Annotated in this window: 61 protein-coding genes (1 of these 61 only partly in view); 16 read left to right on the forward strand and 45 right to left on the reverse strand. The window is 63.4% G+C overall.

The window, feature by feature from the left end; genetic code table 11:
• Positions 1-165: 165 nt before the first annotated feature.
• The 4 genes from GWG65_RS35105 to GWG65_RS35120 all read right to left on the reverse strand — a co-directional run bounded on the left by GWG65_RS35105 (position 166) and on the right by GWG65_RS35120 (position 5,982).
• Positions 166-789, reverse strand: a complete 624-nt coding sequence (locus tag GWG65_RS35105) for a flavin reductase family protein (RefSeq protein WP_275199997.1) — start codon at positions 787-789, stop codon at positions 166-168.
• A 137-nt stretch (positions 790-926) separates the two neighbouring features.
• A complete protein-coding gene (locus tag GWG65_RS35110) occupies positions 927-1,526 on the reverse strand; it encodes a TetR family transcriptional regulator (protein ID WP_275199998.1) in 600 nt (199 codons plus the stop codon).
• Between the two features lie 31 nt (positions 1,527-1,557).
• Positions 1,558-4,695: an efflux RND transporter permease subunit gene (locus tag GWG65_RS35115; RefSeq protein ID WP_275199999.1), complete on the reverse strand. Its 3,138-nt coding sequence runs from the start codon at positions 4,693-4,695 to the stop codon at positions 1,558-1,560.
• A gap of 180 nt (positions 4,696-4,875) precedes the next feature.
• A complete protein-coding gene (locus GWG65_RS35120; RefSeq protein WP_275200000.1) occupies positions 4,876-5,982 on the reverse strand; it encodes an efflux RND transporter periplasmic adaptor subunit in 1,107 nt (368 codons plus the stop codon).
• Between the two features lie 170 nt (positions 5,983-6,152).
• On the opposite strand from GWG65_RS35120, the gene GWG65_RS35125 reads away from it, so the two are divergent.
• A complete protein-coding gene (locus GWG65_RS35125) occupies positions 6,153-6,383 on the forward strand; it encodes an antitoxin MazE family protein (protein ID WP_275200001.1) in 231 nt (76 codons plus the stop codon).
• A 154-nt stretch (positions 6,384-6,537) separates the two neighbouring features.
• A complete protein-coding gene (locus GWG65_RS35130; RefSeq protein ID WP_275200074.1) occupies positions 6,538-6,888 on the forward strand; it encodes a type II toxin-antitoxin system PemK/MazF family toxin in 351 nt (116 codons plus the stop codon).
• 73 nt (positions 6,889-6,961) lie between these two features.
• Here the strand turns inward: GWG65_RS35130 and GWG65_RS35135 are convergent, their stop codons facing one another.
• Positions 6,962-8,293 carry an MFS transporter gene (locus GWG65_RS35135; protein WP_275200002.1) on the reverse strand — a complete coding sequence of 444 codons (1,332 nt, stop codon included), beginning with the start codon at positions 8,291-8,293 and terminating at the stop codon, positions 6,962-6,964.
• Between the two features lie 82 nt (positions 8,294-8,375).
• On the opposite strand from GWG65_RS35135, the gene GWG65_RS35140 reads away from it, so the two are divergent.
• The 4 genes from GWG65_RS35140 (at position 8,376) to GWG65_RS35155 (ending at position 10,850) form a co-directional block, all read left to right on the forward strand.
• Positions 8,376-8,804 (forward strand): DUF2809 domain-containing protein, encoded by a 429-nt coding sequence (locus GWG65_RS35140; RefSeq protein ID WP_275200075.1) that lies wholly within the window; start codon positions 8,376-8,378, stop codon positions 8,802-8,804.
• Between the two features lie 178 nt (positions 8,805-8,982).
• Positions 8,983-10,212 carry an integrase family protein gene (locus GWG65_RS35145; protein ID WP_275200003.1) on the forward strand — a complete coding sequence of 410 codons (1,230 nt, stop codon included), beginning with the start codon at positions 8,983-8,985 and terminating at the stop codon, positions 10,210-10,212.
• 81 nt (positions 10,213-10,293) lie between these two features.
• Complete coding sequence (locus GWG65_RS35150; protein WP_275200004.1) at positions 10,294-10,617, forward strand: hypothetical protein; 324 nt, start codon at positions 10,294-10,296, stop codon at positions 10,615-10,617.
• Positions 10,614-10,850: a hypothetical protein gene (locus GWG65_RS35155; protein WP_275200005.1), complete on the forward strand. Its 237-nt coding sequence runs from the start codon at positions 10,614-10,616 to the stop codon at positions 10,848-10,850. Before GWG65_RS35150 ends, GWG65_RS35155 begins: the two co-directional genes overlap by 4 nt.
• A gap of 57 nt (positions 10,851-10,907) precedes the next feature.
• Here the strand turns inward: GWG65_RS35155 and GWG65_RS35160 are convergent, their stop codons facing one another.
• From GWG65_RS35160 to GWG65_RS35270, 23 genes are all read right to left on the reverse strand, one after another.
• Complete coding sequence (locus tag GWG65_RS35160) at positions 10,908-11,555, reverse strand: hypothetical protein (RefSeq protein ID WP_275200006.1); 648 nt, start codon at positions 11,553-11,555, stop codon at positions 10,908-10,910.
• A 66-nt stretch (positions 11,556-11,621) separates the two neighbouring features.
• On the reverse strand, positions 11,622-12,017 hold the full coding sequence (locus GWG65_RS35165; RefSeq protein ID WP_275200007.1) for a hypothetical protein: 396 nt from the start codon (positions 12,015-12,017) through the stop codon (positions 11,622-11,624).
• Between the two features lie 81 nt (positions 12,018-12,098).
• Positions 12,099-12,656, reverse strand: coding sequence for a hypothetical protein (locus GWG65_RS35170; protein ID WP_275200008.1), 558 nt, complete (start codon positions 12,654-12,656; stop codon positions 12,099-12,101).
• 4 nt (positions 12,657-12,660) lie between these two features.
• A complete protein-coding gene (locus GWG65_RS35175; protein WP_275200009.1) occupies positions 12,661-12,987 on the reverse strand; it encodes a hypothetical protein in 327 nt (108 codons plus the stop codon).
• A 33-nt stretch (positions 12,988-13,020) separates the two neighbouring features.
• A complete protein-coding gene (locus GWG65_RS35180; RefSeq protein WP_275200010.1) occupies positions 13,021-13,983 on the reverse strand; it encodes a hypothetical protein in 963 nt (320 codons plus the stop codon).
• Between the two features lie 2 nt (positions 13,984-13,985).
• Complete coding sequence (locus GWG65_RS35185; RefSeq protein ID WP_275200011.1) at positions 13,986-14,165, reverse strand: hypothetical protein; 180 nt, start codon at positions 14,163-14,165, stop codon at positions 13,986-13,988.
• Positions 14,166-14,174: 9 nt separating this feature from the next.
• Positions 14,175-14,330 (reverse strand): hypothetical protein, encoded by a 156-nt coding sequence (locus GWG65_RS35190; protein WP_275200012.1) that lies wholly within the window; start codon positions 14,328-14,330, stop codon positions 14,175-14,177.
• Positions 14,331-14,337: 7 nt separating this feature from the next.
• Positions 14,338-14,835 (reverse strand): hypothetical protein, encoded by a 498-nt coding sequence (locus tag GWG65_RS35195; RefSeq protein ID WP_275200013.1) that lies wholly within the window; start codon positions 14,833-14,835, stop codon positions 14,338-14,340.
• Positions 14,836-14,875: 40 nt separating this feature from the next.
• Positions 14,876-15,046: a hypothetical protein gene (locus tag GWG65_RS35200; protein WP_275200014.1), complete on the reverse strand. Its 171-nt coding sequence runs from the start codon at positions 15,044-15,046 to the stop codon at positions 14,876-14,878.
• A gap of 627 nt (positions 15,047-15,673) precedes the next feature.
• A complete protein-coding gene (locus GWG65_RS35205; protein ID WP_275200015.1) occupies positions 15,674-15,841 on the reverse strand; it encodes a hypothetical protein in 168 nt (55 codons plus the stop codon).
• Positions 15,834-16,376, reverse strand: coding sequence for a hypothetical protein (locus GWG65_RS35210; RefSeq protein WP_275200016.1), 543 nt, complete (start codon positions 16,374-16,376; stop codon positions 15,834-15,836). The genes GWG65_RS35205 and GWG65_RS35210 overlap by 8 nt, the downstream gene beginning before the upstream one ends.
• A gap of 4 nt (positions 16,377-16,380) precedes the next feature.
• On the reverse strand, positions 16,381-17,430 hold the full coding sequence (locus tag GWG65_RS35215) for a hypothetical protein (RefSeq protein ID WP_275200017.1): 1,050 nt from the start codon (positions 17,428-17,430) through the stop codon (positions 16,381-16,383).
• 146 nt (positions 17,431-17,576) lie between these two features.
• Entirely contained in the window at positions 17,577-18,908 is a 1,332-nt protein-coding gene (locus GWG65_RS35220) for a DNA sulfur modification protein DndB (RefSeq protein ID WP_275200018.1), read from the reverse strand.
• A gap of 228 nt (positions 18,909-19,136) precedes the next feature.
• Positions 19,137-19,271 carry a hypothetical protein gene (locus GWG65_RS35225; protein ID WP_275200019.1) on the reverse strand — a complete coding sequence of 45 codons (135 nt, stop codon included), beginning with the start codon at positions 19,269-19,271 and terminating at the stop codon, positions 19,137-19,139.
• A 125-nt stretch (positions 19,272-19,396) separates the two neighbouring features.
• The gene (locus GWG65_RS35230; protein ID WP_275200020.1) at positions 19,397-20,170 is read right to left on the reverse strand and encodes a DUF6011 domain-containing protein; all 774 of its coding nucleotides are present in this window, start codon (positions 20,168-20,170) and stop codon (positions 19,397-19,399) included.
• Complete coding sequence (locus GWG65_RS35235; RefSeq protein ID WP_275200025.1) at positions 20,167-20,487, reverse strand: hypothetical protein; 321 nt, start codon at positions 20,485-20,487, stop codon at positions 20,167-20,169. Before GWG65_RS35235 ends, GWG65_RS35230 begins: the two co-directional genes overlap by 4 nt.
• Before the next feature lie 180 nt (positions 20,488-20,667).
• Complete coding sequence (locus tag GWG65_RS35240) at positions 20,668-22,344, reverse strand: DUF3987 domain-containing protein (protein WP_275200029.1); 1,677 nt, start codon at positions 22,342-22,344, stop codon at positions 20,668-20,670.
• A 219-nt stretch (positions 22,345-22,563) separates the two neighbouring features.
• Positions 22,564-23,328 carry a hypothetical protein gene (locus GWG65_RS35245; RefSeq protein ID WP_275200030.1) on the reverse strand — a complete coding sequence of 255 codons (765 nt, stop codon included), beginning with the start codon at positions 23,326-23,328 and terminating at the stop codon, positions 22,564-22,566.
• A 112-nt stretch (positions 23,329-23,440) separates the two neighbouring features.
• Positions 23,441-23,668, reverse strand: coding sequence for a hypothetical protein (locus tag GWG65_RS35250; protein ID WP_275200031.1), 228 nt, complete (start codon positions 23,666-23,668; stop codon positions 23,441-23,443).
• Positions 23,669-23,777: 109 nt separating this feature from the next.
• The gene (locus tag GWG65_RS35255) at positions 23,778-24,299 is read right to left on the reverse strand and encodes a hypothetical protein (RefSeq protein WP_275200032.1); all 522 of its coding nucleotides are present in this window, start codon (positions 24,297-24,299) and stop codon (positions 23,778-23,780) included.
• A 186-nt stretch (positions 24,300-24,485) separates the two neighbouring features.
• Complete coding sequence (locus GWG65_RS35260) at positions 24,486-25,646, reverse strand: crosslink repair DNA glycosylase YcaQ family protein (RefSeq protein WP_275200033.1); 1,161 nt, start codon at positions 25,644-25,646, stop codon at positions 24,486-24,488.
• A gap of 107 nt (positions 25,647-25,753) precedes the next feature.
• Positions 25,754-26,002 carry a hypothetical protein gene (locus tag GWG65_RS35265; protein ID WP_275200034.1) on the reverse strand — a complete coding sequence of 83 codons (249 nt, stop codon included), beginning with the start codon at positions 26,000-26,002 and terminating at the stop codon, positions 25,754-25,756.
• A gap of 119 nt (positions 26,003-26,121) precedes the next feature.
• Positions 26,122-26,358 (reverse strand): hypothetical protein, encoded by a 237-nt coding sequence (locus tag GWG65_RS35270; RefSeq protein WP_275200035.1) that lies wholly within the window; start codon positions 26,356-26,358, stop codon positions 26,122-26,124.
• A gap of 358 nt (positions 26,359-26,716) precedes the next feature.
• Between GWG65_RS35270 and GWG65_RS35275 the strand changes: the two genes are divergently transcribed.
• A complete protein-coding gene (locus GWG65_RS35275; RefSeq protein ID WP_275200036.1) occupies positions 26,717-27,355 on the forward strand; it encodes an OmpA family protein in 639 nt (212 codons plus the stop codon).
• 58 nt (positions 27,356-27,413) lie between these two features.
• Here GWG65_RS35275 and GWG65_RS35280 read toward each other — a convergent pair whose 3' ends face one another.
• On the reverse strand, positions 27,414-28,676 hold the full coding sequence (locus tag GWG65_RS35280) for a phospholipid carrier-dependent glycosyltransferase (protein ID WP_275200037.1): 1,263 nt from the start codon (positions 28,674-28,676) through the stop codon (positions 27,414-27,416).
• A 148-nt stretch (positions 28,677-28,824) separates the two neighbouring features.
• Between GWG65_RS35280 and GWG65_RS35285 the strand changes: the two genes are divergently transcribed.
• Together GWG65_RS35285 and GWG65_RS35290 are read left to right on the forward strand one after the other, a co-directional pair.
• Positions 28,825-29,595, forward strand: a complete 771-nt coding sequence (locus GWG65_RS35285; protein ID WP_342760701.1) for a FecR family protein — start codon at positions 28,825-28,827, stop codon at positions 29,593-29,595.
• A gap of 2 nt (positions 29,596-29,597) precedes the next feature.
• The gene (locus GWG65_RS35290; RefSeq protein WP_275200039.1) at positions 29,598-30,722 is read left to right on the forward strand and encodes a hypothetical protein; all 1,125 of its coding nucleotides are present in this window, start codon (positions 29,598-29,600) and stop codon (positions 30,720-30,722) included.
• A gap of 147 nt (positions 30,723-30,869) precedes the next feature.
• Here the strand turns inward: GWG65_RS35290 and GWG65_RS35295 are convergent, their stop codons facing one another.
• From GWG65_RS35295 to ggt, 7 genes are all read right to left on the reverse strand, one after another.
• Complete coding sequence (locus GWG65_RS35295) at positions 30,870-31,358, reverse strand: VOC family protein (protein ID WP_275200040.1); 489 nt, start codon at positions 31,356-31,358, stop codon at positions 30,870-30,872.
• 78 nt (positions 31,359-31,436) lie between these two features.
• Positions 31,437-31,949 carry a cupin domain-containing protein gene (locus tag GWG65_RS35300; protein ID WP_275200041.1) on the reverse strand — a complete coding sequence of 171 codons (513 nt, stop codon included), beginning with the start codon at positions 31,947-31,949 and terminating at the stop codon, positions 31,437-31,439.
• 130 nt (positions 31,950-32,079) lie between these two features.
• Positions 32,080-32,544 carry an FKBP-type peptidyl-prolyl cis-trans isomerase gene (locus GWG65_RS35305; protein WP_148743807.1) on the reverse strand — a complete coding sequence of 155 codons (465 nt, stop codon included), beginning with the start codon at positions 32,542-32,544 and terminating at the stop codon, positions 32,080-32,082.
• Positions 32,545-32,604: 60 nt separating this feature from the next.
• Positions 32,605-34,896, reverse strand: a complete 2,292-nt coding sequence (locus GWG65_RS35310; protein ID WP_275200042.1) for a xanthine dehydrogenase family protein molybdopterin-binding subunit — start codon at positions 34,894-34,896, stop codon at positions 32,605-32,607.
• A gap of 2 nt (positions 34,897-34,898) precedes the next feature.
• Positions 34,899-35,915 carry a xanthine dehydrogenase family protein subunit M gene (locus GWG65_RS35315; RefSeq protein ID WP_275200043.1) on the reverse strand — a complete coding sequence of 339 codons (1,017 nt, stop codon included), beginning with the start codon at positions 35,913-35,915 and terminating at the stop codon, positions 34,899-34,901.
• 3 nt (positions 35,916-35,918) lie between these two features.
• Positions 35,919-36,530 (reverse strand): (2Fe-2S)-binding protein, encoded by a 612-nt coding sequence (locus GWG65_RS35320; RefSeq protein WP_275200044.1) that lies wholly within the window; start codon positions 36,528-36,530, stop codon positions 35,919-35,921.
• 173 nt (positions 36,531-36,703) lie between these two features.
• On the reverse strand, positions 36,704-38,290 hold the full coding sequence (gene ggt / locus GWG65_RS35325; protein WP_275200046.1) for a gamma-glutamyltransferase: 1,587 nt from the start codon (positions 38,288-38,290) through the stop codon (positions 36,704-36,706).
• 202 nt (positions 38,291-38,492) lie between these two features.
• Here ggt and GWG65_RS35330 point away from each other — a divergent pair, with 202 nt between their 5' ends.
• Both GWG65_RS35330 and GWG65_RS35335 read left to right on the forward strand, forming a co-directional pair.
• Positions 38,493-39,290, forward strand: coding sequence for a rhodanese-related sulfurtransferase (locus GWG65_RS35330; RefSeq protein WP_275200047.1), 798 nt, complete (start codon positions 38,493-38,495; stop codon positions 39,288-39,290).
• Complete coding sequence (locus tag GWG65_RS35335) at positions 39,280-39,498, forward strand: SlyX family protein (protein WP_247985396.1); 219 nt, start codon at positions 39,280-39,282, stop codon at positions 39,496-39,498. The genes GWG65_RS35330 and GWG65_RS35335 overlap by 11 nt, the downstream gene beginning before the upstream one ends.
• 8 nt (positions 39,499-39,506) lie before the next feature.
• On the opposite strand, the gene GWG65_RS35340 is transcribed toward GWG65_RS35335, so the two are convergent.
• The gene (locus GWG65_RS35340) at positions 39,507-41,411 is read right to left on the reverse strand and encodes a diguanylate cyclase (protein ID WP_275200048.1); all 1,905 of its coding nucleotides are present in this window, start codon (positions 41,409-41,411) and stop codon (positions 39,507-39,509) included.
• Between the two features lie 172 nt (positions 41,412-41,583).
• Positions 41,584-41,802 (reverse strand): hypothetical protein, encoded by a 219-nt coding sequence (locus GWG65_RS35345; RefSeq protein ID WP_275200051.1) that lies wholly within the window; start codon positions 41,800-41,802, stop codon positions 41,584-41,586.
• 108 nt (positions 41,803-41,910) lie between these two features.
• On the opposite strand from GWG65_RS35345, the gene hemE reads away from it, so the two are divergent.
• Positions 41,911-42,945 (forward strand): uroporphyrinogen decarboxylase, encoded by a 1,035-nt coding sequence (gene hemE / locus GWG65_RS35350; RefSeq protein ID WP_275200053.1) that lies wholly within the window; start codon positions 41,911-41,913, stop codon positions 42,943-42,945.
• 310 nt (positions 42,946-43,255) lie between these two features.
• Here hemE and hemC read toward each other — a convergent pair whose 3' ends face one another.
• From hemC to GWG65_RS35365, 3 genes are all read right to left on the reverse strand, one after another.
• Positions 43,256-44,236 (reverse strand): hydroxymethylbilane synthase, encoded by a 981-nt coding sequence (gene hemC, locus GWG65_RS35355; RefSeq protein WP_275200055.1) that lies wholly within the window; start codon positions 44,234-44,236, stop codon positions 43,256-43,258.
• 25 nt (positions 44,237-44,261) lie between these two features.
• Positions 44,262-45,887 (reverse strand): choline dehydrogenase, encoded by a 1,626-nt coding sequence (locus tag GWG65_RS35360; RefSeq protein ID WP_275200056.1) that lies wholly within the window; start codon positions 45,885-45,887, stop codon positions 44,262-44,264.
• A gap of 292 nt (positions 45,888-46,179) precedes the next feature.
• The gene (locus GWG65_RS35365) at positions 46,180-46,770 is read right to left on the reverse strand and encodes a TetR/AcrR family transcriptional regulator (RefSeq protein ID WP_275200057.1); all 591 of its coding nucleotides are present in this window, start codon (positions 46,768-46,770) and stop codon (positions 46,180-46,182) included.
• 97 nt (positions 46,771-46,867) lie between these two features.
• Here GWG65_RS35365 and GWG65_RS35370 point away from each other — a divergent pair, with 97 nt between their 5' ends.
• The 3 genes from GWG65_RS35370 to GWG65_RS35380 all read left to right on the forward strand — a co-directional run bounded on the left by GWG65_RS35370 (position 46,868) and on the right by GWG65_RS35380 (position 50,075).
• Complete coding sequence (locus GWG65_RS35370) at positions 46,868-47,233, forward strand: nuclear transport factor 2 family protein (protein ID WP_275200059.1); 366 nt, start codon at positions 46,868-46,870, stop codon at positions 47,231-47,233.
• A gap of 268 nt (positions 47,234-47,501) precedes the next feature.
• Positions 47,502-47,873, forward strand: a complete 372-nt coding sequence (locus GWG65_RS35375; RefSeq protein ID WP_275200060.1) for a hypothetical protein — start codon at positions 47,502-47,504, stop codon at positions 47,871-47,873.
• Between the two features lie 240 nt (positions 47,874-48,113).
• Positions 48,114-50,075: an EAL domain-containing protein gene (locus GWG65_RS35380; protein ID WP_275200061.1), complete on the forward strand. Its 1,962-nt coding sequence runs from the start codon at positions 48,114-48,116 to the stop codon at positions 50,073-50,075.
• 144 nt (positions 50,076-50,219) lie between these two features.
• Here the strand turns inward: GWG65_RS35380 and GWG65_RS35385 are convergent, their stop codons facing one another.
• From GWG65_RS35385 to pgm, 4 genes are all read right to left on the reverse strand, one after another.
• Entirely contained in the window at positions 50,220-51,200 is a 981-nt protein-coding gene (locus GWG65_RS35385; RefSeq protein ID WP_275200062.1) for a PDR/VanB family oxidoreductase, read from the reverse strand.
• Positions 51,201-51,209: 9 nt separating this feature from the next.
• Complete coding sequence (locus tag GWG65_RS35390; protein ID WP_275200063.1) at positions 51,210-51,962, reverse strand: GntR family transcriptional regulator; 753 nt, start codon at positions 51,960-51,962, stop codon at positions 51,210-51,212.
• A gap of 5 nt (positions 51,963-51,967) precedes the next feature.
• Entirely contained in the window at positions 51,968-53,017 is a 1,050-nt protein-coding gene (locus GWG65_RS35395; RefSeq protein WP_275200064.1) for an aromatic ring-hydroxylating dioxygenase subunit alpha, read from the reverse strand.
• Positions 53,018-53,315: 298 nt separating this feature from the next.
• On the reverse strand, positions 53,316-54,962 hold the full coding sequence (gene pgm / locus GWG65_RS35400) for a phosphoglucomutase (alpha-D-glucose-1,6-bisphosphate-dependent) (protein ID WP_275200065.1): 1,647 nt from the start codon (positions 54,960-54,962) through the stop codon (positions 53,316-53,318).
• Positions 54,963-55,287: 325 nt separating this feature from the next.
• On the opposite strand from pgm, the gene GWG65_RS35405 reads away from it, so the two are divergent.
• A protein-coding gene (locus tag GWG65_RS35405; RefSeq protein WP_275200067.1) for an alpha/beta hydrolase crosses the window boundary here: on the forward strand, positions 55,288-55,470 show its beginning. Its footprint extends 987 nt past the window's final position; only the first 183 of its 1,170 coding nucleotides appear in the window; the start codon lies at positions 55,288-55,290; the stop codon falls past the right edge of the window.

The raw sequence follows: 55,470 nt of genomic DNA on the forward strand, positions 1-55,470 counted from the left end.
TAATCGTCCACACGTGGCGGAAGGAAGCTTGGCTGATCCCGGCTGATGCCGGTCTTGAAAGTGCGATTCGCCATGCCGAATCGTACCCTCGTTTGCTCAAATGAAGATGAAATTCTTGCCCAGTCTCTACGCTCCATCCGGGCTATGGGCTACACCTCGCCCGGCCTAGTCCGGCCGCACCATCTCGAACAAGTTTTCCGGCTTGATCTCAAAGTAGTCGCCGCGGCGCCCTGCACGGACGATGGGGCGGGCGGCGGCGGTCTGGTAGACGCCGTCCTTGATCATGGCCTTGTCGATATGGACGGCGACGACCTCGCCGAGCGTCAGCCAGGCGTCGGCTTCCTTGCCGTCGGCGCCCTTGAGGCGGACGATGTCGGAGACCTTGCACTCGAACGCGACCGGGCTCTCGCCGACGCGTGGCACGTTGACGAGCCTGCCGGGTACGGCGGTCAGCCCCGCGACCTCGAACTCGTCGACCTCAGGGGCGACATGCGCCGCGGTTGCGTTCATGTGCTTGGCCAAATCCATGGTGGCGAGATTCCAGACGAACTCCCCGGTCTGCTGGATGTTCGCGACCGTGTCCTTCCAGTTGGTGGAGGAGAAGCCGATGATCGGCGGCACGTAGCAGAATGCGTTGAAGAAGCTGTAGGGTGCGAGGTTGACGTGGCCCTTGGTGTCGCGCGACGAAATCCACCCGATCGGCCGCGGCGCGATGATGGCGTTGAAGGGATCGTGCTTGAGGCCGTGGCCCTTGGCGGGCTCGTAGAAGTGCAGGTCTTTGTCGGTCACGCCATTTTTCCTGGTCCTGGTAGCCCGGATGAAGCGAAGCGCAATCCGGGGCCGCAGCACAACGCTGAACCGACCCGGATTGCGCTTCGCTCCATCCGGGCTACGTCGGCCTGCTTATAGGAAAATTCCGCCGCCCGTCAGCGACGCGGCGACAAACCCGCAATGACGAAATCGATCATCTGGTCGATGGTCGGGCCCGGCTTGGTGGCGCACTGGGCGATCATCTGGGGGTGGAAGAAGCGCATCATGGCGGTGCAGGCGCACATCGAGGCAAGCTGCAGATCCGGCGCCTCGAACTCGCCGGAGGCGGCGCCTTGGGCGATCATCTGGCCGATCGCCGTGGTGATGAGCTCCATGTGGGCGACGCAGACGTCCCAGTCCTCCTGCATCGCGATCTCGACCATCTCATGCAGCTTGTTGTCGCCGACATAGCGCTCGGTGTTCATGCGATGGATGGTGGTCAGCAGCTCGCGGAAGCGCTCCAGCACCGGACCGGGCCTGGCCACGATCCGCTGCGCTTCCAGCTCGACCTCGCCCATCAGCGACCGGGCCACGGCCTGATGGATCGCCTTCTTCGATTCGAAGAAGCGATAGACATTGGCGGGGCTCATCTTGAGCTCCTTTGCAATGTCCCCGACCGTCGTCTTCTGGTAGCCGATCTGGCGGAACAGCCGCTCAGCCACCTCGAGAATGCGATCCCGGGTGTCGCCTTCGATATGCTCCGCAATCAGTGTCATTTGTCAGGACTCGTCAGTCAGCAGTGTTCATTTATTCAGCAGCTTCAGCAAGCGGAATTGCCGAATGGTCGTCACTCCCATGCTGCGGCGCGGGAGGCTGCGCCGCAGTACCGGCCTCATCGAGGCTCTTGCGGAACCACAGGGCATAGAGACCCGGCAGGTACAGCAGCGTGAGGAAGGTCGCAACGAACAAGCCGCCCATGATGGTGATCGCCATCGGGCCCCAGAACGCCGAGCGCGACAGCGGGATCATGGCGAGGATGGCGGCGAGCGCCGTCAGCACCACCGGACGGGCTCGGCGGACGGTTGCCTCCACGATCGCCTCGCGCCGTGTCAGGCCGTGGGAAACGTCGGTCTCGATCTGGTCGACCAGAATGACCGCGTTGCGCATGATCATGCCGGCGAGCGCGATCAGGCCGAGCAGCGCCACGAAGCCGAACGGGGCGTTGGCGACGTTAAGCCCCAAAGAGGCGCCGACGATGCCGAGCGGCGCGGTCAGGAACACCAGGATCAGGCGGGAGAAGCTCTGAAGCTGGAACATCAGAAGCGTCAGCATCACCATGACCATCAGCGGGAAGAGGATGAAGATCGAAGCATTGCCCTTGGCCGATTCCTCGAACGCACCGCCCGGCTCGATCCGGTAGGCCGGCTCGAGATAGTCCTTGATCGCCTGGAGCTTCGGCGTGATCTGGTTGGTGACGTCGGGCGCCTGCACGCCGTCGACGACGTCGGAGCGCACGGTGATCGCCATGTCGCGGTTGCGCCGCCACATGATCGGCTCCTCGTGGGAATATTCGATCTTGGCGATCTGCTGCAGCGGCACCGCGACGCCATTACGCGAAGTAATGGTGAGATCGCCGACGCCGCCGAGGTCGAGGCGTTCGGACGAGACTGCGCGGGCAACCACGCCGACCTTCTCGATGCCGTCCCGCACGGTCGTGACTTGTGCGCCCGAGATCAGCATCGCTAGCGCCTGCGAAACCTCCTGCGGGGTCAGGCCCATGGCGCGGGCCCGGTCCTGATCGACGACAAGCTTGAGGTAGGGCGACTGTTCGTTCCAGTCGAGCTGAACGTCCTTGACGCTCTTGTTCTGCCGCATGACGTCACGCACCTGGTAGGCGATCTCGCGCACCTTGTTGGCGTCGGGACCGATCACGCGGAACTGCACGGGGAAGCCGACCGGCGGACCGAAATTGAAGCGGTCGACGCGCACCCGCGCCTCCGTCAGCATGCCCTCGGCGACCGCGTTCTCGATCTTGGCCTTGACGCGCTCGCGCGCCTCGACGCCCTTGGCGACAATGACGATCTCGGCGAAGGCCTCATTCGGAAGCTGCGGGTTGAGGCCGAGCCAGAAGCGCGGCGAGCCCTGGCCGACGTAGGCGGTATAGGTGTCGATATCCTTGTCGTCCTTCAAAAGCGTCTCGGCCTTCTTCACCGCGTTTTCGGTGACGTTGAAGGCGGTGCCCTCGGGCAGACGGAGCTGGAGGAACAGCTCGGGCCGCTCCGACAGCGGGAAGAACTGCTGCTGGACGTGGCCGAAGCCGACGATCGAGGCGACGAAGACGCCGACGGTCGCGGCCACCACGGTGATGCGGTGGTTGACGCACCACTGCACGATGGCGCGCAGGCCGCGGTACATGCGGGTCTCGTAGACCGCGTGCGGATCGTGATTCTGGTGCACCTTGATATTGGGCAACAGCATGACGCCGATATAGGGCGTGAAGATCACCGCCACGAACCAGGAGGCGACCAGCGCGATCGCCACGATCCAGAAGATGCTGCCGGCATATTCGCCGACCGCGGAATTGGCAAAGCCGATGGGGAGGAAGCCAGCGGCCGTGACCAGCGTTCCCGTGAGCATCGGAAACGCAGTTGATTCCCAAGCAAACGAAGCCGCGCGAAAACGGTCCCAGCCCTGCTCCATCTTCACCACCATCATCTCAACGGCGATGATGGCGTCGTCGACGAGCAGGCCGAGCGCGATGATCAGCGCGCCCAGCGTAATGCGGTGCAGGTCGAGCGACATCGTGTTCATGACGATGAAGACGATGCCGAGCACCAGCGGCACCGACAGCGCGACCACGATGCCGGTGCGCCAGCCGAGCGCCAGGAACGACACGAACAACACGATAACCAGCGCTTCCATGAAGGAATGCACGAACTCGCCGACGGCGTGCTCGACCACCTTGGGCTGGTCGGCGATGAGCCGGACGTCGACGCCCTGCGGCACCGCCTTCATGAATTCAGCGGTCGCCTTCTCGACCTCCTTGCCGAGATCGAGAATGTTGGCGCCCTTGGCAGTGACGACGCCGATGCCGATCGCGGCCTTGCCTTCCTGGCGCACGACGAAGCTCGGCGGATCGACATAGCCGTGGGTGACGGTGGCGATATCGCCCAAGCGGAACACGCGGCCGTTACTCTCGACCGGGGTCTCGGCAACCGCCTTGGCGCCGTCGAGCGCACCGGTGACGCGCAGTGGCACGCGCTGCGACGAGGTCTCGACCGTGCCGGCCGGTGTCACGTTGTTCTGCTTAGCGAGCGAATCGAACAGGGCCTGCGGCGTGATGCCGAGGGTGGCGAGCTTGGCGTGCGAGAATTCAACGAAGATGCGCTCGTCCTGATTGCCATAGACGTCGACCTTGGTCACGCCCGGCACCTTCAGGAGGCGCTGACGGAATCCCTCCGACACTTTCTTGAGCTGCGCGTAATCGGCGCCGTCCCCGGTCATCATGTACAGGATGGAATCAACGTCGGAGAACTCGTCGTTGACGACGGGCCCCAGAATGCCAGCGGGCAGCTGGCCCTGCACGTCGACGAGCTTCTTGCGCAGCAGATAGAAGAGATACGGCACGTCCTTCGGCGGCGTGGAATCGCGGAAGGTGACCTGGAGCGCGGCAAAGGCGGGCTTGGAATAGGTCTGCACCTTCTCGAAGTAAGGCAGCTCCTGGAGCTTCTTCTCGATAGGATCGGCGACCTGGGTCTGCATCTCCTGCGCGGTCGCACCCGGCCAGATCACGGAGACGTTGACCACCTTCACCGTGAAGAACGGATCCTCGGCGCGGCCGAGCTTCTGATAGGAGAAGAAGCCGGCGGCACCGAGCACGATCATCAGAAACAGGACCAGCGTCGGATGGCTGACGGCCCAGGCCGAAAGATTAAAGCGCTTCATCGCACTCTCCGTAAGACGATCCAATCGCCAAAAAACCACAGCCACTCCGTTCAAACCCGTCATCGCGAGGCAGCGAAGCAATCCAGGGGGCTGGGCAGATTCTGGATCGCTTCGCCGCTTCAGCCTTCGCATTTGCGCGAGGGCCGAAACTCAGCTCGCAACGATGGAACTCTCAAAAACTTAGAAAGACAGTGACGACACGATCCGCACCTTCTGGCTCGGATCGAGCTTCTGCACGCCGAGGGCAACGATCTTGGAGCCCTCTTCCACGCCGCTGGTGATGACGACGTCGTTGCTCTCGTAGGACTTCACCACGACCGGCTTCAGCGTGACCGCGCCGTTGTCGTCGACGACGTAGAACGAGGGCTTGCCGCCTTCGTTGAACAGTGCCGACAGCGGCAGCCGCGCGACGCGCTCGGTTGCGGCGTCCGACAGCGTCAGGGTCGCGGTCATGCCGAGCGAAACCTTGTCGTCGGCCTCCGGAAGCGAGAATTTCGCGAGATAAGTGCGCGTGGCGGGATCCGCGGTGGGCGCGATCTCGCGCAGCTTGGCCGTATATTTCTTGCCCGGCTCCGACCAAAGAGTGACGCTGGCGGCGCCCGACTTGGCACGTCCGACCAGTGTCTCAGGAATCGCGACGACCGCTTCCTTCTCGGCAAAGCGGGCGACGCGGATCGAAGCCTGGCCCGCGGCGACCACCTGGCCGGGCTCGATCAGCGTTGCGGTGACGACGCCACGGGCGTCGGCGTTGAGCGTCGCGTAGGAAAGGGAATTCTTGGTCAGCTCGACCGCGCGCTCGGCCCGGTTCAGGCGCGCGCGGGCCTCGTCGGCGGCGGCGCGGCTCGAATCCATCTGGGCATCCGTGGTCCAGCCCTTGGCCTTCAGATCCTTGGCGCGCTGCTCGGCGGCGGCGGCTTGCGCCAGCACACCGGTCGCAGCCGTCAGCTCGGCCACGGACTGCTCGGCCTGGAGCTTGAGGTCGACCTCATCCAGGGTCGCGAGCGGCTGGCCGATCTCGACGGTCTGGCCGACTTCGACGAGGCGCCTGGCGACCTTGCCGGCGACGCGGAAACCGAGATCGCTCTCGATCCGGGGACGGACGGTGCCGACAAAGCTGCGCTCCGGTGTTTCGGCATCATAATGGGCGGTTGCGACCAGAACCGGCCGCGGCGGCTCGGCCTTTTGGGCCACGGTGTCATTGCACCCGGCCAGTGCAGCGGCCATCAATGCCAGCGATACACCTGCCAAGAGCTTGGAATAGCTCGATAAAACTGACCGAACGAACATCGGAGGACACTCCCGCACCTGCGTTGTGAAGAATGTCGACTAATCGCTGATGAAAGTCAATAATCGTCAGTCATCAGAAATCTGTGATCGCTAAGGGGTGGTGGCAGTTACGTTCGAGTGGCCAGACCCCTCTAATCGTGGTAGGTTACATGTAACTTATGGAGAGATTGATGTCCTCCCCTTCCAGACCAAAGTCGTCGCGGGTGAAGGTACGTGAGCATCGAGCGCGGCTCCGCGCACAAGGACTTCGGCCGATCCAGATATGGGTCCCCGATACCCGCTCGGCATTATTCAAGTTAGAAGCGCATCGGCAATCGCTCGCCGTCGCGACCAGCCCACATGCGTCCGAAGAACAGGCCTTCGTCGATGCCATCTCGGATTGGCCTAACGAGACAGAATAACCTGTGAATGGACCGCCGCGCAGCCGGCCTAGTCTACGGGCCCAGAACACTTTCTCACCCAGCTTCATCGTACGGTCGCGCCCATTGAAACCTGTCCGAACGCGGACGGATGCAAAAACACTGGAGCACTCGTAGGATGGCCATTCGTCAACGAATGGAGCGTGGCGAAATCTGGACTGTGGCTGCCAGGGACTACGCCGGAAAGCCACGTCCTGCAGTTATCGTGCAAGACGACGATTTCGACGCCACGGACTCGATCACAGTTTGCCCGTTAACCACTAACGAAACGGAAGCACCTCTGTTTCGATTGCAGATCAATCCGAACGAAAGCAACGGTCTTCGAGCCCCATCCCAGCTAATGGTCGACAAGATTACCACGGTGCCAAAAGCCAAGGTGGGAGCGCTGGTAGGGCGACTTGCCGACGAAGACCTCTTGCGCCTCAACCGCGCCATGCTGGTGTTTCTCGGATTGGCGAGTACACAAAGAACCGCTGCTAACAGCTAGATTGCCGCCATAGAATCTCGAGATTTCGGGGGACGCTTCGCGCGCCCCCCCGAATGATGGGCCGAACGCCTCGTCACCGCCGCTGCCCGGCGAACTCGTGCTTGCTCTCGTGGCCGCCGGCGAACACCATGATGCCGGCGATCAGCGGCAGCACCGCGAGCACCAACAGGCCGGTCGAGGTCTGGCCGGTGGCTTCCTTGACCCAGCCGATCAGGTATGGCCCGCCAAAGCCCGCGAGGTTGCCGATCGAGTTGATCAGCGCGATGGCGCCGGCTGCCGCCGTGCCAGAGAGCCAGGCGGTCGGCAGGGTCCAGAACACGCCGAAGCAGCAGAACACGCCGATCGCGGCGACCGTCAGCACCATCATCGTCATGGTGGGATCGGTGAGGTAGCTGGAGACGCCGAGCGCCACGGCGGTGAGCAGCAGCGGCGCGCCGACATGCATCACGCGCTCGCGCGTGGCATCGGAATGCCGCGCCCACAGGATCATGGCAATGGTGCCGAACAGATAGGGGATCGCGGTGACGAAGCCGGTCTGGGCGTTGCTGAGGCCGAACGCCTTGACGATCTGCGGCAGCCAGAACTGCATGCCATAGAGCGCACCGACGAAGCCGAAATAGACCAGGCTCAGCATGATCACCTTCGGCGACGACAGCGCCTCGCCGAGCGACAAGTGCTTCACCGCCTGCTTGGCGGCAATCTCGGAATCGAGCTTCGTCTTGAGCCAGGCTTTCTGCTCGGCCGAGAGCCAGTCCGCCTTCTCCGGCCTGTCGGTGAGATAGAACCAGGTGACGATGCCGAGCAGCACCGACGGGACGCCCTCGATGATGAACAGCCACTGCCAGCCCTTCAGGCCCATCGCGCCGTCCAGTCCAAGCAACAGGCCCGAGACCGGCGCGCCAATCACCGTCGAGACCGGGACGGCGACCGCGAAGGCGGCGAGGAAGCGGGCCCGATATTCAGCCGGGTACCAATAAGTGAGATAAAGGATGATGCCGGGGAAGAAGCCGGCTTCGGCGATGCCGAGCAGGAAGCGCAGGATGTAGAAGCTCCACTCGCCCGAGACCGTCGCCATCAGCGCCGAGATGATGCCCCAGGTCACCATGATGCGCGCGATCCAGCGACTGGCACCGAACTTCTCCAGGGCCAGATTGCTCGGTACCTCGAAGATGAAATAACCGATGAAGAAGATGCCGGCGCCCCAGGAGAAGATCAGCGGCGTGAATTTCAGCTCCGCATTCATGGTCAGCGCGGCGAAGCCGAGATTGACGCGGTCGAGATAGGAGAAGAAGTAGGCCAGCACCAGGAACGGAATCAGGCGCAAGGAAATGGCGCGGATGGTCGAGGTTTCGATTGCGCTTTTTGCGACGCCGGCAGAACCGGCAAAGGTCGTGGTCTGGCTCATGGCTTCTCCCCCCTGGGTTGTTGCTTTTATGGGCTGAGAGGCGGTTTTGAGCATCGCGAACAAAGAGTCAATGGAGCGAGCAATGCGCGGGGCGCAACCGAATAAACCTGTTGCGCCGTTGCAAACATCCCTGATCCGCGCCGGGCTCGCCCTCGCGGTGATCGCCTGCGGGCTGGGCTTGCGCTGGTACGGCTTTCAGCTCGGCTTTCCAGCCTTCGTCGTGAAGTACGGCGGCTCGCTGTTGTGGGCGACCATGGTGTTCCTGCTGGTCGGCGCTTTGCTGCCACGGCTGACGCGAAACCAACTCACTGCTATCGCTGTGGCGATCGCGATCGTCGTCGAGTTCTCTCGCCTGGTGCATGCGCCCTGGCTCGACGCGTTTCGGCTGACGACGGCCGGCGCGCTGCTCATGGGGCGCATCTTCTCGCTGTGGAATTTGGTGGCGTATGCGATCGGGATTGTGTTTGGCGTCTGGATCGATCGACTCGGCGCGCTGCGTAGGGTGGGTTAGCGAAGCAAAATAATTTTCAGATACGCGGTGTGACGGCCTGATACGGTGTGGGACTAGGAAACCCTGTAGTTATAGGCTTTTCGGCGTATCTCGCCCCTATCTTGCCGTCTCTCAGCGTACCGTAGTGTATCGCCATTTTTGTTAGCGCACGCTAACAGCAGCCCTGAGAGACGTCATCATGAAAGCGAAGCTAACCGACACCGGCATCCGGTCCTACCAGCCGCGCGCCGCCCAGTACTCCATCGGAGACGCCGCCTGTCCCGGCCTGTGCATCCGGATCACACCCGGAGGCGTCAAGACGTTCGCCTTCGCCTACCGCAACAAGGGTACGGGCAAGGTCACTTGGCTCACGCTCGGCCGCTACCCGGACGTGCCGCTGTCCAGAGCGCGCGAAATCGCGAACGACGCCCGCAAGACCGTCGCGGGTGGCGGCACACCGCTGACGCCCAAGATCGAGCGCGCCGAGGCGGAAAAAAAAACTAAGACCTATGCCGACGTCGTCGTGCTCTACCACGACGCCAAGCTCGTCGCGCTCCGCTCCGGGAAGAAGACCCGCCAGACGCTGGAGCGCGTCGGCCGCGTCTACGGCTGGGACGACCGGCCGCTGTCGTCGATAACCGACGACGACGCCGCCAAAATGTTGCACCACATCGCCGTCAAGCGGGGCAAGAAGGCAGCGGCGAACCAAACCAAGCACATCCTCCACACGATGTTCAAATGGGCGAAGCAGCCCGGCCAAAAGTTCGTGACGGTCAATCCGTTCGCCGATCTTGCCGCGCCCGGCGGTGCCAAGGTCGCCCGAAGGCGCTTCCTGAGCGCCGCCGAGATCCGGCAGCTCTGGAACGCGCTCGACGAGCCGGAACGGTTCAAGGTGTCACCGGACGCCGCGACCGCCCTGCGGCTGATTCTCGTCACGGCGGCCCGGCCCGGCATGGTGGCGGGCATGGTCGGTGGCGAGCTGCGCGACCTGACCGGGCCGAGCGAGCACGGTCCGCACTGGTCGCTGTCCGCAGAGCGCATGAAGGCCGGGAGCCCGTTCATCACGCCGCTCACCGGCTTGGCGCTCGAACTGCTGAGGCCGTACCTCCAGCGCGATCCGGAAGCGCGGCTGTTCAAGCTTGGCGGACGGCAGCAGTTGCACGAAGCGGCGAAGCGCATCGTCGAGGGGCTTAAGATGGAGCGATGGACGCCGCACGATTTGCGCAGAACCAGCGCGACGGTCTTGGACCGGGCGGGCTACTCGCTTGAAGAGATCGGCGCGCTGCTCGCGCACACCCGCAAGGGTGTGACGGCGGTCTACGCGCGGTGGGACAAGTTCGACCTTCGGCGCGAGATGGCGATGGTGATCGAGCGGTCATTGCGCGAGACGCTGACCGAAAGGCCGGAAGCCGCACAACTCGCCGCTTGATCCGGCGTCCATTTAAGCAGCCCGGTCAGCAGGAAGCTGGCCGGGCTTTTTCTTTTTTGATATTATTTTCTCATGAGCCCAATGACCAAGATCCTGCTCGCGCTGCTGACGCTCGCGCTGCTGACCGGCGCAGCCTCGGCGCAGTCGCGCACGCAAAATGAGGTAATCGGTACGTGTGGAGGTATTCTGCATCTGGATAAGTCAGGCCTATGGGTGGGTGACTCCAAAGCAGAAATAGCCGAAGATCTTCCTTGCTTCATCACACTATCGGAAGGGAAAAGGGTGCTGTCCGTATGCGCCATCGGGAGGTGGTGTGAAGTTGCCGGTGTGATTGATGGCAACTGCGAGCCCAGCAAGTGTGAGATAAGTAAGGTCACCTCCGTCAGCAGAAAGATAAAGCGATGAAGTCCCTCATGATCGCACTGGCCGCGCTCGCGATGCTGACCGGGGCAGCCTCGGCGCAGTCGAAGCGGTTCTACGATGCCTCCGGACGGAGCGTCGGCACTTCGTCGACCGACAGCGCCGGGACGGTCACGAACTACGACAGCCGTGGCCGGGTCATTAGTCGCGAGACCACCAGTGGCAGCTCGACGACGGTCTATGATGCACGCGGTCGCGTCATTGGCAGGCGACAATGACGACGTACCCGCGCAAAAAATCACTTTCGGCGAAATGCGCGAATCCGGCGTGCGAAGCTAGTGCCATAGCGAGCGTGCCCCACGCGCGGTGCTCAAAAAAGCAGAATGTGTGCATGCGCAGAGCAGCGTCAGATCGAGCCATCGTCCCCAACCGTGTCCGGCTTCTTGACCGGCGTCGGTTTGTTGCCGAACGGCTGCGGCGTTGGCGAACGGCTGCGGCGCGTCGGCAGCGATCTGGTCGATGGACGTGGCGCAGCGGCCGAACATGCTGGCAGCGGCGCGGCTGCCCTGCATGTTGACTTCGAACGGCAGTTGCGTGCCCTGATCGAAGCCAACCACCATCTTTCTGGCGGTCTTGGACAGGTCGATGAAGTCAGCCTCCGTTCCCGCCTTGATGGTGAATTCGACGTAACCGGTGCCGTCCTTGTGCATGCTGCCGAACCTGAGCGCCGGAAACCGCTGGCTGTTGTCGAACGTCAGATAGCCGGGGATCTCGGTGCCGTGCGGGATCGACCAGCCATCCTTGTAAATCTGGATGAAGATTTCACCGCCGCTGGAATACTTCACCATCAGCGACGAGCCGCGCCCGAGCACCAGCATGCCGCACATCGGTTTGCCGTCGCTGTTCTTGGTGATGTAGGTTTGCCACGCGCCGCTCTTCTGCAGGACGGTAGCGGCTTGTGCGGTGGTTGCCATCAGCAGCATGGCTGCGGCGGCGAGTAGAGATCGTTTCATTGGTCTGGTGTTGCTCCTGTTGTCAGTTCTGATCGCTCACTTGGCTGCAAGCGTGCCGTTCTTGCCGAACAGCGGCATGAAGCAGCCCATGTAGTCCTTGATTTCAAACTGCACGGTGACCGTCTGCCCCTTGTCGAACTGCATGAGATCAACGCTGGAATCCATCTCGACATCGAAGTCGCTGCCTATTGAGCGACTGCCCGGCGTCTGGAGCCAGAGCTTCCCGTTCTTGACGTCGTGAACCTTGCCGGTCCACGTCACGGTGCGCCCGCGATACTTGGTGTTGAAGATGAGATCCTTCTTGATGTCTGTGGCCGAGCCCTTGCAGCCGATCTCGCTGTCGATCTGCGCGTAGGTCGCCGATGATGTTTCGGCAAACGCTGGAGCCGCCAATGACACCAGAACGGCGGCGGTCGAAAGTAACGACTTCATTTTTCAGTTCTCTCTCTTGTTGTTTGTGAAGATCCGGGATGGCGCTTCGGGCTGCGCACCGCGATGCGCAGGGACGAAACGTCAGTTGTCTTCGCCTTCCTGAATGCCGCCGGGGTGGATGAGATATTCGAAGCGGCGGCTCACTTGTTCGTTCAGCTCGACAGCCTCCTGCGGCTCATCGCCATCGGGCACGTAGCCGACAGATGCGCGGAGTAGCCCACCGATCACGCGGCTCAGTTCGGCCTTGCTGATCTCGTCTTTCTCGATAGCTATCGAAGTGACGAACAAGATGTGTTCAAGGCAATGCATTGATGATGGTCCTTCGTTTGTGATCGCCGCAGCATTGATCCGGGGCTGCTGCAAACCCGGTCGTGAAAGTTGGCCTCGCAGGCGACCGCCGCCGCGCTGGCGGTTCCAGCCTATGAAGCGATTGGGCCGATAGTCACGCTCGATGAGCAGGCATTCCGCGCGGGTCTGCGCGGTGTGTAGGATTTCCAAGACGCAGTCATCCCGTAACAGCCGGGTGACGCGGCGGTGATCCCTCGTTCTTCGCGTGGCATCGTCGGTGACGCCGATGTAGCCGTGCAGAAATGGATCGATACAGCTCGCGTCCCTGATCCAGTAGACGTGGTGAGGCACTGGTTCAGCTCCGGTTGGATCTCTGATAGCTGGCCAGCTCGCGCTTGATGTCCTTGACGCGCTGCTCGATCTCCCACTCGTCGTTGGTCGGCGGCAACGGGGGCGGCGGCGGCAGGGGACCAGCGCCGAGCGCTGTCAGGATCTCGTCGTGCCGCTGCTTCTCCAGCGCCAGTTTTTTCAGGTTGGTCAGGCAGAGCACCAGTATGAGCCCGAGCAGCGGCGACAGCAGCAGGGCCGAGAGGAAGAACCAGCCCCAGCCGTTGCGTCCGCGCGAGTTGGCGACGACGCCGACGATGATGGCGAGCGTGAACCAGAAGATGAAAAGTAACATTCGGAAATTTGCTCCTGTTTGGGGGGGATTGGGTCAAGCGACCTTGCGCGCCAGCACTTCGGCTGACGAGGCCTCGATCATCTGGCGGTAGTAGTTGCGGCCCTCCGCGATGGGCATGAAGCGCCATTCCGGATTCGGCCGCCGCTCGCCGATCCGGCAGACCGCGAACGAGAGCTTCAGCGCCTTCGCGAACGAGGCGAACTTGTCGCCGGGATCTCGTGCCCGATCCTTCTCGATCCGGGCGTTGACGCGCTTGATGGCCTTCAGCATTCGCGCCAGCTTGCGCTCGTCGCTGGCGTAGACGTTGCGGAATTCGACATCGTGGGCGATGAACGCCGAGTCAGAGCTGTCGCTGACGAAGCCGTACATGCCGAGACCGTCCAGCGCGAGCCCGATGAGATGCTTGGGGCAGCCGTAGCCCAAGAAGGCCTCGCCATCTGACGGGCAGCCGAGCGGAGCTTCGCCGCCGGGCTCGCGGCGCACCACGCGCACCTCGACATAATCGGTGCCGTAGTTGTTCACGCACTCGATCAGCAGGCCGTAGTCGTCGTCGGGTTTGGGCATATCAAAGCCTTTCTGAGATGACGGTGAAACTGTCGCCTGAAACCCAGCGGCTCGCATAACCGTCGTTGACATCGACGTAGTAGTCGGGGTGCTTGACGCTCCAAGTGCCGGTCTCACGAAGGAGTTGGCGCCCACCGAGGTCGTGCAGAAGCGCTCGCGCAGCGCGAAGTACGTTTCGGCGCCTCCGCTGAAGGCGACTGCTTGGCTTTGCGTGCAGGCCTTGGTGTTCTTGTCGAAGTAGATCCTGTCACCGACTTTCGGCACGACCGGCGGCTCGGGAGGCTTTACATCGAACGTCAGCAAGATGACGCCTGCCAGCGCGACCATCGCGGCGCCGCCGAGCCAGCTCTTGAGTCCGCCGTTGCTCTTTGGTCCGGCTGCTACTGGTTTGCCTTCGCACCGTTGCAGGTACTGCTCCAATCGGTTGAACATGATCAGTCTCCTTTCGCCGCGCGCGGGATGCGCGCCTCGATCTCTTCGTCGGTCAGATCCTTCAGAAGCACGAGGCAGGTACCGTTGCGGTAGATCAAGGTTGACCGTTCACCCTTGAGGGTTCCCTTGTAGTCGCGGTGGGTGTGCCGCCAGACGAGCTTCAGTTTCTGTTCGCGGGTCATGTGGACTCCTCAGAACGGGATGTCGTCGTCGTCGGCCGAAGGTCGGAGCTTGATGGGCTGGAGGGGACCGATGAGATCGTCCTCCCGTTCATAGCTCTCCGGGTGCGGGACCGGCGGCCCGACGTAGTAGGGGTTGCGGACCCAGACGTCGAAGTCGTGCAGCACGTCACTCTTAGAACCGTGGCGAGGCGGGCACCCGCTGCGCCGGGCTGCACTCGCCCTTGCTGTCGCTCCAGACGAACCGGAGGGTGGCGAAGAATTGTTCGTCAGGCCGACCTATCAGCGGCAGGTTGTCCCGGCATTGACCGTTCTGGCACGCAACAGATGGCGCACCGAACATGGTGAACCCGAAGCGGTCCAGCCGGTACTCCTCCGAGATGCGGTTGAAATCGACGCGGGTGATGTTGCCGCGACCATCATCGATCTCATACACGCAAGGCGCATTGTCGGGGTCGGGCCGGGTGATCGTCGCGGTCGGTTCGCGACCAGACAGCGTGGCCTTGTTGGGTCCGTAGACGTACAACTCGCCATTCATAACCATCGCCGTCATCTTCATGATCAAGGTGGCATTCGCAATCGAGCGGTTCTGTGGGTACAGTTCGATGTCTGCCTTGGCAGTCGTCGTCGTCAGCAGCGCGAGCGCCGCAGAAGCGATCAGAAATGCTTTCATGGGTGTGTGTGTTCTCCTCTGCTGTTTCGGTTGTGTTGTGTCAGGCGACCCGCCGCTCCTTAGCGGCGGCGACAGCCTCCTCGATCATCTGACGGTAGCGGTTGCGACCCTCAGAAATGGACATCAACAGCCAGTCGGGATTCGGTTGGCGCTTGCCGATGCCCACCGCCGCAAACGCGAGCTCACAGGTGTATTGCTGCCGGTTGATCACGCTTCATTGCGCCGCTTGCCGGTGAAAAACTGTTCCGGAATGCACAGCAACCGCCGCGATAGTTATTTAGAGCGATCTTCAGGTTGAGGGGATTCCGGAAAACTACCGTTCGTAGCCCTATCCTAATCTCGGCGGAGTCCAACTTAGGACACAGCGCCGAAGCCCGACGAAGTCACCTAGGCCGCCAGAACCGGCGGGGCGTCGGCGCGCTCGGCCTAAGCGAACGAAATGATCGCACGACAGAATGGCCGCTGGGCCGACGCAGCCCCGACCTTGAAGCAGGCATTTGCTCGCTGGAGGAAATTGGTGCGGCTCGCAGTGCTGTGTCCAGAAGCCCCGGCCAAGCCTTAAGATGATTAGCAAAATATTAATCGGTGGACTCTTGACGGCCGCCGGGGTCGCCGTCGGGCCTTGCCGACGCTGGCGTAATAGGCCTCGCCTCTGGCATTTCCTTTTACGGATGCGCTCGGCGTAGAAGGATTTTCTGTCATCTCCGGAGCGCCGCCGCGCCGGAATTGGTGCCGCCCGATAAAATCGGACCGCCCCCCCGGCCCCCAAAAGGCTCCTGCAGGCCGCTGGCGGCCTCGTCCATGCGTCTGTATGGGCTTTCGGGCACCAACCCAGCGGTTAGACCTCGGGGCCGAACAGCAGAGCCCGCATTCGCTCGCGCTCGCGTTCGTTCAGCGCCGCGAACAGCTTAGCCAGCTCCTCGGCGTCGGCTTTCAGCTCAGCGACGACAGCGGCGCTCAGGATGCTCAGCGCCAGTGGTCCGGGCCTGTCGTCAGGCTCACGCACGACGTGGGCTCCTCAATGGCAGCGCTGGCAAGTCGATGATGCGCGCGGTTCGCATCTTCTTGGCCTTCTCGGCGAGCCACTTCGCCCGGTTGCGCGCCCGGATCGGTCCCATGATCTTCTCGTCAATCGGATAATCGACGGCGCGCAGGATCGGGTTATGCAAATCTGCGTCCTGCTTGGTGCCGTCGTCGTCGGTGTAGAAAAATTCCTCGGCCGGTCGAGCCACCTTCGCGATCTCGGCGCGCAGTTGCTTGCGCACTTCGGAGACCAGAGCGCCGAGAACATCACGCCAGTAGTCATCGCGGGCAGCGTTCGCACGCTCGATCCGGGAGTCTACAAATCGCGTCCAGTCCTGCGAACGCTGCATCTCGATCTCGGCAACGGTTGGCTGGTGCGGTTGCCGTAAAGGCGCGGGCGCTGGCTTCGGTTGCGACCAGCAGTCGGCGGACTGATCGCGGCGCTCGACCTTGATGTCGGCGAGGCGCTCCAGCGTCTCGCGTGCTTCGTCGAGGATTGCTCGGGCTCGATCATCCATCACTTCACCACGCTGCGTTTTCGATCCACGCCACCGCGCCCGGCGCGGCGGACCATGTCATCCGTGCGATGCAACGCAGGGCGAAGCTGTCGGTTTGAAATGTCGAGACGGTCGGCACCGCGACAACATTCGGCGAGCCTGCGGTTGAGATCATCTGGGCAGGATCGGCCATGTGCAGCACTGCCTGCTTGCTGGCATCGACGACCGGCGTGCCTTCGCCCGCGACCACGAATCCATCAGCAGCGATGGCGATGACCGTGCCGCTCGCGAGAGTTCGGGCCTCGATGATCTTGTGCTTGAAGTTCGGCCACGCCTGCATCTGCAGCGTCAGCGCCTGCTTCGGAGCGCAAATGAACGCGACGGATCTGGTATCGATCCCTGCGGATGAAATCGCCTCGATCAGCGCCGACAAGTCTTCGGAGATCGAACCGCCAGCGGCAAGCGGTGCGACGTTGTACAGCAGACCGGCGGGAGCGGCTGCGGTCGCGGGATTGGCAGAGAGCAGGACCTTAGTGCCACCATCACTCACCGAAACCCGCAGCAAGTGTGAGATTGTCACGCTGGCGACAGGTGCAGACAAGTTTTCGAGTTCGTTGGTCAATGGCGCAATCAGCGCCACTTTCTTGATCGGACCAATCGGTAATCCTTCGAAAGTGCCCATCGCGGCGGGAATTGGCATTCCCTCTTCGACGAAAACCGCTTCGGAAAAGTCGGTCGGAAGCGGAAAGCTGAACTGCGACACGCCGGTCAAATCCACCTTAACCGCGATAGCCATAATCTCGGACAGCGTACTATCCGATGCCAACAGCATGATTTTAGCGGCGGTGCCGCCGGGATAATCGCCGACCTTCAGCGGCTCGACCGCACTACGCAAAATCATTTCGGCGCGGCCATCGTCTGGCCAGCTTTCCAGCAAGATCGACTCGGCGCGGGCCCCCCGGAGGACGGACAATACGCGAGCTGTGCTGGCGCGATTGAAGGATCGAATCCACTCGCGCGCGGCTGCATCGCGGTCGGGTCGAAGTGGGATGCCCTGACGGGCTGGTGCGTTCATTGGCGGCCTCCATCGCGGCGATGATGGCACCGCGCGGACGCCGCCAGTGTCGTAGCCTTACAGATTATTGTTTTCAGTCAATTCGGGTAGCCGAACGATAAAGGGCACGGCGCAAGCCGTGCCCTTCGTTCCAGTTGAAGCCCGCTTCAGGCGGCGATGCCGTCTTCGCGACTTTTTACCAGCGCCGTGAGGCCGATCTTCTTTTCGACATGCTCTACCGTATCCTTGACGGCCTTGGCGCTGGTCGAGACCTTGCCGTCAGTCATCAGGTAAGGCTGCCAGAGTTCGCCGCCGTAGGACCAGTCGATGTTGCCGAGCTTCTTGGTCCACGCCTGTATATCGTCGCCGTGCTTGTGCACGGCGAGATAAATAGTGTGGGCGAGCGCACCCAGAATGTTCATGCCCGGCGCGGTCATCAAAATCTGACCACCACCAGAAGCACGGATTTTCGGCACCTGCGACATGTCGTCGGCAGCGAGCCGAGCCAGCTTGGCAAACAGCGGGATGTCCTGCGTGCAGGCGTCGACGAACTCGACGATATAGTCCTGAAAGCGTGCGAAGCGCGGGTCGCTGCGATCCGCCCCGTAGACCTTTTCGAACTTGTCGTTCCAAGTATCATCGGCCTCGCGGCTGTTGAGGCCAGCGTACTTCACCAACTGGCGCAGCACCGAGGTGTTCCAGACCTTCACCGATCCGGCACTAAGGCTCGATCCCTTGGCCGTCGCGTCAATCGTGTAACGGAACAGTTGGCACGACCGAGTCAGGTGGAGTGCGAGCGCGTTGACCGGCAGCCTGCCGTCGTAGACCGCGACCAACGAGTTCGGGATCGCCTTCGTGCGCGATGCATCGGCAAAATCCTGATGCACCTGATTGATGTCGTTCTCGAACGTCATCATTACCGCGATCCCATCGCGTAGCAGGCGATTACGGACAGCCGGATCGCGTAAAGCGCCGTCGATGCCCTCATGACGATGCTGCGCGTCCGTGATCTCAAGCCGTGCATGCTGCGCAAGGCAGAGGACCGCCGGCTTGATCGTGCTGTCGCCCTTCACCGTGAAGATTGTCGCGACGCCATCCTCACGCAGGTTCAACGTCGCAGGCGGCATGATGTATTTCTGGCCCAGCTTGGACGCATGGGTGAGGTACTTCGTGATGGTCTTGACGTGACCCTTGTCGATCGGGCGGTTGGTCGTGCTGGCGACGTCTTCGGGCGTGTCGCCCTCGGTCGCAATCACCACCTTCTCGCCGTCGCGCTTCTCTGAGCGCTTTCGAACGACGACGTTGTCGGCTTCTGCGACCTGCACAAAGCGCTCGAACGGCATGGCGGTCGAGAACATCAAGCGGCCGCCTTGGGAGAAAAGCGTTCCTTCAAAGTGGTGCGCCTGATTCCCGAATGCGTACTGCATTGCCGCGTTCACGGCGTCAGGAAAGCTGTCGCGCGTCTCGACGTTGACATTGGAGAGAGGAGAGTTTGTCATCTTAAAAGCCTCATGGTTCATGGGGTTAGAGCCTCAAGGGGGATGGATTTCGCGATCAGTTCCCCTTCGAGGCTCGCTTCATACTGCCATATTTCGGGGTCACTGCAAGCGATTTCGACTTCACAACCCGAAATACCTGTTTATTTCGGGCTCGGATCGTAAAATTCTGTTTAATACTTCTGGAATCATTGGGAGATTCGTGAACCCCAGCCTGTGGATAGGCTCGCCTCACAGCCTCTTGGCGGCGTCAGCGAGCAGCAGCGTGACCGCGCGGCCAACTTCTCGATCATTGCCGTCGTCGCGCTCGCTAAGCCAGTTCAGGCGAATTAGTAGATCGATCATGTGGGAATCGAGTTCGACCAAGTAAGCCCGCCGACCTTCGCGCTCACGCTGCCGATGTCGCCGCTGCTGCAGGCGGCGCCGCTCGCGCCGCCCCTGCCGCTTCTGCTCCGCGGCTGACGGCGGGCGCGATGGTGGCCGGTCGTGCATCAGACGGCTTGCTCGTGCTCAACTGCCTTGAGGATATACTCCCAGCACTCGGGGCCGATGCCGCGCGCGATTGACTCGAGGTCGGTGAGTGCCTTTCGGCGGCACCGGCAGCGAGTCGCGGGTCGTAGCGCATTGTCGCGCAAGGCTTGGACGGCCTCCCGGAAATTTTCCTCGCGGCGCTTCGCACGTGTTGCGACGCCGCGCGCGATGGCCTCTTCGCGCTGTTGACGCTCGCGCTCTTCGCGGTCGGCCTTGTACGCAGCCAGTTCCTCCGCCCTTCGATGTTGGCGCTCTGCGTACTCCCGCCGTCGTTCCAGTTCGGTGGCCCATGCTTCATCGCTGACGTCAGCGACTGCCATGCTTTCCCACCATTGCCCATATGCCGCTCGCGCCGCATCGCGCGCGGTCGTGTAGCGCGCCTCGATCTGGTCGAGCAGCGGCACCATGGCCGATAGCTCTTCGCGTGTGAGGGTGCGACCGGCGTAGATCGGGAGCGACGGGCGCTCCTTCTGCAAATGCCCCATCACATCGTTAATGTCACGGCGCTTGCTGCTCGCCTCCAGCTTGGCGTCGGAACGTGGGGCTGCGGCTCTCACCTCGCGGCCAAGATCGCGCCACGCCTGTTTGAGCGAGGCGATCACGCTCTTGGTTTCAGCGGCGCTGGCATAGTCGGCGCTCGCGGGGCGGGGCTGCGTGGACCAACAGCCATCCGGCAGTCGCGGATATTGCCGTTGATGCTCCGCCCACTCTTCGCGTGTCGGCCAGTCGGTCATGGTGTCGCCCTCCCGGACTCCATCGTGACGATGTGCGAAAAGCCCAAACCCGTCACGACGCGGTATCTCTTCAGCCATCGCTGGCAGTCCTTCAGCGCCTTGACTTGCCGGTCGGTGCCGCCAACCACGAGCAAGCATTCGATGCCGTCGAGCGGGGAAACGCGGTCGTCGAGGATCGGCAGTTCAAGCTGATCCAGCATATGATTGATGATGTCGCGCAACCCCGTCTTGGTCGCTTCAATACGCGCGTCGTCGCTGGCGTCCCACGGGATCTTGCATCGCATCCGCTCGTCCTCGCTGCGCAGATAGCCGCTCACCGTTTTAAATTTCTTCGTTGCGATTTGTCGTTCTCCCTTAAGTGTTGCCGACAGCCGGTCGGCGCGGTTGGTTCCAGTGTCGTCAGCGTCGCTCCCGCGTGCGAATAAGAAGAAAAATGGATCTCTTTTTACCTATTTCTCTGGTTTTTTTCGCGCGCGCACGAGCGACAATGACGACACTCATTTCCCTCTCCCCCGGCTCACGATGTCGAGGATCATTGCCTGCTCGCGCTGTCTGCGCTCGGCTTCCGCCTTGGCCCGCTCGGCGAATTTCTGATGCACGACCGGGTTGACGGTCCAGTGCGGCGGATCGGTCCGGCGCGGTCCGGGCGTCTTCATCACCCAGCCCAGCGCTTCCAGTTGTTCGAACACCGCCTCGGTGTCGCGCCGCTCCAGTTGGCGCATGCTGCGACAGCCGCGCTGTACATCGCGGTTGGTGAGCCGCTCAATCTTGTGCGCCAAGATGTAACCGGCGACGGCGGCGAGACGATCATGGTCGTTCGATAGCCCCAGCACGCCGCCGTAGAACGCCAGCGCGTGCGGCAGCAAGAAGCGGCGCAAGAACTTGGCGACGCGCTCCGCCGTGTTCTCGGTGACGAACTCCGGGATGTAGCCGTCGTGGGCGTGCTCGACGCAATGGAAGGTGACGCAGAGCCGCCCGAACAGCCCATTGTATTTGCCGATATGCGCCGCCAGCTTCGGATTGATGGCCTCGACACGTTCAAGGTTGTGATGCTCGACCTCAAGCTCGCGCCGTATCTCCTGCGCGCGGTTGTCGAAGCGCAGCACGCCGTCGTCGTCGTCGTTGCGGCTGCCGGAAACCGGCAGCCCCAATTTGGTCAGCCGCTCGATCAGTCGGGCATAATCCTTCGTTACGCTCAGTGCCGACACGTCCGTGCCGAGCGTTGCCGGACGCATCACAATCAGCAGTATGCGCTGCAGGAAACCGTCGTCGTAGCTCTCGCTCGCCAGCCGCCGGATCACATCGGGCTGGATTCCGCCGAGCAGGCAGACCGACAGGTTCGGGATCAGTCCGACGCCACGATTGACGCGGTTCAGGGCGTATTGTCCGCCGTTGAATGATTGCAGCCAGAACCCGCGATCCTTCGCCGCGCCACGATGGCCGCCGTACTTGTCCATCGCGCCGAAGAATCCTGACAGCTCGTCCTGAACCAGCAACAGGCCGTTCGGGCTGCCCGCGAGCGCCTCCTGCGCCGCCTCGATGGTCGTGTCCTCCAATCGCAGCCGCTTCTGAACCGGCTTCGGCTCGTGCTTGCGCTCTTCCTTGTCTAATTGCTCCCAGAGCTGCAATTCACAAAGATATCTTCTGAGCAGTTCGGCATCGAGCCGCGCCAGCGGCTTCATCGCCGCGCTGATGATCGGCGACTTCTTCGTGCTAGGCATTCCGACGAGCCCAACCCAGAGCCGCGCCGACTCGGTCCAGTCGTCTCTGTAATGTTTCATCACCAGATCGACGCGGTCGGGAATCGCCGCCGCGGATACCGCCAGCGCCGCCATCGCAACACCGCCGGGATCGACCCCCATTGCCTCGCCTTGAGCGAAGGCGTAATTCTCGATCAGCTCGGGCAGCAGGCCGCGCGAAAGCGTCGGCGGTTCGAAGTGTCCCCAGAGATCGACAGGCTCGCTGTCGAATTGGGGCGGCACATCGTCGGGCTTGTCCTGCCCCTTAGACGTCTGGCGTGCGTCGGTAGCCAACCCCTCGGCGACGATCTTCTCGACGACCTCACGACCGCCCAGCGCATCGATCAGCTCGTGCCGCTCGGCGCGCTCGATCAGTTCGGCTGCGATCACAGCGCGCGGCGCACCCTTGCGCACGAACGTCGCGCCTTCGGCCACGCAATTCCGGAAGATCTTGGGCCGCACGTCTGGCGACGCGGTCGCGATCATCTTCGACCACAGCCGGACGCCCTCGGCGAATAGTCCGAGATCGGTGTCGTCGTCGGCGAAGCTGGCGGTGTCCGTCATTGGCCACCTCCAATGCGGGCATGGATGCTGGCCAGCCGGTCGGCGACGTGGTCGAGTTTTTCGGCGGCGTCGGGCATTTGAGGCGTCCCCCTAAGCCCCGGCGCCAGGTTGGCCGGAACGGCCAACCTGATGGTTGTCGCCGCTCTTGCGCGCGCGCGGTGCCTTCCTCGTGGTCCGCTGCTCCAGTTCGGCGAGCCGCATCTCCATCAACCGGGACAGTGCAGCCCGCACAGCCTCAATCTGCTTGTCGATCTCCTGCTTGCACTGCTCGGAGATCGCCTCCCAGTCGTTGTCCGAAATGTCGGCGGTGCGGACGGCGTTCCGCAGCGCCGTGATCAGAGCAACCGCGCTGCATCCGGCGGTGTCGCCTTCGTGCGCTTCCTCGGTGATCTCCTCCGTTTCCCTGAGCGCGTCGATCTCTTCGTCAAGCTCGGCGATCCGCGCGGCCTGCTGCTCGATAACGCGCTGCTGCTCTGAGCGCGACATGGGGTCGGTGAACGGTATGCGCTTGGGCTTCGGCTCTTTCGGCTCTTGCGGTTGCGCGTGGCCCCAAATCTTCCGGCTAATCGCGAGCGCGGTGGTGTTGTCCAAATCGGAAGCTAGCTGCCGATTTGACGCGGCCTTCATCAGCATCCGCGCGGTGCGTTCGCCGAAGCCCAGAACCTCGGCGTTCGCTTGCAGCCACTGGCTCCAGTGGCCATGCGCAAAGGTTTTCTTCTTGGCGATGAGCTTCTCGCCGCACGCGATGGCCTGACGCACGGCGTCAACCATCGATCCGCGTGCGCGTGCGTACAGCTCTCCGATCTCGGTGGCGTCGGGGTCGGTGTTGCCCCGTTTGACAATATCGGTGGTCATTGGCTCGGCTCCTCGTGTGAGGGCCGGGCTTGCGACGTGTTGCGCGCTGGTCCATATGAAGGCTCTTCGAGTGCCCTGCAATTGGCCGGTGCGCTGTGCTCGCAGCGCCCGGCTATTGCGGAGTGGACTGGGCCTCCGCTGCGCTCGTGGCCTCGGACGATTGCTGACGTCGGCGGCGGCGCGACTCCTCGTAGGCCTCCAACTCGTCCACGTAGTGATATTCAGTGCCGAGAATGTCGATTCCGTCCGGAAAGCCGGGCTCCTTGCGCATCCGGTAGCGGGTCATTCTCGACGCGGTGCGGTAGCGATCCCTCAACCGCACGAGTTCGCGCTGTGACATGGTGTTCGCCCTCCAATCGGAAAAATGGCGAACTCCATATGATACGGGTCGGTACGCGTTGTCGTACCGGGTCGTTCGACCGGCGAATGAACCGGGACAGAAAAATCAATTACTTAAGCACGCTGACTTTGCGCTCCGCCCAAATTTCTTCCACCCAGCTCTCTTTGTGGTCAAGCTCCTGCGCGACCAGCAGGCAAGCCGACATTGGGCCAGATTCCTCGCCACGATGTTCAGGGTTGCGATATTCCGAAAAACCGTAGTCTTGGCTCACGATCTTCACCATCAGCGCAATGGTCAAATGCTTGAGTCCCATATCCTTCGGGCTCAATCCGCTTTTCGCTGGCGGCGGTCCATCGATGAAATATTCCCAGACGAATTCGTGAAAGGACTGGGGAACATTGGTGCGGGCAGCGCTGGCACCGCGTGCATGCTTGCGGAGAATCTCCAACGCATCCTTGTCGCCCTCGCGGGCAAGCGCGACCAACGTATCGATCTCCGCAACTTCCATACGGACCCGATAAAATTTCCGGCTGATTTCCTTTGAGAACAGTTGTGGCGCGTTGCGCACCATCCGGCGCACAGCCTCGCGGGCAAGCGCTTCTCGATCATCTTTGGTCGGCCCCTTTGGCATGGGCCAAGTTTAGCAAAGTTAGCATGGCGTTAGCTTGGCTACAGCCACCGTTGCCGTAGGCAGCTGAAATTGCTAGGAAAAACAAAGGTTGACAAGTTTAGCGAAGCGTAACCCACCACTGTTTGCATCCGCGGAAGCTGAAGTGGTGGATTACGCTTCGCTAATCCACCCTACAAAAGAACTCGCTCACTCCGCCAATTGAAACCGCTCGAAGCGATCGAGCTCGTCCTCGATCTTCTGCTTGAGCTCCTTGCGCTCCGCCGTCTTCTTCCCCTGCCCGACCCAGCTCCATTTCTGCATCAGCAGCTTCTTGTCCTGCCGATCGGTCTTGAGGTCGAGCGCGGCGACGATCTCGTCGCCGACCAGCACCGGCAGCGCGAAATAGCCGAGCTTGCGTTTCGCTTTGGGTACATAGGCTTCGAACAAATGGTTGTAGCCGAAGATCAAATTGGTGCGCTTGCGCTGGATGATGAGGGGATCGAACGGCGAGAGAATGTGGACGAGATCCGGCGGCACCTCGCCCGGCTCCAGCGCCGACGGCTCGGCCCAATGCTCCTGCTTGCCGGCCCCGTCGATCGCAACCGGCACGAGCTCGCCGCGGCGGACGCGCGAGGCGATCAGGCCGGCGACAGCCTTCTTGCTCGGCGCGTCGAGATGGCAGACCGAATCGAGGCTGACCACGCCCTGCGACCGCAGCGCGCGGTCGAGCAGATAGGCGGTGATCTCCTTCGCTGATGCCGGCTTCGGCAGTTTGTCCCAGCCGAAATGCCGGATCATCAGCTCATAGGTCTTGAGCATGCCCTGTCGCTCGCTGACGGTCACGGCGCCGGTATAGAAGGCGAGCTGCAGCGCCCGCTTCGACGGCTTGCGGCTCTGCCACAGATGCTCCTTCTCGGTGAGCACGTCGTCCTCGATGTCGCGAATCGTCAGGGGACCGGCGCGCACCAGCCGCATCACTTTGTGCATATCGGCCGGCGTGACCGAGGCAAACCATTTGTGCCCCTCGCGGCGGTGCTCGCGCATCGCCGGCAGGAAGAAGCGGAAGTCGCTGGCCGGCACATAGGACAGGGCATGGGTCCAGTACTCGAAAACGCTTCTGTCGACGCTCTGGGCATGACGAAGATCGGCGCGGCGATAGGACGGGATGCGGCTGAACAGGATGTGGTGGTGGCAGCGTTCGATCACGTTGATGGTGTCGATCTGCACATAGCCGAGATGGGCGACCACGTCTGCGACCGCTTGCGCGCCCGCCCCGAACGGCGCACGCACGTCCAGCCGCTGGGCATGCAGCCAGATCTGCCGGGCCTGTGTCGTCGAGAGCGGAAGTGGTTTGGGCGCGCGTGACATTGCGCAGACGAATTTAGCGAGATTCGCGCAACTGCAAAGCAGAAGCGGGCAAAGAAAGGCCGCGCTGCCAGCTGCTGACAGCGCGGCCTGCAAAGCGACGAATCTAACTATTTCATCGCGCTCATCTTCTGCGCCTTCATGTAGTGCTTGCAGGCGCCGCTCATGTTGCCTTTGCTCATTTCGGTGTTGGCGGCAGCTACTTCCTTTGCCATCGCCTGTTTGGCGGGCGAATCGACCGTCCCGATCGCGGTCATCGACTTGCCGATAGTCTCGCCTGTACACGGTTGCATCTTTGCCGCAGAAGCCGGCGAAACCGCGAATGCAGCAAGCGCAACAGCCGAAAGCAACGTCTTCATCGAATGCCTCCTCCATAGGACCAACCGGCATCATGCCGGCCAACGCGAAAGCCATTCTTTAGCGACAAGCTTTCAGGGAGAAGACATTTTTGTTGCTGCGCCGCAACGATAACCGTCCCCTAGTGTGCGGCTTTTGGGCGCTCCCCGACGCTACCGGTCGCGACATCCGGCTCGCACGAGGCCTTGCCCCGCCCCTCCGACTGGCAGCGGTAGACGTTGCCGGTCAGGCGGTCGACCAGCCACATATTCTCGTCGGCCGGACCTTCGAACCCCACATAGCGGCTGGTCAGGCCTGTGATCAACGTCGACAACAGGATCGCCACCGCGATCATCGCCGCGCCGATATAGATGGGCATGGAGCTTACGAACACGGTCCGATCCGGCGGGCCATTGCGATAGAACTGATAGTCACTTGGCCTCGGCACTGGACGGAACTCGGCTCCCTTTAGCTTGTGGAGGATAGATTCAGCTAGGCGCGCATCTGGCCGAAAACTTGTTCGCAGACAGGCCGCCGCGCGACGGCTTTGCGACGATCAATGTGCAGCGGTAGGCCAGGGCGGGGCCGAGGTACACTTGGCGGGTCTCGTGCCCGGCGTTGGGATCGGGCCGGAATCTGCTCGTTTCCACCGTGACCAAGATCACATCAAGGCTTTTGAACCTTCCCTATGCTCGCAGCATCAAATCGCCATCAGGCGTAACAGCGAGGATACGACAATGACCCGTTTTGATAGATTTTTTGGACTGAAGGCGATTACCCTCTCGGCAGTTCTGACGATGTCGGCGGGCCTGGCACTGGCCGGCGACAACGTCTCCACCAACCAGATCCTGGACGCCTTGAAGCCGAAGCCCGTGACCCGAGGCCTCTCCGCTGGTCCGCAGGCCGATCCGGCGGTGCAGGCCAAGGAATCGACCTTCCTGAACACCGTCCGCAACCGCTCCACCCGGTCGCTGTCGACGGGCGAGCGCGAGCAGATCGCCGAGCTCGCAGCGACCAAGCCGAAGATCGATCTGGAGATCCAGTTCGACTACAACTCGGCCGACATCGCCAAGACCTCGGTGCCTTCCGTGCAGGCGCTTGGCAAGGCGCTGTCCGATCCATCGCTGAAGGGCTCGACCTTCGTGGTCGCCGGCCACACCGATGCGATAGGCACCGAAGAGTACAACCAGGGACTCTCCGAGCGGCGCGCCGATACCATCAAGAAATACCTGGTGCGGAACTACGGCCTCGCCGGCACCGACCTCGTCACCGTCGGCTACGGCAAGACCAAGCTGAAGGACACCGTCAACGGCGCCGACCCGATCAACCGCCGCGTCCAGGTCGTGAACATGGACACCAAGACCGCGTCCAAGTGATTTGACGTAACCGGCGAACGAACCCCGCCGCCTGCCATGATCGTGGCAGGCGGCGATTTCATATCCAGCTCTGAAACAGCATCAGCCGGTTGAAGGTCTGCATCGACGTGCCGATGAAAGCCGCCGAGATCGGCAGCATCACCGCAAAGCCGAGGGCGGCGACGCCGACATAGGCCCACAGCAACCAGCGCGGAAGCCCCTCTCTTCGCAGCACATAGACGAGCGCAAGCGATGCGGCCGTGGCGGCCGGCAGGTAGTAATAGATGAAGCCGAGCGTGCGCGGCAGCAGCGCCCAGGCGAGCCAAGGCCCGAAATAGAACGACGCGATCAGGAATGCATCCCAGCGGCGCACGACGACGAAGTCGCGCAACACGACGGCGATCGCGAGCAGTGCCGGCCACAGCACCAGGGGGTTGCCGAGGAAGACGATCGCGGCAATGCGATCTTCCGCCGCCTTGTCGAACAGGAACCATACCGGGCGCGCCAGGAGGGGCCAGGACGGCCACGAGCTCATATAGGTGTGGCCGGCGATCGCGGTGGTGGTGTTGTCGGCAAAAATCCGGCGCTGCGCCTCGATCAGGTCCGACAGCGACAGTCCATAAAGCGGAACGAAAGCGGCGATATATGTCACCGCCGGCAGGACGGCGAAACACAGCGCGACATGCTGCACCTGAAAGCCGGGCCAGAGGTCGGGGCGATACCAGTCGCCCGGCTTCGCGTCGGCGAACAGCGTGCGCCAGCCCCGCATCAGGCGGACCACCGCGACGATGACGATGCAGACGCCGAGCGGAAACAGACCGCTCCATTTGCAGGCCGCAGCGAGGCCGAACAGGGCGCCCGCGAGCGCGAACAACGCATGCGGGCGCTCTCTTCGAAAACCGTGCATGAAGGCGGCGGTGGCGAGCAGACCGAAGCCGAGCGCAAAGATGTCCAGCATCGCGATGCGCGCCTGCACGTACAGCATCTGATTGCTAGCCGCGATCAGCGCCGCGGCGATTGCTGGCGCTTGCTCGGCAAATAGCGCGAGGCCGCAGAGGTAGATCGCGACGATCGCGAGCGCGCCGAACAGCGTCGCCGGATAGCGCCAGCCGAGAGCGTTGTCGCCGAATGCCGCGATCGATGCCGCGATCAGCTCCTTCGCCAGCGGCGGATGCATCGGATTGAGCACCGGCTGCGACGCCGCGGATCCAAGCATCTGCCGCGCCGCAGGCACGTAATGCACCTCGTCGAAGACGAATTTTTCCGGCGCGGCGAGACCGATCAGAAGCGCGAGATGCGCAACCAGGAAAATCACGACAGCGATCACTGCGCTCCGCGACATTTTTGGAACCGCAGGCAAATCGAGCTGCTGCTGTGGAGTGATCTTGCGTGGCAAATTAGCGTCACCGCGGACAAAAATAATCGCGTCCCCTCATTGAACGCATTCCACCGCGACTGTCACTAAGCATAACGCACGTCCCGCTCAGCTTGTGATAATTTGGCCACATCGCAAGCGCGCGCGATCCGGTACGATCAGGGACACATCGATCGGTTGCGAAATGAATTTTCGTTTGTTGTTTTTCTCCACTTTGTTGTCGGCTGCCTTTTGCGCCGCGCCTTGCGCGCAGGCGCAGACGCGCGTCGGCGAGGCCGTTGTGATCCAGAACGAAGTGGTGCGCGTGGCCGCAACCGCGACGCCGATCAGCGTCGGCGACAGCATGCTGCGCGACGAGACCGTGCGCACCGGCGCCGACAGCGCAGCGCGCTTTGTCATGGCCGACAGCACCAATCTGTCGCTCGGGCCGAGCGCAACGCTGAAGCTCGATCGCACCGTCTTCAACGACGAGCATAGCTATCGCGACGTCGCGATCCGCATGACCACCGGCGCATTCCGTTTCGTCACCGGACATTCGGAGAAGACCGCCTACAAGATCACCACGCCGCTCGCGACCATCGGCGTGCGCGGCACCACGCTCGACATCCTCTCGCAACGCGGCCGCTCTATTGTGGTGCTACAGGACGGCGCGGCCAGCGTCTGCGCGCTGAGCTTCCAATGCGTGCAACTGACCCAGCCCGGCGACACCGCAATCATCACCTCGACCGGCGGCAAGGTCGGCATCGCCAAAAGCAACACGCCGCCCTGGACCTTTGCCGCGACCTGCGCCGCAAGCGCCGGGCTGTGCTCGATCAATCAATATGCGGACGCCTCGCCGGCCATCACGCCCGCCGTCCATGACGACGGCATGCTGTGCGGGCGCTGATAATGGCGCAACTCCGCTTCAAGCGCCTTTTCCTCGCCGGTGCGGTGACCCTGGCTGCCGCGCTCGCGTTTGCCGTGCTCGATGTCCGTCCCGCCACAGCCCAAGCTTGCGTGTCCGAATGCGGGCCGTCGCCGACGCCGACATACTCACCGTCGCCGACGCCTTCCCCAAGTCCCTATCCAAGCCCCTATCCAAGTCCCTCTCCAACTCCGTCGCCGAGCCCGTCGCCAACCGGCGCAAATTCCAGCGGCAATTCGCTCGGCGGCCTCGCAAACCAGCGCTTCAACCAGATGATCACCAACCGAGTGCTCGGCACGGTGCTGCTCGGCGTCAACGAGCAGGTCAATTGCAGCGATTGCCTCAGCGCCTTCGGCTCGGCCGGCTCATTTTCGGCCGGTATCCACGGCCGCAAGGAGATTACCCCCAACCTGTCGCTGCTCGCCGGCATCGCTTACACGCAATACAGCGAGGGTGGCTACAACGTCACCAGCGCGCCGATCGGCGCCTTCGCGCTGCGCTATGACTTCACGGACTGGGGCTCGTCGCGCCCGTTCTTCGACGTCGGCACGATTCTGACGCCGTGGGAGAAGGTACGCTACACCCGCAGCTACAATACCAGCCTCGGCCCCGTGAGCGTGACGAGCTCGACCAATGCCGCGAATTACGCCGTGTATGGCCGCGCCGGCTGGATGAGCCGCGTGTCGCCCCGGGACGAGGTCGCTGCGTCGATCGAGGTCTGGCAGCTCTGGCAGCGCGTGTCGGGCTATGCGGACAGTGCGGTGCCGTTCAATCCGTTCGATGCCACGATTGCGACCGGCACCGACCGCACCAGCCTGGTCAAGATCGGCGGCCAGTGGACGCATCTGTACGGCAGCAACGTCGAGGCCAACGTCAATGGCGGCTGGGTGCAGGCGTTCGCCAGCCGCAGCGGCATTGTCGCCAGCGTTACCGGCGACGGCACGGTGGTGCCGACAATGGGCAACCAGGGCTGGTTCGAGTATGGCGGCCGGCTCGGCTTCCGCGTGTCCAAGGGCTGGATCGTGGACATCTTTGCGAACGGCACACTCGGCCCGCAGCCCGTCGGCAACACCATCCACGGCGGCGTCGGGCTGCGCATCAATTACTAGGCCCCGCCACCTCCGCTGTCATGCCCCGCGAAGGCGGGGCATCCAGTACGCCGCGGCTCTTCGGTATCATCGCGCTGTCTCGGAGTACTGGATCGCCCGGTCAAGCCGGGCGATGACAGTGAGTATATGGCGAGCGCACCTCGCCCATCACGCCGCCGACTTGCCCTCGAAGGCGCGGCGCAGAATTTCGACGTCAAGCTTGACCATCTTCATCATGGCCTGCATCGCGCGCGCGGCCGCGGCTTTGTCCGGGCTTGTTAGAAATTCGAACATCACCTTCGGCACCACCTGCCAGGACACGCCATAGCGGTCCCTGAGCCAGCCGCACTGCTCTTCCTGGCCGCCATGGACGAGGAAGGCGTTCCAGACGCTGTCGACCTGGGCCTGATCGTCGCAATGGATCATCAGCGACAGCGCGTGGGTGTATTCCATCTTCATCCCGCCGTTCAGAGCGACGAGGGGCTGACCTGCCACCGTGAACTCGACCACGAGCACGGAGCCTTCCTTGCCGGATGGATTGTCCGAAACGTTGCGCTGGACATGCGTGATCTCCGAATTTGGCACCAGCGAGACGTAGAACTTGGCGGCTTCTTCGGCATCGCCGTTGAACCACATGCAGGGCACGACCTTGGACATGGAAAACTCCTCTTTAGTGGGGTCCAGTCCGAGGACGAGCAGGCCTGCCACAATCCGACAGGCCCGACGAATTATTTTTTACTTCTTCTCGTTCGGATCCCGGTGAACGGGATCGATCCACAGCACCGTCTCGGGCTTCTCGATCGGCTCGATGTCGAGGTTGACCGCGACCGCCTCGCCATCGCTGCGCACCAGCACGCATTCCAGCACCTCGTCGCGGCTGGCGTTGATCTCCTGGTGCGGCACGTAGGGCGGCACGAAAATGAAATCGCCGGGGCCGGCCTCCGCGGTGAATTGCAGACTCTCGCCCCATCGCATCCGGGCCTTGCCCTTCACCACGTAAATGACGCTTTCCAGATGGCCGTGATGATGCGCGCCGGTCTTGGCGTCGGGCTTGATGCTCACCGTGCCCGCCCACAATTTCTGCGCGCCGACGCGCGCGAAATTGATCGCGGCCGCGCGATCCATGCCGGGCGTGGACGGCACGTTCGTATCGAGCTGATTGCCGGGAATGACGCGCACGCCGTCATGTTTCCAGCGATCGACATGATCGTGGTCATGGTGGGGATGCGAATGATCATGGCCGGTCATTGGACTGCTTTCTGTTGTTCCGTGCTTTCGCAAACTAGCTCAAAGCCGCGCTGGCAAGCCATGACAAAATCGGAACCCTCCTAGAAGCGAAAAGACCGGCCGCAAGGCCGGTCTTTTTGTTTGCGGTTGTTCACTTCACCGCGAGCAATTCCACGTCGAACATCAGCGTCGCGTTCGGCGGGATCACGCCGCCGGCGCCGCGGGCGCCATAGCCGAGTTGCGGCGGGATGATCAGCGTGCGCTTGCCGCCGACCTTCATCGAGCCGACCCCCTCATCCCAGCCGGCGATGACGCGACCCTTGCCGATCGGAAACTCGAACGGCTCGTTGCGATCGACGGACGAGTCGAATTTCTTGCCCTTCTGGCCGTTCTCGTAGAGCCAGCCGGTGTAATGCATCACGCAGATCTGGCCGGGCTTTGGCGAGGCACCGGTGCCGGCGACGCTGTCGATGATCTGCAAGCCTGAAGCTGTGGTCATGGGCTTTCCTGCGGTCTGGGCCGTGGCCGTGGTGGAAACGAAATGCGACACGCCGCCGATCACGGTGATCGCCAGTGCCGACATCAGGACGAGAAGCACGCGCTGGAGACGCTGCATAAGACACCTTCCGTTTGAGGCGGAAGGTGTCTAGCCCAACGCGGATGCGGTTTCCACCCCTCAGACCTCGATATTTTCCAGCCGCACCGGCAGCTTGCGGATACGCTGACCGGTGGCGTGATAGATCGCGTTGCAGACCGCCGCATTGGTGCCGACATTGGCGAGCTCGCCGAGCCCCTTCGCGCCTGCGGGGTTGATGTGATCATCCTGCTCGGAGAGCAGGATCACCTCGACGCCGGGGACGTCGGCATTTACCGGTACAAGATAATCGGCAAAGTTGTCGTTGACGTAGCGCGCTGTGCGTTCGTCGATTTCGGTGGCCTCCAGCAGCGCCGAGGACATGCCCCAGATCAGCCCGCCCATGAGCTGGCTCCGGGCCGTGCGCGGATTCATGATCCGGCCAGCCGCGAAAGCGCCAACCAGACGCGGGGCGCGGATTTCGTGCGTGAAGCGGTTCACCCTGACCTCGACGAACTCCGCGCCGAACGCGTAGGCGATTTTGTCTTTCAGACTGTGGCCGCCGACCAGCCGGACATGGCCACTATGCATGGCCTGGAACGAATCCAGCGGCGCGTCTTCCGGCTTCCACTCGCCATATTCCTCGACAACGCCGGCGCCAAGCGCATCAAAGGCCTTCTCAAGATCGAGCGAACGATCGCTCTTCGCCGCCCGCGTGGCCGGTGTCTGACCGATGCCGACGGTCTCCTTGGCCCTGTCGGTCAGGCTTTGGTTCGGCATCATCGCCTTGAACAGACGCTGGCGGATCTGGTCGCACACCATCATAACCGCCGAGCAGGTGCTGGCGGTCGAGTTGGAACCGCCTGCGACTGGCGCCGGCGGCAGCTCGCTGTCGCCGACAAAGACCGCGACCTTCTCCAGTGGCACGCCCAATCGTTCTGCTGCGGTCTGTGCGATGATGGTGTAAGCGCCGGTGCCGATCTCGTGCCCGGCGATCTCGACGCGGGTGCGGCCGTCGCGCTGCAGGCGCACGCGCGCTGCCGACGGTCCCATCTGCGTCGGATAGCAAGTCGCGGCACAGCCGTAGCCGATCAGCCAATCGCCGTCCGCCATCGACTTCGGCTCCGGCGAGCGCTGCGACCAGCCGAACGCCTTGGCGGCTTCGTCGAAACACGCCATCAGCGACCGCGACGTGTAGGGCTTGCCGCCGATCGGCTCGTTGGTGGTGTCGTTGATGCGGCGAAGCTCGACTGGATCCATCTTCAGCTTGACCGCAAGCTCGTCCATTGCGCTTTCCAGCGCAAACAGATACGGCACTTCCGGGGGCGAACGCATGAATCCCGGCGTGTTGCGGTCGGCGCGCACGATCGACACCAGGCTGTCGACATTCGGGCAGGCATAGAGCCGCGTCGTGGTCTTGGTGCCGCCAACGCAATAGGCATCGGGGCGCGAAGAGACCTCGGCACCCTCGTGCCTGAGCGCGACAAGCTTGCCGTCGCGGCTGGCGCCGAGCTTGATCTCGTGCCGCGTCTCGGCGCGATAAGTTGCGATGGTAAAGCCCTGGTCGCGGGTCGGGACCAGCTTGATCGGCCGGTTCAGGCGTCTGGCGATGGCGGCGATAATGGCGGTGCGCGGCGTCATCGAGCCGCGTGAGCCGAAGCCGCCGCCGACATATGGATTGACCACGCGGACCTTGTCGGCATCGATCCCAAGCTGCTCGGCGACGCCGTTCTTCAGGCCATAGACGTACTGGCTTGGTTCGTAGATGACGAGGTTGTCGCCGATCCAGGCGCAGCTCGTTGAAAACAGCTCCATCGGATTGTGGTGCTGCGTCGGCGTATCATAGGAAGCGGTCAGCTTGACCTCGGCATCTTCGAATGCTTTGGCGAAGTTGCCGACCTGCGGATCTTCCTTGAATTGCGAATTCTGCCCTTTCGCAGCGGCCGTCGTCGTTCCCGGGGAATCGAAGGTCGCGCTGGGCACAACGGCCGTGTAGCTGACCGTGACGCGGTTGGCGGCCTCACGTGCCGCCTCATAGGTCTCGGCGATGACCACGGCGATGATCTGGCCATCATGCGCGATCTCGGCCGATTTCAGCGGCTGGATCGTGGTCCCGGCATAGCCGCCATTGCTGTAGAGCTTCAACTCCTTCAGCTTCGGTCCTTTTTCATGCGTGACGATGTCGATCACGCCGCGGACGCGGTTGGCGTCGGCGAGATCGAAGCTCTCCACGCGCCCCTTGGCGATGGCGCTGGTGACCAGAAATGCATAGGCCGGACTGGCCAGCGGCATGTCGGACGCGTAGGTCGCCCGCCCCGTGACCTTTACAACCGCATCATAGCGCGGCGCGGGGTTGCCCATATTCGCTTTCGGCTCGGGAGCGGCAACGGTCATGATCAAACCTCCATCGTCGAAGCCTGTTGGAGCGCACGCGCCACGAGGCGCTTTCCGAGCGATATTTTGAAGCTGTTGTGCTGCCGGCCCTTGGCATCTGCAAAAGCGGCATCCGCGGCGCGCCGCGCCAGGCCGTCATCGAACTTCTGGCCCTTCAGCAGCGACTCCGCTTCGCGCGCGCGCCAGGGCACGGTGGCGACGCCGCCAAGCGCCACACGCGCGTCTCGGATCATGCCGTCCTGCACGTCCAGCGCGATCGCAGCCGACGAGAGCGCAAACTCATAGGATTGCCGATCGCGTGCCTTCAGATAGACCGAGCGCGGCCAGCGCCTGGGGATGGAGAAGGCCGAGATCAACTCCCCCGGCTGAAGCGTGGTCTCGATGTCCGGCGTGTTGCCGGGCGCCTTGTGCAGCTGCGCAAACGGCATGCTGCGGGTGCCGGACTTGCCGGTGATTTCCACCGTGGCATCCAGCGCAATCAGCGCCTGGGCGAAATCGCCCGGATAGGTCGCAATACATTGATCGGACGTGCCGAGCACTGCGTGCATCCGGTTGACGCCGTCCATCGCGGCACAGCCGGAGCCGGGAATGCGCTTGTTGCAGTTGTCATAGGAGGTGTCGCGGAAATAGCTGCAGCGCGTCCGCTGCATCACGTTGCCGCCAAGCGTTGCCATGTTGCGCAACTGGGCACTGGCGGCAAGCCGCAACGAATTCGCGATAACCGGATAGTGGCGCTGAATGTCAGCATGCGCGGCAACATCGGACATTTTTGCGAGTGCACCGAGCCGCAACTTTTCGCCACCAGTCTCGATACCGGACCAACCGCGCGCCAATGGATTGATATCGACGATCGCGGCGGGCCGCATCACGTCCAGCTTCATCAGGTCGATGAGCGTGGTGCCGCCGGCGAGTGGCTGTGCGGCAGCCTGCGTCAGCGGATTGTTGGCCGCGGCGGCTGCGCTGAGCGCCTGCACGGCCATGCCCGGGTCTGTCGCCCTCTGATACAGGAAGGATCGCATGACCTAGCCTTTCATGATGTCGGGTGCGGCCTGCTTCACGGCGGCGACGATGTTGGGGTAGGCGGCACAGCGGCAGATGTTGCCGCTCATATATTCGCGGATGTCTTCGTCGCTTCCGGCATGTCCCTCTTTCACGCAGGCCACCGCCGACATGATCTGGCCCGGCGTGCAGTAGCCGCACTGGAACGCATCGTTGTCGATGAAGGCCTGTTGCATTGGATGCAGGCGATCGCCGGTGGCGAGACCTTCGATGGTGGTGATCTCCTGGCCTTCGGCCGCGAGCGCGAGCGTCAGGCAGGAGACCACGCGCCGGTCACCAATCAACACCGTGCAGGCGCCGCACTGGCCGTGGTCGCAACCTTTCTTGCTGCCGGTGAGGCCCATATGCTCGCGGAGCGCATCCAGCACGGTCGTCCGCGCGTCGATGCGAAGGCGCTTGTCCTGACCATTCACCCGCAGCGTGACTTCGACGGGAAGCGCTGGATCCTGCGCGGCCGCCTGAGTTGGGTCCTGCACAGCCGCACGCGCGGTCAGCGGAACGAGTGCGATGCCGGCGCCGGCCATGAAGGCACGCCGATCGAAACCGGATGACCTGGAACTTGATTTGTCTGACATGGACGGCCTCCGCCGCTTCTTGAGAAAGCAGCACACGCCTGCACCGCTCATCGCCCCATAACTTGGGGCAATGAGCGCAGTTCCGAACGAGAAAGCGCGACGCAGCAGATGCCGCGTCGCGCTCTGTCAAATTTTCCTGATCCTGTGCGGGGAACCTGTCTCGCGCAAAACAATCAGTAGCCGAGCGCGCAGCCGTCCTTGCGTGGATCGGAACCGCCCGTCAACGTACCCTTGTCCCAGTCGATCCAGATCGCCTGAGCACCGCCGAGCGGGCCGACCACGCTGGTGGTCTTGTGGCCGAGCTTCTTCAGGCCGTCGACGATATCAGCCGGAACGCTGTCCTCGAGCTGATACTGGCCCTCGTAGTGCAGGCCGCGCGGCATGTCGATTGCTTCCTGCACGTCGCAACCATAATCGAGGATGTTGGTCACGACATGGGCCTGACCGACCGGCTGATACTGTCCGCCCATCACGGCGAACGGCATCACGGAACGGCCGCCCTTGGTGAGCAGACTCGGCATGATCGTGTGCAGCGGACGCTTGCCGCCAGCGATGCAATTCGGGTGACCCGGCTGGATGCGGAAGCCGCCGGCGCGGTTCTGGAGCAGCACGCCGGTCTTATTCGAAAGGATCGCCGAGCCGAAGGAATGCGCGATCGAATTGATGAACGAGCAGACGTTGCGGTCCTTGTCCACGACGGTGATGTAAATGGTCGAGGGATTCATCGGCGGCGCAACGTTCGGCAGATCCAGCATGCCGTCCATTCGGATCTTGGCGATATGCTCTTCGGCAAATTCCTTGGCGAGGATCTTGGCGACTTCGAACTGCATATGGTCGGGATCGGCCACGTGCAGCTCGCGATTCATGTAGGCAACGCGCGCGGCCTCGGCTTCAAGATGGAAGCGCTCGACACTGAGGGGCGCGTATTTCGTCAGGTCGAAGCGCGACAGGATGTTGAGCATCAGCAGCATAGTGAGCCCCGGTCCGTTCGGCGGGCACTGCCAGACGTCGTAACCCTTGTACATGGTGCCGATCGGCGTCGTCACCTCGGTGGTGTGCGCGGCGAAATCGTCGAGCGTGTGCAGGCCGCCGATTCCGCGCAGGGTCTCGACGATGTCTTCCGCAATCGCGCCCTTGTAGAAGGCGTCGCGGCCATCCTTGGCGATCGCCCGCAGCGTCTTGCCGAGCTCCGGCTGGCGGATGGTGTCGCCGGCCACCGGCGGCTTGCCTTGCGGCAGGAGATAACGCTCGGTGTTGGTGCCGTTCTTCAGCTTCTCGAACTGGTTCTTCCAGTCGAAGGCGATGCGAGGCGCGACGACATAGCCTTCCTCGGCCGCCTTGATCGCGGACTGGAGCAGCCGGTCGAAGCCGAACTTTCCGTGATCACGCAGCACGGTGGCGAAGGCGTCGATCACGCCGGGGATCGAGACTGCGTGTGCCGAGGTCAGCGGCACGGACTTGATCTTGCGTTCGAGATACCAGTCCGCGTTCGCCGCCTTGGGCGCGCGGCCGGAGCCGTTATAGGCGACGATCTTGCCTTCGCCGCGCGGCTGGATCAGCGCAAAGCAATCGCCGCCAATGCCGGTCGACTGCGGCTCGATCACGCCGAGCAGGGCCGAGCCGGCGACCGCCGCGTCCACCGCCGTGCCACCCTCGCGCAGCACCTCGATCGCGGCGAGGCTCGCCTGCGGATGCGAGGTCGCGACCATCGCATTGGTGGCGTGGACCGTGGACCTGCCGGGGAAATGGAAGTTTCTCATGCGAATTCTTGCTTTCTTGAGACGTCGGGGCGCGTGTGTCGCGCCGCCTCGGAAAAACCGGGGTCTTCATGACACATTCCGGACCGCCCGGGCAATGCTGGCATACCAGGGAAATGGCTGCCATCCGCTGGGCGTATAGACCTTTGGCGGCTTTGGGCCATGCGGGTTTTCTGGGCGCCTGCCGCCTGCTAAACGAGCCGCCATGACTTTAAAGAACCTGGTTCACAAGGTCGCCGCCTTCTATCAATTCGCCGCCCTGCCCGACTACCGCGAGCTGCGCGAGCCGCTGCGCGCGTTCTGCGCGGGCCTGGCGCTGAAGGGCAGCCTGCTGCTGGCCCGCGAGGGCATCAACGGCACGATCGCAGGTGCACCGGATGCGATCGACGCCTTCGCCCACGAGCTCGCGCACGGCGACATGTTCGGCGGCAGGCTGGACAATCTGGAATTGAAATTCTCGACCGCCGAGACGATGCCGTTCGGCCGGCTCAAGGTGCGGCTGAAGAAGGAGATCGTTACGCTCGGGGACGAGGCCGCCGATCCGACGCAGCGGGTCGGCATCTATGTCGATGCCGCCGAATGGAACGCGCTGATCGAGGCACCCGATACGCTGCTGCTCGACACCCGCAACGCCTTCGAGGTGGCTATGGGAACGTTCGAGGGCGCGGTCGATCCCGGCCTCAGGAGCTTTGGCCAGTTCAAGGACTTTGCGGCACAACAGCTCGTTCCGGAAAAGCACCGCAGGATCGCAATGTTCTGCACCGGCGGCATTCGCTGCGAGAAGGCGAGCGCGCATCTGCTGGCGCGCGGCTTTGCCGAGGTCTATCACCTCAAGGGCGGCATTCTCAAATATCTGGAACAGGTGCCGGAGACGCAAAGCCGCTGGCGCGGCGAATGCTTCGTGTTCGACGAACGCGTCGCGCTCGGCCATGGTTTGCGAGAAACTGGCTTGCGAGAACATGGGCTGCGCGAACGGGACAAGGACGCGACACGTGACGAATGAGATCAAGACGCTCAGTGAGCGCATCGACACGCTGGAGGCGCGGCTGGCCTATCAGGACGACACCATCGAAACCCTGAACCAGACCATCACCGCGCAATGGAAACAGATCGATGCGCTGACGCGACAACTCGTGCAACTCGGTGAACGGCTTCAGGAGGCCGAGGCCAATGCGCCCGGCGCCGCCAACGAGCGCCCGCCGCATTATTGAAGCAAAAGCTACAGGCCCGACGCCTTCGGCAGCAGGCTGGTCACCTCGCCCGACATCATCAGCCGGTTGCGCCCGGCCTCCTTCGCGGCGTAGAGCGCCTGATCGGCAGCCTCGACGAGCGAGCCGACCCCTGCCGTACGTTCCAGCGCCGGCCGGCAGGCCGCACCGCCAAGCGAAGCCGTCACGAAGCCCGATGCATGATTTGTTGTGTGGACGAGGCCGGCGTCGCGGATCGCCCGGCGGATCCGATCGCCAATTCTGGCGCAACCCGCGGCATCGGTATTCGGCAGCAAAATGGCGAATTCCTCACCGCCATAACGTGCCGCCAGGTCGCCAGCGCGTTGCATCTCGGCCGCAATGACCTTGGCGACCACGCGCAGGCAGGCGTCGCCTGCGGGATGGCCGTATTCGTCGTTGTAGGCCTTGAAGTGATCGACGTCGACCATCAACAGGCTGAGGCTCGAGCGGTCGCGATAGGCGCGCGCCCATTCCTCCTTCAGCCGCTCGTCGAAGCGGCGGCGATTGGCAAGCCCGGTGAGACTGTCCTCGATCGCGAGTGTCTCGAGCCTAGTCTCCAGCTTCTTCTGCTCGCTGATATCGCGCGAGATCGCGACCACGCCGTCGGCATCGCCATTGTCCTTGCGCGTGACCCGCATGGTCGATTCGAGCCAGACTTCGCCGTTCTGCCGGTGCGCGTTTCGGTAGGTGAGGCGCGCCTCTTCCATATCGCCACGCTTCATGGCGTCGACGATCGCCTGGACGCGCGGCCGGTCATCCGCGTTGATGCCGGCGAGCGCGGGCGTACCGATCAGTTGATTGGCGCGCCAGCCGACGACGCCGACCGCGGAGGGCGAAACATAGCGCAGCCGCTCGTCGAACCCGATGCGGGTCACCATGTCGCTAGAGCCTTCGGCAAGCAGGCGGAAATGAGCCTCTTTCTCGACCAGCGCGGCGGCCATGCGCTGGCCCCGCTGCAACTGACGCACCAGCACGGCCCCGATGACCGCGATCAGAATGACCAGCGCGAGGACGTAGAGCATCCGGGAGATTGCCGCCGCGCGCCAGGGCGCGAGCAGCTCGCCCTTGTCGACGGTGGCCAGCAGGATGAGCGGAAATCGGCCGCTGCGTTTGAAGAAGCTGACGCGTGCGGCGCCGTCCAACGGGGATTTGAAATGATAAGCGCCTCCTGGCCGCTGCAGGCTCGGATCGCGAAGCAGCGGCTTGTCGGCGACGCTGCGTCCGACGAATTTGTCGTTGCTCGGGTTACGCGCGATGATCATGCCGTCGCCGTGCACGAGCGCCACGGCGCTGTTGCGGCCGATCTCGAACTGCTCGTAGAAATGCGAGAGATATCTGGAACTGATGGTCGCGAGCACCACGCCGCCGAAGCTGCCGTCCAGCTTGTTGAAACGGCGCGACAGGGTCACGACCCATTCGCCGTCCAGTTGGCTTTGCACGGGACGGCCGACATAGGCCTCGCGCTTCGACGAGAGCTGATGGTGACGGAAGAAGGCGTCATCGCTGAACGTCGAAGCGATCGCGCCCGGCGAGGTCAGCCAATTGCCCTGATCGTCGATGATGGCGAGGCTGTGGACGCGCTCCATCGCCTTCCTGCGCGCCTCCAGGAGGTTGCGCAGCTTGGCGATCGTGGCCGGCTCGGTGCCGTCCATCTCCAGCCGGCTGACGACCCCGACCACGCCGGAATCCAGCAGGTCGAGGCTGTCCTCGGCGTGCTGCGTCAGCGAGCGGGCGACGTTGGCCATCTCCGTCTCGGCGCCTCTCAGCACCGCTTCGCGCGCGCTCCATTCCCGCCAGGCGCTGACGCCGAGGATGGCGGTGCAGGTGAGCACGACAAAAGCGGCCGCCCGCAACGGCAGGCGGCTCCATCCGGCTCTGTGAACGGCCATACTCATGCGACAGGAACTCCGATCGTTCGGAAACTCTGCCGCTTCTGTTAGTGAACCCTGAAGTTACCGCCGGCATTTGCCGCGATATCCACGGCTTCCCGTAGTCCTACGGACGCATGCGTCCGCAGATCGCTAACAAGGCATTATCGAGCCTATCGGAAATCGGCGCGACGGGCCCTCAGCTGAAGATGGCCTTAACCTTGTTCCATAGCGACGGGTTGTCGGCTTCCGCGTCGGCCTTTGATGGCGTCGGCTGGGCGGCGCTGACAGGATCGGACGCCGGAAATGTGTCAACCAGGCCGGCGTCGAGCTTCGCGTCAGCGCGATCGGCGGCGAACGCCTCATGCGGATCGTCGGCGTGCTTGTCATGCGGCGCGGGATTGAACTTCTCAGCCATGGAAATCCTCCTCCGTTGGCCGGTCAACGCGGGGCGATTACGCTGGTTCCCCTGTTCCGCTCGGGCCTGGCGGTGTATCAGGAACCTCAATCTGCATCAGGATCGTTCGTGCCCCATTCCGCGACAAAGCCCTTCATCGACGTGCTCTCCGGCCAGCGGCAAGCCACCCCGCCGGTGTGGATGATGCGGCAGGCCGGCCGCTATCTGCCCGAATATCGCGAGCTGCGCGCCAAGGCCGGCGGCTTCCTCGATCTGTGCTTCACGCCGGAGCTCGCGGCCGAGGTGACGCTGCAACCGATCCGAAGGTTCGGCTTCGATGCCGCGATCATCTTCTCGGACATTCTGGTGATCCCCTATGCACTGGGCCGCTCAGTACGGTTCGAGGTCGGCGAAGGGCCGCGGCTCGAGCCGCTGGATGATCCCGGCAAGGTCGCCGCGCTGGCCCACCGCGCCGACTTCACCAAACTCGAACCGGTGTTCGAGGCGCTGCGCATCGTGCGCAGAGCGCTCGATCCCAAGGTCGCGCTGATCGGCTTCTGCGGCGCGCCGTGGACGGTTGCGACCTACATGGTCGCAGGCCAGGGCACGCCGGACCAGGCGCCGGCGCGGATGATGGCGTACCGGCATCCGGAGGCGTTCGCGAAAATCATCGACGTGCTGGTCGACAACTCGATTGAGTATCTTCTCGCTCAGCTCGCTGCCGGTGCCGACGCCTTGCAGATCTTCGACACCTGGGCTGGCGTGCTGCCGCCGGCCGAGTTCGCACGCTGGTCGGTGGAGCCGACGCGGCGCATCGTCGAGGGCGTGCGCGCCAAGGTGCCGGATGCGAAGATCATCGGCTTTCCCCGCGGCGCCGGCGCGCAATTGCCGGGCTATGTCGAGGCGACCGGCGTCAACGCCGTCAGCATCGACTGGACCGCGGAGCCGTCCTTCATCCGCGAGCGCGTGCAAACACGCGTCGCCGTGCAGGGCAATCTCGATCCGCTGGTGCTGATTACCGGCGGCGACGCGCTCGACCGCGCGGTCGACAACGTGCTGGCAAACTTCGCGCAAGGACGGCTGATCTTCAATCTCGGCCACGGCATCCAGCCGGAGACGCCGATCGCCCATGTCGAGCAGATGCTGAAGCGCGTGCGGGGTTGAGCGGTCTCTGTGCGGCCATCCTTCGAGACGCCCGCCTTTGGGCGGGCTCCTCAGGATGAGGTCTTGCGTTACGACGAACTCCTGAACCCTCATGGTGAGGAGCGCCGCTTGCGGCGCGTCTCGAACCATCGAGGCCGAGCTGTGCAGGGGCCGCTCCCACAAAAAACGCGAAAACAACCCCATGCACAGTACAAATCATTGAGGAATTTCGTCCGGCATGGCGCGAGCCCTGCAGGCGACGGACGTTTGACTCGTCGGGCAAAACAGGCGCAGGATTTCACGATGGCGCCGATGGCCGTTCCGGAAAGGCTTACCTCGGGCGGCTGCGCTCGATGATCTCCGCCGCACCTTTCTCCAGCAGATCAAGCGCAACCGCGCGGCCGAGCTCACGGGGGCGGTTCGCGGGGCCGGCGTGTGAGGCCTCGATGATGGTGTCGCCGGAGAGATCGAGCACCGAGGCCATGAGCGACATCTGATCGCCAGCGATGGTCGAGAACGCCGCGACCGGGGAATTGCAGTGGCCGTTGAGCACCCACAGCACCTCGCGCTCGGCGTCGGCGCAGGCATGCGCCGAGGGATCATCGATCGATGCGAGGATCCGGCGTGTCTGCCAGTCCTGCACGGCGCATTCGACGGCGACGATGCCCTGGCCGGCCGCGGGGAGCATTTCCGCCGCGGAGAATTCGTAGGCGATGCGATGGGAAAGGCCGACGCGATCAAGGCCCGAGCGCGCCATGATCAGCGCATCCGCAGGTCCCACCGCGCCGCCATCCGGCAGTCGCTGCTTCTCGCCGTTGTCGAGTTTTCGCACGCGCGTGTCGGCGGCGCCGCGGAAGTGGATCACCTCGACATCCGGAAACAGCCGACGCGCATAGGCCGCGCGCCGCACTGCGTTCGTGCCGATCTTGAAGCCGTTGCCGTGCGACTGGCGCAGCGCTTCCAGGGTGACGCCATCCAGCAGCACCAAGGCATCGCTTGCTGGATCACGCGACAGCGTGGCGCCGATGACGAGGCCCGGCGTGTCCTCGTTGCCCGGCATGTCCTTGAGCGAATGCATCGCCGCCTGCAGCTCACCCGCCAGCACGGCGGCGCGGATCTGCGCCACGAAGGCGCCGCCCTTGCCGCCATGCGGCAACAGCTTGCTGGTCTGGTCGAGATCGCCCGTGGTGTCGAGCTTGACGATCTCCACATCGAGATCCGGCACGGCGGCGGTCAGGCGGCGCGCGATCTCTTCCGTCTGTGCCAGCGCCATCGCGCTCTTGCGGGTGCCGATCTTAAAGCGAGTAGCCAAGTCCCAGTCCTTTCGAGGCGCGTGTTTACCGCGCATCCTCCAATATCATATCGGAGGCCTTTTCGGCGATCATGATGATCGGCGCGTTAGTGTTGCCCGACACCAGATCCGGCATGATCGAGCCGTCGACGACGCGAAGGCCATCGAGCCCCCTCACCTTCAGCCGCTGGTCGACCACCGCAAGCCCATCGTTGCCCATACGACAGGTCGAGGTCGGATGATAGATGGTGCTGCCGCGCTCGCGGCAGTAATCCAGGAGCTCGGCATCCGTCGATACCTTCGTGCCGGGATCATATTCGTCGATCACGAACGGCTTCAGGGCCGGCGCGTTCAATATCTTGCGCAGGATCTTCAGGCCTTCGACATTGGTGGTACGGTCGGTCTCAGTCGACATGTAGTTGATGCGGATTTCCGGCGGCACGGTCGGGTCCGCGCTCCTGATGCGCAGGCTGCCGCGGCTTTCGGGCCGGAGCTGGCACACCGACGCGGTGAAGCCGGAAAAATCATGCAGCTTCTCGCCCATCTTGTCGGTCGAGAACGGCAGGAAGTGAACCTGGATGTCCGGCGAGGCCAGGCGCGGACTGGTCTTGAAGAACGCACCCGCCGTGCCGGCCGCGATGGTCAGCCAGCCTTTCCGGAACAGCGCATAGCGTGCGCCTGCCATCGTACGGCGGAGTGGATGGTTGACGGTGTCGTTGAGCGTGATCTTCTGCGAGCAGCGCATCACGATGCGGACCTGCATGTGGTCCTGGAGGTCGTGCCCGACGCCTTTCGCGTCCAGCACGACATCGATGCCGTGCTTGCTCAGAAGATCGGCGGGACCGACGCCGGAGAGCTGAAGCAGCTGCGGCGAGTTGTAGGCACCGCTCGACAGCACGATTTCCCTGCGCGCGCGGGCGCGGCGCACGATCGTGCCCTGCCGATATTCGACGCCGACCGCGCGGCGCCCCTCGAACAGGACGCGCTGGCCGAGCGCGCCAGTTTCGATCTTGAGGTCGCCGCGGGTCTTCGCTGGGCCGAGATAGGCCACGGATGTCGAGGCGCGGCGGCCGTTGCGCGTCGTGGTCTGGAACAGGCCAACGCCTTCCTGCGTAGCACCGTTGAAATCGGGATTATAGGGCAAGCCGGTCTCGACCGCGGCGTCGATGAAGGCTTTCGACAGCGGATCGGTCACGACCATGTTGGACACCGGCAGCGGACCGCCGCTGCCGTGATATTGGTCTGCGCCGCGCGACTGGTTCTCGGCCTTCTTGAAATAGGGCAGCACGTCGTCATAGCCCCAGCCGGCGTTGCCGAGCTGGCGCCAGCGGTCATAGTCCTCGTGCTGGCCGCGGACATACAGCAGGCCGTTGATCGAGCTCGATCCACCCAGCGTCTTGCCGCGTGGCTGGAACACCTGGCGGCCCTTCAGCTCGGGCTCCGGCTCGGTCTGGTACATCCAGTTGACGCTCTTCTCCTTGAACAGTTTTCCGTAGCCGAGCGGCACGTGGATCCAAATGTTGGAATCCTTAGGGCCGGCCTCGAGCAGCAGCACCGTGTGCTTGCCATTTGCAGAGAGCCGGTTGGCGAGCACGCAGCCGGCGGAGCCGGCGCCGACGATGATGTAGTCGAATTCGGGGTCGGTCGGCGCGAGGGCGGAATTTGCGGTCATGTCTTGCAAGTCTTCTTGTTTGTGGAGCGTTTCCGTTGGCGTCACTTAGAGCATGCTAAATTCGATCGGCGGTGCGAGATTCACCTCTCCCCGACGGGGAGAGGTCGGATTGCGCCTGGCGATGCGAAGCATCGTCCAGTAGCAATCCGGGTGAGGGGCCGCAACGTCACGTGAGGCCGTAACCCCTCACCCGGATTGCATCTTCGATGCAATCCGACCTCTCCCTACGGGAGAGGTGATCCAAATGCTGCGTTCGCAGCGAGTCAACCAGACCGATCCGCTCCTAGCACAATCATTGACGCAGCCGCAGCGCCTCGACCAGCGACCTGAACGCACGGGCATATTCCGCGCCTGCCCTTGCGATATCCGCGCGTCCGGCGCAGGCGACCGCGGCCTCCGTCACGGCGCCGAGCAGCAGCCGTGCCAGCGGCTCGACCGGTTGCCGCGCGATCAGGCCGGCGTCCATCGCAGCGGCAATGGCGCGTGGCAGCTTGCCACCAAAATGCTGCGCATCGATCTCGCGCCAGTGCTCCCAGCCGAGCACGGCCGGGCCGTCGCGCAGGATGATCTGGCCGGTCGGGCCTTTGGCGGTCGCGGCAAAATAATGCTCGGTGCCGGCGACCATCGCGGCGAGAACGTCCTTCTCGGCGCGGGCCGCGCCGTCGATCTCGGCGACGAGGTCGCGCGAGACCAGGTCAAACACGGCTTCGAACACCGCCTCCTTGGTTTTGAAGTGGTGATAGACCGCGCCCTTGGCGACGCCAGCCGCTTCGGCGATCTCGTCCATCGTCGTGGCGGCAAACCCTTGCGTCCCAAACAGGCGGCGCGCCGCGTTGAGGATCGCCTCCGATGTCGCGGCCCGCCGCTCTGCCTGTTTCGCCATGCCTCTGCTCTAGTCGAAATGGATGAGCCCAGCCAGTTGACTTTTCGACTTCCAGTCGGTATTTACCGACTATCAGTCGGTTTCAATGAGGTGTGCCATGCCGAGCCGTGACATCGTCGAAGCTTTTGCGAAGCGGCTGGAGGACGGGAATTTCATTGGCGCGATCGAGCAATTCTACACGTCCGATGCCGCGACCTATGAGAACGGCGCCGCGCCGACGGTCGGCCGCGACAAGCTCATCGCCAAGGAGCGCGGCGTGCTGGCGGCGTCCAAGGAGGTCAAGGCCGTCCGCATCGGGCCGATCCTGATCGAGGGCGACAATGTCGCGACACGCTGGATGTTCAGCTTCACCAACGCCGAAGGCGTCACGCGAACGCTGGACGAGATCGCGTGGCAGACCTGGCGGGGCGATGAGCTCGTCGAGGAACGGTTCTATTACGACCCGAAGCAACTGGGCCGGTGAGCCGCGTGGGGAGCCGAAGCGCGAGCGGATCCGGGAAGATTCCGATCGTTATCGAACAGGCTCGACCTTCGCAGCCATATCGGCCGCGCGAAGAGTCGCTTCCGTTCAGCGGCGTGGTTGAAAGATTCCAACTTCCATATTGCGTCCGCGCCCGTAACGCGATGGAGGCACAATCCCCTCATTCCCCTTGATTCAAATCAATACGATACCCGCTCGATCGTCATCTGATGAAAACTGCTTCAGTGAGATCTCAACCGGGGAGTTCTGCATGAAGATTGTATTGCTGTCCTTGGCGATGATAGGCGGCCAAACAACAATTCCAGTCAGCGAACGCGTCCCTCAACTCAATGTCGAGGCGACATGCAAGGCAACCGTAGCCACCGATAGGGCAATGGGCCTGGATCTGCCGCAGTCATACGACGAGTGCATGCGCGACGAAAATTCCGCGCTGCAACAGCTTAATTCCGTATGGCTCACGCATTCCGATAGCCTTCGAAACCGATGCGAGGGTGAAGCGACGGCTGGCGGCAGTGATAGCTATGTCGACCTGCTTACCTGCATGCAAATGGCAGATTGGGCGAAATCGACGCCGGACGCTCCAAAATTGAGAGGTGCGAGCAAGAGCCGAAACAAGCTGTGAGACGCCGCCGAGGCCTGTTTGCAGCCGGGTGCCGTGTGAAGTTTCAGCGCCCCCAAGCTCCGCGACCGCGATAAGGCTGGCGGCCCGCATTTGTATCGATTTGTTATCGATACCGCGGCTTGGACACGCAGAAGTGGTCGCGGCAATGCCGGTCCGCACGGATAATTCATAGTTCGTCAAAGGTTTGCAGCGAATTCTCCGGACCGAGCCGGACGAACGGCCCATGCTGCAGGCTCTGGAATGCGGACTCAACTGACCACCTATTTCGCGCGGCTGTTCGCCGGCGATCTGTCGGCGCTCGGCGGTCCCGCAACCGACGAAGCCGTCGCCGGCCATATCCGCGCCGAACAGATGTCACTGGTGCTCGGCTATTCCGTCGGCATCATGCTCGCCAATGCCTGCAACGCCGCCGTGCTTGCCATCGCGCTGTGGTATTCGCCGGACTGGAAGCTGGCCTTGATCTGGGCGGTGATCGTGGCGGGTGCCGCGATCGCATTCGGCCTGCAATCCCACGCCGCGCGCCGCATCACCAAACCGCAATTCGTCTCGCGCCGGGCGATGCATCGGCTGGTGCGCAACGCCTTCGTTCTCGGCGCCGTCTGGGGCATCGTTCCCGTTGCCTTCTTTGCGAATGCTTCGACCGGCGGCCAGCTCGTCATCACCTGCCTCTGCTCGGGCATGCTGGCGGGCGGTGCGCTCGCCTTCGCCACGATCCCGATCGCAGCGATCGCGTTCACGGCCCCCATCTTCCTCGGCATCGCCATCTGCCTCGGCAGGAACGGTGATCTGGCCTTTCTGCTGATCGCCTTCCTTGTGGTGGTCTACGGATCCGTGCTGCTGCGCAGCGTGTTCGTCAATTCGTTCTCGTTCGCCCAGCGCGTGATGCGGCAGATCGAGGCCGAGCGCACGGTCCGGCAGGATCCGCTGACTCAACTGCCCAACCGCTTCGCCTTCAACGAGACGCTCGAAGCCGCGCTGAAGCGGCTGGCCCTGTCCGGCGAGGAATTCGCCGTGCTCCTGCTCGACCTCGATCGCTTCAAGGAGATCAACGACAAGTTCGGTCATCCCGCCGGCGACGAATTCCTGGTCCAGGTCGCGAGCCGGCTGCAACGCTGCACCCGCGCGGCCGAGCACGTCGCGCGCATCGGCGGCGACGAGTTCGCGCTGGTGATGGCCAATCTGGCGCGGCCAGAGGATGCGCTCGAGATCGCCGAGCGCTTCGTTGCGGCTTTTGCCGAGCCATTCCCGATCGAGGGCCGCCAGATCGTCGGCGCGACCAGCGTCGGCATCGTGCTGGCGCCTCGCGACGGCAACACATCACTCGACATCATGAAGAACGCCGACACCGCGCTCTATCGCGCCAAGAAGACCGGACCGGGCACGGTCTGCTTCTTCGAGGAAGCCGACGACAGGGCATCGCGCGACCGCAAGGCGCTGCAATCGGACCTGGAAGGCGCGATCGCGCGCAATGAGCTGTTCCTGGTGTTTCAGCCGTTCCTCGATCTTGCCGACAACCGGATCACCGCCTTCGAGGCGCTGCTGCGCTGGCAGCACCCGCAGCGCGGATTGATCCCGCCCAGCGAGTTCATCCCGATCGCCGAGGAGACCGGGCTGATTCACGCGATCGGCGAATGGGTGATCCGTCGCGCCTGTGCGACGCTGACGGACTGGCCCGAGGACATCAGGGTTGCCGTGAATTTTTCGGCGGCACAGTTTCACAACAACGGCATCCTCCAGATCATCGTGCAGGCGCTCGCGGACGCAAAGATCGCTCCGCATCGGCTCGAGATCGAGATCACGGAATCGATGCTGCTGTCGAAATACGGCTCGGCAGCCTCGGTCCTCAAGGCGCTGCTGCAGCTCGGCGTCACGGTCGCGCTCGACGATTTCGGGACCGGCTTCTCCTCGCTCACTTATCTGCGCAAGCTTCCGCTCAGCCGCATCAAGATCGACCAGTCCTTCATCCGCGACATGCTGGTGCAGCCGGACTGCGCTGCGATCGTGAAATCGGTGATTGGGCTGGCGCGCGACCTGCGCATCGGCGTGGTCGCGGAAGGCGTCGAGACCGCCGACCAGCTCGAATATCTGCGCCAGATTGGTTGCGACGAAGTCCAGGGCTATCTGATCAGCCGTCCGGCGTCGGCCGACGGCGTGCTGGCGCTACTCGACACGAAGAAGCGACGGGCGACCTACGCGGCGTGAGGTATTCGCGGCCCGTCCTTCGAGACGCCCGCCTTTGGCGGGCTCCTCAGGATGAGGTCCTTCTTCGCGGCACGACCTCAGACCCTCATGGTGAGGAGCGCCGCTTGCGGCGCGTCTCGAACCATAAGAGGCCGAGCAGTGGCCTCAGACCGCGTCCGCCCGCAGCAGCGTATCCACCGTGATGGTGCCCCGCGCGCGGGAGACGCAGGCGCAGATTTTGCGGTTCTCCTGCTTCTCATGGTCGCTGAAGAAGACGTCGCGATGGTCGATCTCGCCTTCGACCTCGACCACGTCGATGGCGCACAGACCGCATTCGCCGCGCTTGCAGTCGTACATCACCTCATGGCCGCTGGCATTGAGCACGTCCAGCATCGAGCGCTCGCGCGGAATTTCGAGCTCGACATTGGAATCCTTCAGGCGCACGCGGAAGGTTTCGGTCGGCAGCGTGCCGCTGGAGCCAAACGTCTCGTAGCGGAGATCGGCAAGCGGATGCCCTGCCGCGATCCAGGCGTGGCGCGCTGCATCCAGCATCCGCATCGGACCGCAGAACAGCGCAAGCGTGCCTTTCGGCAGTGAGGCGAACAGAGCGTCGAGAGCGAGGCGGCGGCCTTCGTCGCTGGCATGGACAACCAGCCGCTCTCCGAGTGTCTCGGCGAGATCATCGAGATAGGCCGCCTCGCCGCGCGAGCGAACGGCGTAATGCAGCGTGACGTTCGTGCTGCGACGCGCCAGCGCCTGCGCGGCGCCAAGGATCGGCGTGATGCCGATGCCGCCGGCGATCAGGCAATAGTTTTCACGCGTCCAGTCGACCGCAAGCAGCGACGACGGCTGGGTGATGTCGAGCCGCGCGCCCGGCTTCAGCGACCACATATAGCGCGAGCCGCCGCGGGAATCCTCGGCGCGGCGTACCGCGATCCGCAAGCCACGCGGCGAAGCCTCGCCGACCAGCGAATAGGACCGCGTCTCCGGCAGGCCGTCGATGGTGACGCTGACATTGATATGGCTGCCGACCGGATAGGCGGCGCCGTCGAACCGATCCGGCCGGATCAGAAATTCGCGGATGCCGGGCGAAAGATCGCGCGTTGAGACGAGCGTGGCCGGGGTCCAGGTTTCGATGAAGCGCATGGCAGTCCCCTAGTCGGTTGCGGCATTGATCAGCGCGAGCGCCGGCAGGAGGTCAAGATGAGTCCGGTTGCGCAGCGCGAGCCTCAAGTTGCGCACGGCGAGCCGCGCATGCTCGCGCATGACTGCTTCGGCGCGGGCGCCTTCGCGGTTTTCGATGGCGTCGATCACGACGCGATGATGCTCCTGCGCGATGATCAAAATCTGCTGCGCCTCGGCCAATGCCGATTGCGCCATCACGAAGGCGCTGGGCGAGGCGAACGGCAACGCCGAAGCGCGATCGATCTGCCGGATCAAGGGCGGGCTACGCGACAATTCCGTGAGCAGCGCGTGGAAGCGCGCGTTCAGCGTGACATAAGACGAGAAGGCGTCGACCGAGATCGGGACCTGGCGCAGCAGCTCGTCGATCGCGGCGAGGCATTCCTTCAGCGGCTCGAGTTCGCGCGCGGAGACGCCGCGCTCGGCCGCGAAGCGCGCGGCGAGACCTTCCAGCGTGCCGCGCAGCTCGATGGAATCGGATATGTCGCGCTCGGAGAACGCCTTCACCATGAAGCCGCCGGAGGGGATCGCCTCCAACAGGCCCTCCTCCTCCAGCCGCACCAGCGCCATGCGCACCGGCGTGCGCGAGGCGCCGGTGGTCTCGACCGCCTGAAGCTCGGAGATGCGCTCGCCCGGACGCAAAGACCCCGACAGGATCTGGTCGCGTAGCGCAAGCTGCGCCTTCACGGTCTGCGAGACGGAGCGGTCGACCTCGCGCTCGGCCATGTCAGCTACTCCGCAGCCTGGAGATGCTGCGGCGGGTTTTCCCTGGCCACCATCTTGTCGATCAACTTGCGCATCCACATCGCGCCGGCGTCGATGTTGAGGTTATAGAAGACCCGGTCCGGGTTCTCGTCCATCGCGCGCTGTTGTGCCTCGAGGATCAGCTCGTCCTCGCGGAAGATGCCGGAGACGCCTTCGCGGATCTCGGTGGTGATGCGCTGCTCGCCGAGCTGATAGTTGCGTACGAAGGCCCAGAAGTAATGGCAGGTCTTCTCGGTCTCCGGCGTGATGGTGTTGAGCACGAAGCCGTTGACGCCCTGCGAGCGGTCGCCTTCCGGCGCGCCGGTGCCGGTCGGCGCCACGCCGACGTCGATCGCGATGGTACAGGGAGCCTCGAAGCGGATGATCTGCCAGCGGTCGACGAGGCCGGGCTTGCCGAGTTGTTTCGCCCAGAACGGCGGCGCCTCGATGCCGCGCATCCAGCGCGTCACGGTCACCGTCTTCTCGCCATGGGTGACGTCGAACGGGGCTTCGGCGACCGCGTCGTTGCCGATGGAGGAGCCGTGCACGAAGGTCTCGTGGGTGAGGTCCATCAGGTTGTCGAGCACGAGGCGATAGTCGCAATTGACGTGAATGGTCTTGCCGTCGCCGGCCCAGGCCGGATCGTGATTCCAGTGCATGTCGGGCACCAGCGCGGGATCGGCCAGCGCGGGATCGCCCATCCAGAGCCAGACGTAGCGGTGACGCTCGACCACGGGATAGGCGCGGACGCAGGCCGACGGATTGATGGTCTCCTGCGAAGGCATGAAGGTGCAGCGGCCTTGTGCGTTGTACTTCAGGCCGTGATAGCCGCAGACGACGGTGTCGCCTTCGAGCCGCCCCTTGGACAGCGGCACCAAGCGGTGCCAGCAGGCATCCTCAAGCGCGGCCACCGAGCCGTCGGCTTTGCGGTACATCACCACATGCTTGCCGCAGATCGTCCGCGGCAGCAGCGCCGGCTTGACGTCGGCATCCCACGCGGCGGCGTACCAGGCATTCGTCGGGAAGGGCTTTGGCATCGGTCTCACTCCCAGGGTGAATACGTTATGTATACAATAGCAGGGGAGTGGAATGGTTCAAGGCGAAAATATGCCGTAATATGTTACCTTATATCGGCATGATGTATACAGAATGAGGGGAATCACCCTCCCCTGGAGGGGGAGGGTCGGCGCGAAGCGCCGGGGTGGGGTGATCTCTCCACACGGGCACTATTCGACGTGGAGAGACCGTCACCCCACCCCGCTGCGCATTTCGCTTCGCTTCATGCGCATCGACCCTCCCCCTCCAGGGGAGGGTAAGAGGCGCCCGCGTCAGCGCTTACGCCCCGAACACCTTCGCCAGCCCGGCCTGGGCTTCCTCCTGAATCCGCTTCAGGTGCTCCGTGCTGCGGAAGCTTTCCGCGTAGATCTTGTAGACGTCCTCGGTGCCGGACGGTCGCGCGGCGAACCAGCCGAAATCGGTCTCGACCTTGATGCCGCCGAAGGGCTGGCCGTTGCCCGGCGCCTTGCTCAGCGTCGCCCGGACCGCATCGCCGGCAAGATCCTTGAGGCCGAGTTGCTCCGGCGTCAGCGACTTGAGGCTGTTCTTCTGGGGCGCAGTGGCGGCGACGTCGATGCGCGCGTAATGGGGCACACCAAGCTCGGCGGTGAGATCATTGAAGAGCTGGCTGGGGTCGCGGCCGGTCTTGGCCATGATCTCGGCTGCGAGCAGGCCGAGGATGATGCCGTCCTTGTCGGTGGTCCACACCGTGCCATCGCGGCGCAGGAACGAGGCCCCCGCACTCTCTTCGCCGCCGAAGCCGAAGCCGCCACTGAGGAGGCCGTCGACGAACCATTTGAAGCCCACGGGCGTCTCGACCAGCTTGCGGCCGAGCTTCTTGGCGACGCGATCGATGACGGAGCTCGACACCACGGTCTTGCCGATCGCGGCATCCTTGCCCCAGTTCGGACGGTGCGCGAACAGATAGGAGATTGCGGTCGCAAGATAATGGTTCGGATTCATCAGGCCGCCGGTGCGCGTCACGATGCCGTGGCGGTCGGCATCGGTGTCGTTGGCGAACGCGACATCGAAACGGTCGCGCATGCCGATCAGGCTCGCCATCGCGTAGGGCGAGGAGCAGTCCATGCGGATCTTGCCGTCCCAGTCGACGGTCATGAAGCGGAAGGTCGGATCGATCGCCTCGTTCACGACGGTCGCCTTCAGGCCGTAGCGTTCGATGATCGGGTGCCAGTAATGCACGGCGGCGCCGCCGAGCGGATCGATGCCGATATTGATGCCGGCGGATTTGACCATGTCGAGGTCAACGACGTTGCCGAGATCGGCGACGTAGGGCGTGATGAAGTCGTAGGCGTGGACGGTCGCGGATTTCTTCGCCTTGGCATAATCCATGCGCGCGACGCCCTTGAGGCCATCAGCGAGATAGGCGTTGGCGCGTTTCTCGACCACGGAGGTCGCATCGGTGTCGGCCGGGCCGCCATGCGGCGGATTGTATTTGTAACCGCCATCCTCCGGCGGATTGTGCGACGGCGTGATGACGACGCCGTCGGCGAGGCCGCTGGTGCGGCCCTTGTTGTAGGTGAGGATGGCGTGCGAGATCACCGGCGTCGGCGTGTAGCCGCCGTCCTTGTCGACCATGACATCGACGCCGTTGGCTGCAAACACCTCGACGGCGCTGACCAGCGCCGGTTCGGCCAGCGCGTGGGTGTCGATGCCGATGAAGAGTGGACCGGTCAGCCCCTTTTCCCGTCGGTGATCACAAATTGCCTGCGTGGTCGCCAGGATGTGGCCCTCGTTGAAGGTGTTTTTGAACGAGGTGCCGCGATGGCCGGAGGTGCCGAACGCCACCCGCTGCGCCGGGTCCGCCGCATCAGGCTTGCCAGCAAAATAGGCCGTCACCAGCCGCGGAACGTTGGTGAGCGCGTCCGGCGAGACCAATTTGCCCGCCGCGGGATCAACATCAGCCACTGAAATATCCTCGTCCGGTCGTGCAGAGATTGCGGGATACCATAGCATCGGCCCTGCCCGCGCCAAGGGCACAACACGCGCGATGGGGGACGCGTTCCTTACCGTCATTCCGGGGCGCGCCGCTTGGCGCGAGCCCGGAATCCATTTATCCGCATCACGCGCCGCGCGATGGATTCTCAGATGCGCAATTGCGCATCATAGTTCGCGCTTCGCGCGCCCCGGAATGACGAGTGGAGAATCCGAACCGGCTTACCCCTGACCGGCGGTGAGCCCCTTCGCAAGATCATGCTATGGTCGGCGCCATCGAGGCCCTTCGAATCGTCCCATGGCTCCTTCGCGCAAGCTGCTGCTTCTGCTGATCGCCTGGCTTGCCTTGCCCGTTGCCTTGCCCGTTGCCTTGGCCGGCACGTCGCCGCGCGCCGCCGCGGCGGAGTTCTACACCGAGGATCTCCGCATCCCGATGGCGGAGGCCGGGCCGCAGGGGCTGGAAGCCTTCCTGGTCCGTCCC

The organism is Bradyrhizobium sp. CSA207, from assembly GCF_029051685.1.
Classification (GTDB): Bacteria; Pseudomonadota; Alphaproteobacteria; order Rhizobiales; family Xanthobacteraceae; genus Bradyrhizobium.

Bases quoted from the DNA above. Each gene is read 5' to 3' on its own strand.
- GWG65_RS35110 (WP_275199998.1), bottom strand. From the start codon at position 1,526: ATGACACTGATTGCGGAGCATATCGAAGGCGACACCCGGGATCGCATT.
- GWG65_RS35115 (WP_275199999.1), bottom strand. From the start codon at position 4,695: ATGAAGCGCTTTAATCTTTCGGCCTGGGCCGTCAGCCATCCGACGCTG.
- GWG65_RS35120 (WP_275200000.1), bottom strand. From the start codon at position 5,982: ATGTTCGTTCGGTCAGTTTTATCGAGCTATTCCAAGCTCTTGGCAGGT.
- GWG65_RS35125 (WP_275200001.1), top strand. From the start codon at position 6,153: ATGTCCTCCCCTTCCAGACCAAAGTCGTCGCGGGTGAAGGTACGTGAG.
- GWG65_RS35130 (WP_275200074.1), top strand. From the start codon at position 6,538: ATGGAGCGTGGCGAAATCTGGACTGTGGCTGCCAGGGACTACGCCGGA.
- GWG65_RS35135 (WP_275200002.1), bottom strand. From the start codon at position 8,293: ATGAGCCAGACCACGACCTTTGCCGGTTCTGCCGGCGTCGCAAAAAGC.
- GWG65_RS35140 (WP_275200075.1), top strand. From the start codon at position 8,376: ATGCGCGGGGCGCAACCGAATAAACCTGTTGCGCCGTTGCAAACATCC.
- GWG65_RS35145 (WP_275200003.1), top strand. From the start codon at position 8,983: ATGAAAGCGAAGCTAACCGACACCGGCATCCGGTCCTACCAGCCGCGC.
- GWG65_RS35150 (WP_275200004.1), top strand. From the start codon at position 10,294: ATGACCAAGATCCTGCTCGCGCTGCTGACGCTCGCGCTGCTGACCGGC.
- GWG65_RS35155 (WP_275200005.1), top strand. From the start codon at position 10,614: ATGAAGTCCCTCATGATCGCACTGGCCGCGCTCGCGATGCTGACCGGG.
- GWG65_RS35160 (WP_275200006.1), bottom strand. From the start codon at position 11,555: ATGCTGCTGATGGCAACCACCGCACAAGCCGCTACCGTCCTGCAGAAG.
- GWG65_RS35165 (WP_275200007.1), bottom strand. From the start codon at position 12,017: ATGAAGTCGTTACTTTCGACCGCCGCCGTTCTGGTGTCATTGGCGGCT.
- GWG65_RS35175 (WP_275200009.1), bottom strand. From the start codon at position 12,987: ATGTTACTTTTCATCTTCTGGTTCACGCTCGCCATCATCGTCGGCGTC.
- GWG65_RS35180 (WP_275200010.1), bottom strand. From the start codon at position 13,983: ATGTTCAACCGATTGGAGCAGTACCTGCAACGGTGCGAAGGCAAACCA.
- GWG65_RS35185 (WP_275200011.1), bottom strand. From the start codon at position 14,165: ATGACCCGCGAACAGAAACTGAAGCTCGTCTGGCGGCACACCCACCGC.
- GWG65_RS35195 (WP_275200013.1), bottom strand. From the start codon at position 14,835: ATGAAAGCATTTCTGATCGCTTCTGCGGCGCTCGCGCTGCTGACGACG.
- GWG65_RS35210 (WP_275200016.1), bottom strand. From the start codon at position 16,376: ATGGATGATCGAGCCCGAGCAATCCTCGACGAAGCACGCGAGACGCTG.
- GWG65_RS35215 (WP_275200017.1), bottom strand. From the start codon at position 17,430: ATGAACGCACCAGCCCGTCAGGGCATCCCACTTCGACCCGACCGCGAT.
- GWG65_RS35220 (WP_275200018.1), bottom strand. From the start codon at position 18,908: ATGACAAACTCTCCTCTCTCCAATGTCAACGTCGAGACGCGCGACAGC.
- GWG65_RS35230 (WP_275200020.1), bottom strand. From the start codon at position 20,170: ATGACCGACTGGCCGACACGCGAAGAGTGGGCGGAGCATCAACGGCAA.
- GWG65_RS35245 (WP_275200030.1), bottom strand. From the start codon at position 23,328: ATGACCACCGATATTGTCAAACGGGGCAACACCGACCCCGACGCCACC.
- GWG65_RS35250 (WP_275200031.1), bottom strand. From the start codon at position 23,668: ATGTCACAGCGCGAACTCGTGCGGTTGAGGGATCGCTACCGCACCGCG.
- GWG65_RS35255 (WP_275200032.1), bottom strand. From the start codon at position 24,299: ATGCCAAAGGGGCCGACCAAAGATGATCGAGAAGCGCTTGCCCGCGAG.
- GWG65_RS35260 (WP_275200033.1), bottom strand. From the start codon at position 25,646: ATGTCACGCGCGCCCAAACCACTTCCGCTCTCGACGACACAGGCCCGG.
- GWG65_RS35265 (WP_275200034.1), bottom strand. From the start codon at position 26,002: ATGAAGACGTTGCTTTCGGCTGTTGCGCTTGCTGCATTCGCGGTTTCG.
- GWG65_RS35270 (WP_275200035.1), bottom strand. From the start codon at position 26,358: ATGCCCATCTATATCGGCGCGGCGATGATCGCGGTGGCGATCCTGTTG.
- GWG65_RS35275 (WP_275200036.1), top strand. From the start codon at position 26,717: ATGACCCGTTTTGATAGATTTTTTGGACTGAAGGCGATTACCCTCTCG.
- GWG65_RS35280 (WP_275200037.1), bottom strand. From the start codon at position 28,676: ATGTCGCGGAGCGCAGTGATCGCTGTCGTGATTTTCCTGGTTGCGCAT.
- GWG65_RS35290 (WP_275200039.1), top strand. From the start codon at position 29,598: ATGGCGCAACTCCGCTTCAAGCGCCTTTTCCTCGCCGGTGCGGTGACC.
- GWG65_RS35295 (WP_275200040.1), bottom strand. From the start codon at position 31,358: ATGTCCAAGGTCGTGCCCTGCATGTGGTTCAACGGCGATGCCGAAGAA.
- GWG65_RS35300 (WP_275200041.1), bottom strand. From the start codon at position 31,949: ATGACCGGCCATGATCATTCGCATCCCCACCATGACCACGATCATGTC.
- GWG65_RS35305 (WP_148743807.1), bottom strand. From the start codon at position 32,544: ATGCAGCGTCTCCAGCGCGTGCTTCTCGTCCTGATGTCGGCACTGGCG.
- GWG65_RS35310 (WP_275200042.1), bottom strand. From the start codon at position 34,896: ATGACCGTTGCCGCTCCCGAGCCGAAAGCGAATATGGGCAACCCCGCG.
- GWG65_RS35315 (WP_275200043.1), bottom strand. From the start codon at position 35,915: ATGCGATCCTTCCTGTATCAGAGGGCGACAGACCCGGGCATGGCCGTG.
- GWG65_RS35320 (WP_275200044.1), bottom strand. From the start codon at position 36,530: ATGTCAGACAAATCAAGTTCCAGGTCATCCGGTTTCGATCGGCGTGCC.
- ggt (WP_275200046.1), bottom strand. From the start codon at position 38,290: ATGAGAAACTTCCATTTCCCCGGCAGGTCCACGGTCCACGCCACCAAT.
- GWG65_RS35330 (WP_275200047.1), top strand. From the start codon at position 38,493: ATGACTTTAAAGAACCTGGTTCACAAGGTCGCCGCCTTCTATCAATTC.
- GWG65_RS35340 (WP_275200048.1), bottom strand. From the start codon at position 41,411: ATGAGTATGGCCGTTCACAGAGCCGGATGGAGCCGCCTGCCGTTGCGG.
- GWG65_RS35345 (WP_275200051.1), bottom strand. From the start codon at position 41,802: ATGGCTGAGAAGTTCAATCCCGCGCCGCATGACAAGCACGCCGACGAT.
- GWG65_RS35360 (WP_275200056.1), bottom strand. From the start codon at position 45,887: ATGACCGCAAATTCCGCCCTCGCGCCGACCGACCCCGAATTCGACTAC.
- GWG65_RS35365 (WP_275200057.1), bottom strand. From the start codon at position 46,770: ATGGCGAAACAGGCAGAGCGGCGGGCCGCGACATCGGAGGCGATCCTC.
- GWG65_RS35370 (WP_275200059.1), top strand. From the start codon at position 46,868: ATGCCGAGCCGTGACATCGTCGAAGCTTTTGCGAAGCGGCTGGAGGAC.
- GWG65_RS35375 (WP_275200060.1), top strand. From the start codon at position 47,502: ATGAAGATTGTATTGCTGTCCTTGGCGATGATAGGCGGCCAAACAACA.
- GWG65_RS35380 (WP_275200061.1), top strand. From the start codon at position 48,114: ATGCGGACTCAACTGACCACCTATTTCGCGCGGCTGTTCGCCGGCGAT.
- GWG65_RS35385 (WP_275200062.1), bottom strand. From the start codon at position 51,200: ATGCGCTTCATCGAAACCTGGACCCCGGCCACGCTCGTCTCAACGCGC.
- GWG65_RS35390 (WP_275200063.1), bottom strand. From the start codon at position 51,962: ATGGCCGAGCGCGAGGTCGACCGCTCCGTCTCGCAGACCGTGAAGGCG.
- GWG65_RS35395 (WP_275200064.1), bottom strand. From the start codon at position 53,017: ATGCCAAAGCCCTTCCCGACGAATGCCTGGTACGCCGCCGCGTGGGAT.